Origin of the sequence: Caulobacter sp. 602-1 (assembly GCF_003931565.1) — a bacterium.
Classification (GTDB): domain Bacteria; phylum Pseudomonadota; class Alphaproteobacteria; order Caulobacterales; family Caulobacteraceae; genus Caulobacter.
This window is the reverse complement of record NZ_RRYI01000011.1, coordinates 56,001-109,404: the sequence shown is the minus strand read 5'-3', so window position 1 is coordinate 109,404 and position 53,404 is coordinate 56,001. Positions and strand designations below refer to the sequence as shown.

Here is a 53,404-nt window from a genome sequence, read left to right as displayed (position 1 = left end):
CTGGCGCCGATCTTCCTGACCCTGCAGACCGTGATCCTGGTCGCCGCGCCGGCCCGGGCCTTCGCCCAGCTGAATCAGGACGAGATCGACGCGGGCCTGCACGACTAGGACCTTTCGCGGGGCTGAAACCTCGTCGAAGGACGCGGATCAAGCGCCCGCGCTGGGCCTCGCCGCCATCCGCTCGCGCCAGGCCAGGACGTGCTTGGCCTCGGCCGGCGTCGACAGGCCCGTGAAGTTGGCGAAATCCAAGGTCGTCTGCGCCGCGATGTCGGCGATGGTGTAGGTGTCGCCGGTCAGGAAGGGACGGCCATCGGCGATCTCGCGGTCCAGCCACAGCTGGATGTTCTCGACGACCTCGCGGTTCGACTCGCCGAACTCCCTGTTCTGTTTCAGCAGATGCGCCGTGAACGGATGGGCGTGGCGCCAGAACATGCCGACCGGCACGGTCAGGCGCAGCTCGATGCGCCGGGTCCACATCTCGACCATCGCCTGCTCCAGCGCCGAGACGCCGAACAGCGGCGGGTCCGGGTGCAGCACCTCGAAATAGCGGCAGATGGCGACGGTCTCGCTGATCGTCGTTCCGTCGTCGAGCTCCAGAACCGGCACCTGGCCCAGGCTGTTGCGCGCCAGGTGCTCGGGGCTGCGGTGGCCGCCCTGGCGCAGGCCGATCTGGATTTCCGGGACCTCGACGCCCTTCTCGGCCAGGAAGATCCGCACGCGCCGCGGATTGGGCGCGGGCATGGCCTCGCCGTAGAGCTTCATGGTGTCCTCCCATATTTAAACGGATGCTAGAGCCGCCTGTCGACGAGCCGCAAGCCCGCGCGAATAAAGCCGGCCTCGGCCCTGTCGAAGCGGCGCGAACCTGTTTAGCCTTGGGGCGTCCATCCTTCGAAGAGCACGACATGTCCAAGTTCTCCGCCTCCGACGCGGCCTTCTCCGGTTTCCGGCTCGTGCGGGAGAACCTGAAGACCGTGGCCATCTGGGCCGTGGGCATGACGGTGCTGTCGTTGATCTCCAACGTGCTCGCGATCCGGTTCTTCGGCGTGCAGATGCAGGCCTTCGCGGACTACCTGGCCGACACGAGCACGCCGGACCCGGAAACCTTCGCACGCCACCTGTCGAGCCTGGCGCCGCTGACGCTATGGTCGCTGCCTTACAGCCTGATCCTGAACGGAGTGATCTTCGCGGCCCTGAACCGGCTGGTGCTGCGCCACAACGACAGCGCAGCGGCCTATATTCGCCTGGGCGCACAGGAACTGCGCCAGAGCGCCGTGTGGCTGCTGCTGAGCCTGGTCCTTATGGGCGTGATGTTCTTCGGCTCGCTGCTGGCCGGCTTCCTCGGCGCGATGGGCGGGCCCACGGGCGCGTTCCTGGGCGTGCTGAGCTTCGTCGGCGCGTTCTGCGCCATGGTCTATCTGGCGGTGCGCCTGTCGTTCGCCTCGTCGGTCACCTTCGACACCGGCAAGATCACCCTGTTCCGGTCGCTGCCCGAGACCAAGGGTCTCTTCTGGCCGCTGCTGGGCGCCTATCTGCTGGCGGCGGTTATGAGCGTGATCGTGGTGCTGTTGATCTGGACCATAGTCTCGGCCGTTGGCCTGATCGCCTCTGGCGACCTGGCCGCCACCGGCAAGATGCTGCGCGCCGACACCACCTCGCTGAAGGCCTATTTCACCCCGGCCGGGATCGTCCAGACGCTGTTCGCTGGCCTGATCACCGTCTTGACCACCCTGATCGTCTTCGGCCCAGCGCCGAGCATCTATCGCGAACTCAAGGATCGCCGGACCGGCGCCGACACCAACGGCGGCTGGTAAAAAAGAAAGGCCCCGGAGAGCGATCTCCGGGGCCTTCTGTCTTCTTACGCCCGCTTGGCCTTCTTCAATTCGGCCACCCGAGCCTTGCGGCGCTCCTCGTGGCGGTCCAGCAGCTCTTTGAGGTAGCGGCCGGTCCAGCTGGCCTCGACCTTGGCCACGTCCTGGGGCGAGCCGGTGGCGACGATCTGGCCGCCGCCGTCGCCGCCCTCGGGACCGAAGTCGATCAGCCAGTCGGCGGTCTTCACCACGTCCAGATTATGCTCGATGACCACCACGGTGTTGCCCTGGTCGGCCAGCTCATGAAGCACCTCGAGCAGCTTCTTGGTGTCCTCGAAGTGCAGGCCGGTGGTCGGCTCGTCGAGAATATACAGCGTCCGACCGGTGGCGCGGCGCGACAGTTCCTTGCTAAGCTTCACCCGCTGGGCCTCGCCGCCCGACAGGGTCGTGGCCTGCTGGCCGACCTTAATGTAGCTGAGACCGACGCGCTTCAGGGTCTCCATCTTGTCGCGGATCGGCGGCACGGCCTTAAAGAAGTCGGCGGCCTCCTCGACGGTCATGTCCAGCACGTCGGCGATGGTCTTGCCCTTGAACAGCACGTCCAGGGTCTCGCGGTTGTAGCGCTTGCCCTTGCAGATATCGCAGGTGACGTAGACGTCCGGCAGGAAGTGCATCTCGATCTTGATGACGCCGTCGCCTTGGCAGGCCTCGCAGCGGCCGCCCTTGACGTTGAAGCTGAAGCGACCGGGGCCATACCCACGGGCCTTGCTCTCGGGCAGGCCGGCGAACCAATCGCGGATCGGACCGAAGGCGCCGGTATAGGTCGCCGGGTTCGAACGCGGGGTGCGGCCGATCGGGCTCTGGTCGATGTCGATGACCTTGTCGAACTGCTCCAGGCCCTCGATCCGTTCGTGCGGAGCGGGGGCGTCCGACGCATTGTTCAGGCGGCGCGCGGCGGCCTTGTAGAGCGTCTCGATCGTGAAGGTCGACTTGCCGCCGCCCGACACGCCGGTGATGCAGGTGAAGGTCCCGACCGGGATCTCCGCCGTGACGTTCTTCAGGTTGTTGCCGGTGGCGCCGACGACCTTCAGCACCTTCTTCTTGCTGATCGGCCGGCGCTGTTCGGGCACCTCGATCTCGCGCGCGCCGGTCAGGTACATGCCGGTGACGCTCTTGGGATTGTCCATGATCTGCTGGGGCGTGCCCTCGGCGACAATCTCGCCCCCATGGACGCCTGCCGCCGGACCCATGTCGATCACGTAGTCGGCGGTGAGGATGGCCTCCTCGTCGTGCTCGACGACCAGCACGGAGTTGCCCAGGTCCCGCAGACCCTGCAGCGAGGTCAGCAGACGGGTATTGTCGCGCTGGTGCAGGCCGATCGACGGCTCGTCCAGCACATACAGCACGCCGGTCAGGCCCGAGCCGATCTGGCTGGCCAGACGGATGCGCTGGCTCTCGCCGCCCGACAGGGTGCCCGAGCCGCGCGAGAGATTCAGATAGTCCAGGCCGACATCGACCAGGAACCGCAGGCGATCGTTGATCTCCTTCAGGATCCGCCGGGCGATCTCCATCTGCTTGTCGGTGAGCTTGCCGTCCAGGCTGGCGAACCAGTCGCGGGCCGGACGGATGGCCAGCATCGACACCTCGGCGATGTCCATGGCGTCGATCTTGACGGCCAGGGCCTCGGGCTTCAGGCGCTTGCCGTGGCAGGTCTCGCACGGGGTGTCGGACTGGTAGCGGCCCAGCTCCTCGCGCACCCAGCTGCTGTCGGTCTCACGCCAGCGGCGCTCCAGGTTCGGCAGGACGCCCTCGAAGGGCTTCTCGACCTCGTACTTGCGAGCGTTGTCGTCGTAGACGAACTTGATCTTGGTCCCCTTGGACCCGTTCAGCACCACGTCGCGCGCGTCGGGCGACAGCTTGTACCAGGGCTCATCCATCGAGAAGCCATAGTGGCGCGCCAGAGCCTGGAGGGTCTGGGTGTAGAGCGGGGAAGGGCCCTTGGCCCAAGGCGCGACCGCGCCCTTGTGCAGGCTCTTGTCCTTGTCGGGGATGACGAGGTCCGCGTCGAAGGCCAGCTTGGCGCCCAGGCCGTCGCAGACCGGGCAGGCGCCCGCCGGGTTGTTGAACGAGAACAGGCGCGGCTCGATCTCGGCGATCGTGAAGCCGCTGACCGGACAGGCGAAGCGTTCCGAGAACAGGATACGCCGCGGCTCCTTCTCACCTTCCTCGATATTGGCGAACTCGGCGACGGCCAGGCCGTCGGCCAGGCGCAGGGCCTGCTCGATGGAGTCGGCCAGGCGCTGCTCCATGTCGGGCTTGGTGACCACGCGGTCCACGACCACGTCGATGTCGTGCTTGAACTTCTTGTCGAGGACCGGGGCGTCCTCGATCGGGTAGTATTCGCCGTCGATCTTCAGCCGCTGGAAGCCGGCCTTCTGCCACTCGGCGATCTCTTTCTTGTACTCGCCCTTGCGGTCGCGGACGACCGGGGCCAGCAGGTAGAGACGCGTGCCTTCGGGCAGGGCGGTGATCTTGTCGACCATCTGGCTGATGGTCTGGCTCTCGATCGGCAGGCCGGTGGCGGGCGAGTAGGGCACCCCAACCCGCGCCCACAGCAGGCGCATGTAGTCGTGGATCTCGGTCACCGTGCCGACGGTCGAGCGCGGGTTGCGGCTGGTGGTCTTCTGCTCGATCGAGATCGCGGGCGACAGGCCCTCGATCAGGTCGACGTCGGGCTTGCTCATCAGCTCCAGGAACTGACGCGCATAGGCCGACAGGCTTTCCACATAGCGGCGCTGGCCCTCGGCATAGATCGTGTCGAAGGCCAGGGACGACTTGCCCGAGCCCGACAGGCCGGTCAGTACGACCAGCTCGCCGCGCGGGATGTCGACGCTGACGTCCTTCAGATTGTGCTCACGGGCGCCGCGAACGCGGATGAAGTTCAGTTGCTCAGCCATGTTTTCCGGAACGTTGGACCGCGACATTGGTCGCGGCGCAGCGGCTATATGTAGGGCTCAAGGCGCGAATTAACACAAGAACAACATGCGAACAAATGTCGCGCACGTGAGGCGGCGCTTCTGCTGACAATGAATGTCAGCAGGCTGACACGGGAAGCGCGCTGAAGCGGCAACCTCTCCTCAACCCTGTTTGGAAGCGGGTTCTTCAGCCCACGCATGATCTAAGGCCCAGGTTCGGGCAAAAGCTCGACCATGCGAAGGAAAGAGCGATGGCCAAGAAAGAGGCCGGGAACGCCAAGCTGGACGCCAAGCAGGACGCGTTCGACGCCCTTAAGGCGCCCAAGCCGCGCTCGATCATCATCGACATGATGGTGTTCTGCGCCGGGATCGGCTCGCTGGTCTGGGTCCTGCGCGAGATGGCGCCAACCTAGAACCTGGCCTCAGGCCCGGTCTATCCGCGCCGCGTAGCAACCCCACTTGGCGTAGTGGGCGTGCAGATAGGCGATCCGCGGGTCCTCGAACAGCCTTTCGATCGGCGATCGAGCCTGACTGCCTTCGACGATATCGGCGGCGAGCATCATGCCATCCGTGTCGAACGCCCGCAGGGACAGCATCCGGCGGCGCAGGGCGGGCGGCATTTCGTCGACCATGACGACGGGCTCGACCCCCTCGCGCACGAAGATCGCGTGGCTGGCGCGGAAGGGCGTCGGCGCGCTCTGGTGCTCGTAGTTGACCAGGATCAGGGTTTCGCCCGGCTCCGCGTCATCCAGGCTGACCCGGCAGGGAAAGCCCAGGGGCGCGTCGGCGATGAGGCGACGGCCGCCCCGCGCGGCCAAGGCCTCGTCGTCCAGGAGGAACAGCGCGGCGAACGGTTCGGGGGACAGGCTGGTGACGGCGTAGGCCATGGTGATCTCCTCGTGATGGCGGCGTTGTCGCGCCAATCGCGAAGGGGGCGACACCCGATCCTTGCGGCGCCCGTCACGCTTGCCCACCGGCGTTCCGGGGCGTAGAAACCGGTCCTTCCCAGTCGATGGAGGCTCTCATGATCAGCAAGACGGAAGACCGCTTCGTCCTTCCCGTTTCCCTGACCGTGGGTTCGCATGTCCTTCGTCACTCTGGACGCCGTTTCCGCCGCCACGCCTGACGGCCGGCTTCTCTTCGAAAATCTGAGCCTTTCCATCGGGGCCGAGCGGATCGGTCTCGTCGGGCGCAACGGCGTCGGCAAGAGCACCTTGCTGGCGTTGGTCGCGGGGACGCGCGCGCCGCTGAGCGGGACGATCACGCGGGCCGGCGCCGTCGCGATCCTCGAACAGACGCCGGACGTCTCACCCCGGGCGCGACTGGCCGACCTGCTGGGCGTCGGCGCGGACTGGGATCGCCTGTCGCGCATCGGGCGCGGGGAGGGCGACGAGACCGATCTGGCCGAAGCGGACTGGGAACTGCCAGCGCGGCTGGATCAGGCCCTGGCCGATGTCGGCCTGACGGGCTTCGACCCCGAGCGACCGGCGGCGGCGTTGTCGGGCGGTCAGGCGACGCGGGCGGGGCTGGCGCGGCTGCTGGTGGCCCAGCCCGACGTGCTGCTGCTGGACGAGCCGACCAACAATCTCGACGCTGAGGCCCGAGCCCTTGTCACCAAGGTGCTGGCCCGTTGGCGCGGCGGGGCCGTTGTGGTCAGCCACGACCGGGCCCTGCTGCGCGGCATGGATCGGATCGTCGAGCTGTCCTCGCTGGGCGCGCGGTCCTATGGCGGCGGCTGGGACCTCTATGCCGAGCGCAGGGCGGCCGAGGCGGACGCCGCCCAGCGCGACCTTGATCACGCCGAGAAGGAGGTGCGCCGCGTCGCCCGCGAGGCGCATGTGGCCCGCGAGCGCAAGGAGCGCCGGGACGCCGCCGGCCGCAAGTTCGCGGACCGGGGCGGGACGCCGAAAATCGTGCTGGGCATGATGGCCGAGCGGGCCGAGATGAGCGGAGCGCGAGAAGGCAAGCTGGCTGAGAAGCTGGCGGCGGAGGCGGCCCAGGCCAAGGTCTCGGCCGAGGCCCGCGTCGAGCGCGCCCGGACCCTGGGCTTCGACCTGCCGTCGTCGGGGCTTTCGGAAGGACGCGGCGTGCTGGCCTTCGACGCGGTGACCTTCGCCTGGCCCGACGGAACGCCGGTGATCGACGGATTGTCGTTCCGCATCGCCGGGCCCGAGCGGGTGGCGATCTCCGGGCCGAACGGAACGGGCAAGACGACCCTGATCCGCCTGGCCGCCGGCGTGCTGGCCCCGACGGCGGGCGAGGTGAAGCTGTCGGTCCCGGTCGCCCTGCTGGACCAGCGGGCGGCGCTGCTGAACGATGACGAGACCATTCTGGAGAATTTCCGCCGCTTGAACCCGACCGCGAGTCAGAACGACGCCCACGCAGTCCTGGCGCGGTTCCTGTTCCGCAACGCCGCGGCGCATCAGGTCGCCGGAACCCTCAGCGGCGGCGAGCGGCTCCGCGCGGCCCTGGCCTGCGTGCTCTGCGCCGTCACGCCGCCGCAACTGCTGATCCTGGACGAGCCGACCAACCATCTGGACCTCGCCTCGATCGAGGCCGTCGAGACGGCGCTGTCCGGCTATGACGGAGCCTTGCTGGTGGTCAGCCACGACGCCGATTTTCTCGAGACGATCGGCGTCGAGAGGACGATTAAGGTGGACCGCGAGCCATGACGAGCGACCTCGAGGCCTTCATCCATGACCGCCTGCCGCTGGAAGCCGTCCCGGGCGTGCCGGAGGTCCGTCTGCACCGGGCGGGGCCCAGAAGCGGCCTGGCGCGCCTGGCCGAGGCCGATCCGGACTTCGGTTCGCCCTACTGGGCGCGGCCATGGGGCGGTGGCCTGGCTTTGGCGCGACACGTCCTCGACCATCCAGAGATCGTCGCTGGCCAGAGCGTGCTGGACCTGGGCGCGGGCTCGGGCCTCGTCGCCATCGCCGCCGCCCTGGCTGGCGCGGCCGAGGTGAGGGCGGTCGATATCGACCCCTACGCCGTGACCGCCACGCGCCTGAACGCCGCCGCCAACGGCGTGGCGGTCGAGGTCGCGCGGTCCGATATCACCGGCGGCGATCCGCCGGAGGTCGACCTGATGCTGGTGGGAGACCTGTTCTACGATCCGGACCTGGCCGAACGGGTCGAGCGCTTCCTTCAGCGGTGCCTGACTGCGGGGATCGTGGTCCTGATCGGCGATCCGTTCCGGGCCTTCCTGCCGACCGAACGCCTGCGCGTCGTGGCGGAATATCCGGTGGCCGACTACGGCGACCCGCATGGCGCCGCGCGGGCCGCTGGGGTGTTCGCGTTCTTCTAGGCCTTGCGGTTCAGGGTGATGGCCGCGCCGTGCTGCGGGCGGTCATTGACCATGCCGCCGGCGCCGTAGGTGGTGGCCGGGGCGGCGCGTTGGCTGGCGATCTCCTGGGCCACGGCGTGGACCAGGCCCTCGGTCACCGTCTTGGCCGCATTCACGGCGCGCGCCTGGCGGGCGAGCACCGCGTCGAAGGCCTCGGTGGCGCGGATCAGGCGCTGACGCAGCTCGGCGCGAGCGCTTTCGAGCAGGGCCGGGTTGTGGCGCACCCGCATAGATTCATGCCGATAGACATTGGCCAGCTTGGCCGTCTCTTCGACATATCGCGCCGCCTCGTGCGGGCGGTGGCTTTCGAAGGCCGAGGCCTCGAGGGCGATCAGGTCCGTGAGGCGTTCGGTCAGCAGGGTCAGTTGGTGGACGCGATCGTCGGCGTCTACGGCGGCGATGGCCATGGCTACTCCTTCAGACCTTGCATCTTCAGCATTTCGCGCTGGATCGTGGCGGCCAGGCCGATGCCGCCGGCCTTGGTCACTTCCTTCGACATCGCGTCGGTCAGGACCGACTTGAACATCTCCTCGCCGTTGCCGCCGCCGAACGGTTCCGAGGTTTTCACGCCCTCGAACATCTGCTGCATCATCACGGACATGAAGGACGCCTCGAAGGTCTTGGCCGTATCGGCGATCTTGGCGCGCTGGGCCGCTTCCTTGGTCGCGCTGGCGGCGTCCTGAACCGCGCCCTGGGCCGTGGTCGCGGCGGCCTTCACCGCCTTGGCGGCCGTCTTGAGGGTGGCGGCGGTCGCGCCGAACTGCGGAACGTAGGTGGAGATCGTCGACAGCGTGCTCATCACATCACCTCGATGTCGGCTTGCAAGGCGCCCGCGGCCTTCACGGCCTGCAGGATCGAGATCATGTCGCGGGGCGTCACGCCCAGCGCGTTGAGGCCGCCGACCAGGCTCTTGAGCGACGGCGAGCCGCCCAGGGTGAGCAGTTTCTTGCCCTTTTCCTCCTCGACGTTAACCGTCGATTGCGGAACCACGGCCGTCTGGCCTTGGCTGAAGGGCGCCGGCTGGCTGACGGCGGGGTTTTCCTGGACCGAGATGGTCAGGTTGCCCTGGGCGATCGCCACCTTGCTGATGCGGACGTCGTCGCCCATGACGATGACGCCGGCCACTTCGTCGATCACCACCTTGGCGGGACCGTCGGGCTCGACCTCCATGTTCTCGATGGCGGTCATGAAGCTGATCATGTCCATGCCGGCCGGCGCGCGGGTGGCGATGATCGTGGGGTTCTGGGCCTGGGCGCAGCCGGGGAACCTGGCGTTGATGGCGTCGGCGACGCGGCGCGCGGTGGTGAAGTCCGGATTGCGCAGGGTCAGGCGCATGATGTCCATGCTGACCATCTGGAAATTGATCTCGCGTTCGATGACGCCGCCGCCGGCGATGCGGCCGGCGGTCGGCACGCCCTTGGTGACCGAACTGCCCGAAGCGCCGCCGGCCGAGACCGAACCGGTCTGGACCGTGCCTTGCGCCACGGCGTAGGTCTGGCCGTCCGCGCCTTGCAGGCTGGTGACCAGCAGGGTGCCGCCCAGCAGGCTCTTGGCGTCGCCCAGGGTCGACACGGTCACGTCCAGCTTCGAGCCGGCGGCCGAGAACGGCGGCAGGTTGCCCGTGACCATGACGGCGGCGGTGTTCTTGGTGTTGAGATTGCCGTCGCGGACGTTGACGCCCTGGCGCTCCAGCATCGCTTCCAGGCTCTGCTTGGTCATCGGCGCGTTGCGCAGGCTGTCGCCCGTGCCGTTCAGGCCGACGACGATGCCATAGCCGACCAGCGGGTTGTCGCGGACGCCTTCGAAAGCGACGATATCCTTGATCCGCGACTTGGCGAACGCCGGCGCGGCTACGAGGGCCGAGACGGCGACCAGGGCGGTCAGCAGGGTGCGAAAGAATGAACGCGGCATGGCAATCTCGTCGTGGGGAACCGTCCCCGCGCCGCCCCATGCCAGAAGCGGGCCAATTCCTCGCCGCCGCCTAGATCGTTGTGACTCAAGGGATTCCGGATTCGACGATGGTCCGCCCGGCGCCTCGCGGCAGAATCTGCCCGGCATTAACCATACTTCAAGCGCGCCGTTGGATATTGGGGTCACCGCGGGATAAGTGACTCGCGCGCATGAGCTTTTTGGAGCTGTCGGATGAAGGTTTCCAGCACGGGGGGCGTAGGTGCGAGCGGCGCGTCGCGGGCCAAGCCGGCCGGCGGGTCGACGGGCTTTTCGCTTCCGTCTGTGAACGCCGCCAGCGGGGCGGCAAGCACCGCCTCGGTCGGCGGTCTGTCCGGCGTCGGGTCGGTCGACGCCCTCCTGGCCCTGCAGGCGATGAGCGCGGTCGGCAATCCTCTGGAGCGCAAGCGCCGCGCGGTGCGCCGCGCCGAGCATATCCTCGACCTGCTGGGCGATGTGCGGGTCGGACTGATCGACGGCGACATCTCGTCGGACACCCTCGACCGTCTGACGCGGGCCATCCGCGAACAGCGGGACAATACCGACGATCCCAACCTGGAGGGGATCCTCAATGAAATCGAAACTCGGGCCGCCGTCGAGCTGGCCAAGCTTCAGGCGCGTAGCTGACATGGCCAGGGCGGGAACCTTGAATTTGGCTCCTGCCTGCCACGCTTGGCTTTCTCGCGCGTTTTACACTCGTCGTCGCCGTGTTCACGGCCCTCTGACGGGAGGCGCGCGACCTGAACGCGCCGCTCACGCGAGGTTCATTGAACCCGGCTCACCTTTTGCTATAAGCACGCAGCCCTTAAGGGCTGAGTTCATTGGGGCGTGAGGCGTTGATGCAAACGGCCACTGTTCTTGTCGAGAAGTCTGACTATCGTCCTTCCGAGGACGAGCCTTTTATGAATGAACGGCAGCTTGAGTATTTCAAGAACAAGCTGCTGGCCTGGAAAGAGGAGATCCTTCGCGAATCTCGCGAAACGGTCGCCCATCTCCAGAAAGAAACCGAGAATCACGCCGATCTCGCTGATCGCGCGTCCTCGGAAACCGACCGGGCTCTTGAGCTCCGTACCCGCGATCGTCAACGGAAGCTGATTTCCAAGATCGACCAGGCCCTGCGCCGCGTCGAGGATGGCTCCTACGGCTATTGCGAGGAGACGGGCGAGCCGATCGGCCTGGCTCGACTGGATGCTCGCCCTACGGCGACCATGAGCGTCGAAGCCCAGGAACGCCACGAGCGCCGCGAACGCGTCCACCGCGACGACTAAGCATCGCTCTCCAAGGCGACTTGGGGCGACTCAATGTGTTTCAAGCGGCCTTGGGTGGGGAGCCCAGGGCCGCTTTTGTTTTGAGATCAGCCGCGTAAGCTCGCGCGTCGATCCCGGAGACGCCGCGCTTGAGGTTTTTCGAGAGCCTGCTGGTCCTGCTGGCCGCCGCGGTCCTGCTGCTGCAGGTCTCGCGTCGGCTGAAGGTGCCCTATCCGACCATGCTGGCCGCCGCCGGCGTGTGCTTCGCCCTGGTTCCCGGGGCGCCGAAGATCTCGATCGAGCCGCATACGGCGCTCGCCTTGTTTCTGGCCCCGGTGCTGGTCGATGCAGGCTTCGACTTTCCGATCGGCGATGCGCGCAAGCTCTGGCGGCCCCTGTTCGCCCTGGCCATCGTGGCGGTGATCCTCAGCGCTGGCGCGGTGGCGTGGCTGGGCGTGACCATGGCGGGCCTGCCGATCGCCGCGGCCCTGGTCCTGGGCGCGATCGTCGCCCCGCCAGACGCCGCCGCCGCCACCGCCATCCTCACCAGCGTAAACCTGCCACGCGGCTCCGTCGCGGTGCTGAAGGGCGAGAGCCTGCTGAACGACGCCTCGGCCCTGCTGCTGTTCTCGGCGGCGCTGGCGTTCCAGGCCCAGGGCGGCATCGACGCCGCCCTAGCCGTGAAGCTGACCCTGGCCGCGCCCGGCGGGGTGATCCTGGGGATCGTCCTGGCGCGCCTGCTGCGGCTGGTGAATCCCTTCGTCACCGGCACGCTGGGCGGCACCATGGCCGAGTTCGTCACCTGCTTCGGGGCCTGGATCATCGCCGAGCGCCTGGGCCTGTCGGCGGTGCTGTGCCTGGTGGCCTTCGCCATGACCGTGGCCCGCACCGCGGGGCTGCGGACCCCGCCGCGCATGCGGATCCACACCTTCGCGGTCTGGACGTCGTCGGTGTTCCTCCTGAACGTCCTGGCCTTCCTGCTGATGGGGCTGCAGGCGCGGACCATCGTCGCCGGCATGCCGCGCGAGCGCCTGATGGAAGCGGCGGCTTTCGCCGCGGCCGTGGTGGTTTGCCTGATCGTGGTGCGGATGGTCTGGGTGCTGACCTATATCCGGCTGTCCCAGCTCTTTCCAGGTCTGCGCGGCGACGCCTATCCGACGCCCAGCCTGCGCCACGGCGTCCTGGTTGGCTGGTGCGGCATGCGGGGCCTCGTCACCCTGGCGACCGCCTTCGCCCTGCCGGGCGACTTCCCGCAGCGCGACCTGATCGTGCTGACCGCATTCGCCGTCGTGCTGGCCACCCTGGTAGTTCAGGGCCTGACCCTGTCGCCGCTGGTCCATCTGCTGGGCCTGGATGGCGAGAACGGCCTCGACGAGGAGTTGGCTCGCATCCGCGCCGACATGGCCAGCGTCGCCCTCGAGGCGCTGGAGGGCAAGACGGGCGCGGCCGCCGATCACTGGCGCTACCGTTTCGCCGCCGTCCCGACCCAGACTCCGCCGCGGGCCGGCGAGATGGAGATCCGACGAACCTTGGGCCTCAAGGCCATCCGTCGCCAGCGCGAGCGGCTGGAAGCGCTGCGCGACACCCAGTCCGTCGGCGCCGACGCCTTCCTGATCCTGCAGGAGGAGCTGGACTTCGAGGAGGTCTCGATCAGCCGCGAGGACGAGCGCCAGATCGAGGAGAGCTGAAGCTCACCACATCGTCCTGGCCGCGCGGTCCGGCCATTCGCGGTCGTAGGTCTCGCCGCCGACCTCCCCGGCCGTGACGCCGGCGAGCATGGCGCCGGGCGTGGGGAGGGACTTCGGGTCGACCTGGCTTTCCGGCTTCCAGAGCCCCGAGCGGACGATGGCGCGGGCGCATTGGAAGTAGGCTTCCACGACCGTGACCACCATGGCCGTGCGCAGCGGCTTTCCGTCGACGGCGAAGCTGGCCAGCAGGTCGGGATCGACGCTCAGCACCGCTCGGCCGTTGACGCGGAAGGTCGTGCCCGAGCCGGGGATCAGGAACAGCAGCGCCACGCGCGGGTCGCGGACGACATTGCGTAGTGAGTCGATGCGGTTGTTGCCGCGCCGGTCGGGCAGGATCAGCGTCCTGGGATCAGCGATGCGGACAAAGCCTGGCAGGTCGCCGCGCGGGCTGCAGTCCAGGCCCTCGGGCCCGACGGTGGCCAGGGCCACGAACGGCGAGGCCTGGATCAAGGCCGCGTAGTGCGGGGTGATGTGGTCCGTGACCTTTACGGTCGAGGCGGGCGCGGGCTGGGGCTGATACAGCGCCTCGAGAGCTTCGAGGGTGGTGATCTGGTGCATCGCGTCCTCCCGGAGCCGTGAGCCTAGGGCCTCGACCGGCGGGGGACAATCTCAGGACGCGGCGGCGCGGACGCAGGCTTCGCGCAGGCGGCGCGCCGAGATCGGCTTGTCGACGATGGGCGTGAGGCGACCTTGAAGCTGGTCGGCGTTGCCGGTGACATAGACGACCGGGATGCGGCCAAGCTGACGCTGGATGGCCTCGACCGCCTCCACGCCGGTGCCGCCGACGATTCGATAGTCGGCGGTGATCAGATCTGGCGGATTGGCCATGGCCATGGCCAAGGCGTCCGACAGGCTGTCGGCGATATCGAAACTCGTGAAGCCCTGCTCCGCCAGGAGGGCTTCGACCTCGAACGCGACGAGGATTTCATCCTCGATAATCAACACGTGTCGGGCCTTCCCGTGCTCGGTCATTCACCGCAGCCTTCGTGATCGTCCCTTAGCCTAGTCAATGTCGACGCGCGCCAGCGCGCCAGTCGCGTTTTCGTGATCGGTGTGAACGCACTGGTTGTACGATCCAGTTCGGCTGCACGGCGAAGGAAAGCAGGCTATGGAAAGGAAAAATCAGAATTCGCAGGAGCGTCCACCTTGTCCCTGATCCTCACCGAGAAGCGCGGCCACGTCGCCATCCTCACCCTGAACCGCCCCGAGGCGATGAACGCCCTGGGCGCCCCGGGCGACGGCGACCAGGTGGCGGCCGCCTGCGAGGCGATCAATGACGACCAGGACATCCGCTGCGTGATCCTGACCGGCGCGGGCAAGGCCTTCTCGGCCGGCGGCGACGTCAAGGCGATGAAGGCCCGCGAGGGCGCATTCGGCGGCAATGGCGTGGCCGTGCGTGACGGCTATCGCAAGAACATCCATCGCGTGGTGCGGGCCATCTACGGCCTGGAGGTTCCGTCGATCGCGGCGGTGAACGGGGCGGCGATCGGCCTGGGCTGCGACGTGGCCTGCATGACCGATATCCGCATCGCCGCCGACACCGCCAAGTTCGGCGTGACCTTCCTGAAGCTGGGTCTGATCCCCGGCGACGGCGGCGCTTGGCTGATGCCGCGCACGATCGGCATGAGCCGCGCCGCCGAACTGCTGTTCACCGGCGACGTGATCGACGCGGCCAAGGCCGCCGAATGGGGGCTGATCAGCAGGGCCGTGCCCGCCGAAACCCTGATGGACGAGGCGATGGCCCTAGCCAACCGAATCGCCCAGCAGCCGCCGCACGCCCTGCGCATGGCCAAGAGCCTGCTCAAGCACGGCCAGACCGCCAGCTACGACACCTTGATGGAGATGAGCGCGGCCGCCCAGGCCATCGCCCACCACACCGAGGACCACATGGAAGGCGTCGACGCGATCCTCGAAAAGCGCGCGCCCGTGTTCAAGGGCGCTTGAGGTCATGGGCAAGGAAGCGAGTGGCGTCTGGGGGCAGCTGTCGGACGGAGAGAGCGAGGGCAAGCTGCTGTGGGAGCCGCCGAAGCTGATCTTCCGCGGGGCCTATCGCGGCATCTACCAGGGCCACGCCCTGAAGAACCTGCGGACCGAGGGCGATGACCTGGTGCTGAGCGACGGCACGCGCTTCACGCTGGAGCCGGGTCAGGCCGATAAGTGGCTGCACGCCATCCAGAACCCGCCCTCGCGCCTGGACAAGCTGGGCGTCAAGCCGGGCATGACCGTGGTTGTCGACGGCGTCGAGGACGAGGCGTTCCTGGCCGAGCTGGCGACCCGCGTCGAGCCCGTCGACGCCGATGAGGCCGAGGGTGTCGAAATCCTGTTCCTGGCCGCCGACGACCTGGCCGATCTCGACCGGCTGGAGGACCTGATGTGGACCCTGGCCGACAAGGGCGCGATCTGGATCGTCTCCCAGAAGGGCAAGGGCGCGCCTTTGAAGGACACCGACGTGCTGACCGCCGCGCGCGGCTTTGGCCTGTCCGACACCAAGGTCTGCGCCTTCTCCAAGACGCACACCGCCCTGCGGTTCGTGAAGCGCAAGACGCCGAAGGCCTCACCGGTGACGGCTCCGACGGCGGACGACGATGGGTTCGACGACGAGGCATAGCTTTATCCCCGATACCGCCCATTCCGCGAAGGCGGGGAGGGGATGGCGATAGGGAGGCCCCGTCAGGCCGCTTCCGTCGCCTTCGCGGGCTGGGCCTTGACGCCGGTCTTGCGCCCGAATTGCATCACCCCGTCCTCGACCTTGCCTAGGCGCAGGGCGGCCAGGTCCAGGGCGTAGTTCTGGTGCACCTTCCACGGCTTGCGCAGGCCCTGCTTGGGGAACTGGCCGATCGCGCGGGTGACGTAGCCGGACGAGAAGTCGAGCCATGGCGCGACCTCCATCTCGCCGTCGACGCGCGGCACGCAGAAGTCGGTGCGCGTGCGGGTCATGTGGTTGATCAGGCGGCAGACATATTCGCTGGTCAGGTCGGCCTTCAGGGTCCAGCTGGCGTTGGTGTAGCCGAACGCCGAGGCCAGGTTCGGCACGTCGCTGAACATCATGCCCTTGTAGCTCATCGACTGGGACAGGTCGGCGACCTTACCGTCGACCACGACCTCCATGCCGCTGAGCAGCTGCATCTGCAGGCCCGTGGCGGTGACGATGACGTCGGCGTCCAGGGTCTTGCCGGACTTCAGCTGGAGGCCGGTCTCGGTGAAGGTCTCGATGTGGTCGGTGACCACCGAGCTGGCCCCGGACTTGATCGAGTCGAAGAGATCCGCGTCCGGCACCAGGCACAGGCGCTGGTCCCACGGATTGTAGCGTGGCGTGAAGTGGGTCTCGATATCGTAGTCCGGGCCCAGGTGCTCGCGGACCATGCCCAGCAGGCGTTCCTTGACCTTCTCCGGCTTCTTGCGGGCCATGTTGAAGAACAGCATCTGGAAGAGGACGTTCTTCCAGCGGGTAAGGCCGTAGGCGGTCATGGCGGGCAGCTTGGAGCGCAGCCAGTTGGCGATCCCGTCCTCGGCCGGGCGCGAGACCACATAGGTTGGCGAGCGCTGCAGCATGACCACGTGCTCGGCGGTCTTGGCCATCTCGGGCACCAGGGTCACGGCGGTGGCGCCGCTGCCGATCACCACGACCTTCTTGCCCGTGTAGTCGAGGCCTTTGGGCCAGTGCTGCGGGTGGACGATCGTTCCCCTGAAGCGCTCGGTCCCCGCGAACTCGGGCGTATAGCCGGCCGAATAGCGGTAATAGCCCGCGCACATGTAGAGGAAGCCGCAGCTGAAGGTGACCGTCTGGCCGTCGTGCTCGGCCTCGACCGTCCAGGTCGCGGTTTCGGTCGACCAGCTGGCGCGCTTGACCATGTGCTTGAAGCGGATGTGGCGGTCGATGTCGTGCTCACGCGCCGTTTCGCGGACATAGCTCAGGATCGAGGGGCCGTCGGCGATGGCCTTGGCGGCCTTCCACGGCTTAAAGCTGTAGCCCAGGGTGTACATGTCGCTGTCGGAGCGGATGCCCGGATAGCGGAACAGGTCCCAGGTGCCGCCGATCGCCTCGCGCCCTTCCAGGATCGCGTAGGTCTTGCCGGGACAATGCTTCTTCAGGTGATAGGCCGCGCCGATCCCCGAAAGCCCCGCGCCCACGATCAGGACGTCGACATGTTCGATGGTCATTCCGTTTCCCGCCCGGTCTTCACGCCCGCCGGTTGACCCGGCGTGGTCGTATATGAACAATGTTCACTAACAAACGACCGTTTTGACCGAACGTCAACCGCGGCCTATCGGATACTTCATGTCCCTTCGCGACTTCGGCCTTCTCGTCCTGATCTGTCTGGTTTGGGCGGGCAACAACATCATTTCCAAGATCGTGGTCGCCCACTGGGGCGTGCCGCCGCTGTTCTACGCGGCGGTGCGTTTCTCCCTGGTGGCCTTGGTGACCTTGCCCTGGCTGCTGCCCGCGCCCCGGCCGACCTGGCGGATCGTGGTGGTGGCGCTGCTGATGGGGGCGGGGAACTTCGCCCTGCTGTTCATGGGCTTCAAGACCGCCTCGCCGTCGGCCGCTTCGGTGGTCATCCAGCTTGGGGTGCCGTTCACCACCCTGCTGTCGATGGTGATGCTGGGCGAGACAATCCGCTGGCGGCGGGGGCTTGGCATCGCCCTGACCTTGGCCGGGGCGGTGACGGTGATGTGGAGCCCGCACGGCTTCGTGCTGTCGCCCGGGCTCTGGCTGATCGTCGCCGCCGCCTTCGCCGGCTCGCTGGGCGCGGTGATGATGAAGCAGGTCGAGGGCGTGAAGCCCTTGCAGTTCCAGGCCTGGGTCGGCTTCTCGTCGATCTGGCCGCTGGCGGCGATGAGCGCGGCGATCGAGCCTGGACAGGTTACGGCGGGGATCGCCGCCGGCTGGCCGTTCGTTGCGGCGGTGGTGTTCTCGGCCCTGGTGGTTTCGGTCGTGGCCCATACGGCCTATTACGGGCTGATCCAGCGCTACGAGGCCAATCTGATCGCTCCGCTCACCCTGTTGACGCCGCTTTTCACCATCCTGCTGGGCGTGCTGGTCACCCACGATCATTTCGACCTGCGGATGGGCGTGGGGGCCGGCCTGGCCCTGACCGGCGTCTTGATCATCGCGCTTCGGCGGAATCAGGTCATGCCGTTGCTGATGTCGATCCGGAACCGCGCCCAATGAGTCTCAACCTTATCGAGGCCCCATCGCCCAATTTCGACGCCCGCAAGGCCGTGCCCGACACGATCGTGCTGCACTACACGGGCATGGAGACCGGCGAGGCGGCGATCGAGCGCCTGCGCGATCCCGAGGCCAAGGTCTCGGCGCACTACTGCGTCGAGGAAGACGGCCGCATCTTTCGTCTCGTGCCCGAGGAGCGCCGCGCGTGGCACGCGGGCGCCGCTTTCTGGAAGGGCGTCAAGGACATCAACTCGGCCTCGGTCGGCATCGAGATCGTCAATCCCGGCCACGAGTTCGGCTATCGCCCGTTCCCCGAGGCGCAGATCGCCTCGGTGATCAACCTGCTGGCCGACGTGCGCTCGCGCTGGATGATCCCCGATAGCCGCATCCTGGGTCATTCCGACGTCGCTCCCGCGCGCAAGGTCGATCCGGGCGAGCTCTTCCCCTGGAAGCGTCTCGCCGAAAGCGGCCACAGTCTCTGGATCGAACCGCCCCCGTCGCCCGGCGCGCCGCTGGGCCCGGGCGAGGAGGGGACCGGCGTCTTCGCGCTGCAGGCCGGCCTGACCCGCCTGGGCTTCGACTGCGCCCCGACCGGCAAGTACGACGAGTGGACCACGACGGTGATCTCGGCCTTCCAGCGTCACTGGCTGCAGAGTCGCTTCGACGGCGTCGCCGACGGCGAAACCCGGGCGCGTCTGGTGGGCCTGCTGCGCGCGGCGGCCGACTGATGCATCCGGACGGCCGTTTTCGCGTCGATGATCGCGCGGTCCTGCTGGACTTTCTGCGGGCGCATCCGTTCGTGACGATCGCCGCCAGCGTCGGCGGGCGACCGTTCGTGGCTCAGTCGCCCGTCGTGATCCGCGACCTGGACGGCGAGATCGCCCTCGACTTCCACCTGTCGCGCGGCAACGTCCTTACCCCACACCTGACCCAGGGCTTCCGGGCGGTGGTGCTGGCCGCGGGGCTCGACGCCTATATCAGCCCCGACTGGTACGAGAGCGCCGACCAGGTACCGACCTGGAACTACCAGTCCGTCGAGGCCGAAGGTTCGGTCGCGTCGCTGAACGACGCCGAACTGATCGCTCTGCTCGACGACCTCTCGGCCCAGCAGGAGGCGCGGCTGCTGCCCAAGCCGCCCTGGACCCGCGACAAGATGAAGCCCGGCAAGTTCGACGCCCTGCTGCGCGGCATCCAGGGTGGCCGGCTGTTCGTCGAGCGGCTGGAGGGCGCGTTCAAGCTCTCGCAGAACAAGAACGACGCCGATCGTCTGGGCGCGGCCAAGGGCCTCGGCGGGCATCCGATCGCCGAGCTGATGAGATCCGTCTAAAGCGACAGAACGGGCGCGCCATAGCGTCTGAGTTGGCTGTCCACCGTCAGAAGGCGCGCGCCTTCCACAATCGCTTGAGCCAAAAGCATGCGATCGAAGGGATCCTTGTGGATGGTGGGTAGGCCTCCCGCCAGGATCGCGTGATCGGACGAAATCGGTAGTTCGCGCCAGTCATTCCCAAGCAGTTGGCGGCGAAAGCGATGAGGGTCTATCTGGAAGTCCGCTCTGCCCTGCGCGCGTTTTATCGAGATTTCCCAAAGGCTCACGACGCTGAAGGTGGGCTTGGTTGTCTCCGCCGTCAGAAGATCTTGCGCTGCCTCTGAAAGCCTCTCAGGCGCTTCAGCCACCCAAAGCAGGACGTGCGTGTCGGCGAGAACGATCAATCCTTGCCCTCGAACATCGCCTGGATTTCCTCGGCGTACATGGTGTCGAAGTCATCAGGGACTTTGATTTCGCCCTTCATGAAGCCCAGTCGTCGCTTGGCTGGCTGCTCCTGCGCCTCTAGCGGCACTACCTTCACCATCGGCCTTCCGGCCTTGGCGATGATGAAGCCTTCGCCGTCGGCGGCTTGTTCGACCAGTCGGGAAAGGTGCGTCTTGGCCTCGTGAATATTGACGGTCCGCATCGCGGCCTCCGTGAACTAAGTCCACTTAGTTTAGTCCATCTTCGCCCAATCGCCAATTGACCGTTCGTCATCGCGGCGTCAAAGAGACCCCGGACCAGATGATCGGGCGGTCGCGTCGTCTTCGGACGCCGAGGAAAGTCCGGGCTCCACGGTGACAAGGCGGTGGGTAACGCCCACCGGGAGTGATCCCAGGGATAGCGCCACAGAAAGCAAACCTCCTCCCTACGGGGCGGGAAGGGTGAAAGGGTGGGGTAAGAGCCCACCGCGGACCTGGCGACAGGGACGGCATGGCAAGCCCCGCCTGGAGCAAGACCGAATAGGGACCCCGCGCCGGCCTCGCGTCGGATAGGCCGTCACTGGCCGAGAGGGTCCGGGTAGGTCGCGAGAGCCGTCCAGCAATGGCCGGCCTAGAGGAATGATCGTCGCCGCTTCTTCGGGAGCGGAACAGAACCCGGCTTACAGATCATCTGGTCCCCATCCTCGCCTGTTTAGCGGGGAGGCGACAGAGCGCGTCTAGGTGCGGCCTGTTCGAGTCTTCCCACCAGCATGGGAGGGCTGCGGCGCCTGAAATTCACATCCAATGGGAAGAACTGGGACGGGTTAAGGCGTTTGCGTCATCAGTTCTGTGTATGTTCTGTGGATTAACTTCCACACCTGGTGAAGAAGGGGTGCGACATCTTTGAATTGTCGATGAAACGCGTTCCGGTGTCATTGTCTCCCAGTTCATCCCATGTTAACCCAATTTGCGTCGGGGCGAGGCATGGCAGCTCGCCGACCGGCTTGGGCTTGGGCGGGGTTGGCTTCAGTGTTTCTCTCGACGTTCGAGAAACAGCTCGACAGCAAGCGGCGCATCGTTGTGCCGCAGGAATTCCGCGCGGCTGTCTCCGGGATGTTCGACGGCATTTTCTGCTTCCCCTCGATCGAGGCCGATTGCCTCGAGGCTGGCGGAAAAGCTTTGTTCGACCGTTACCTGACCGTGATCGACGAGATGCCGTTCGGCGATCCGACCCGCACGGCCCTGGAAACCAGCGTCCTGGGTGGCATGGCCAAGCTGTCGTTTGATACAGCTGGTCGCATTACGCTTCCCGACCAGCTGTGCGAAATGTGCGGCCTCACGGATTGGGTAGCCGTCGTCGGTATGGGTGAGCGTTTTCAGATCTGGTCGCGCGAGGCCTTCCAGGCCCATCGCGCGGCGCAGCGTGACCTGGCCCGGGAAGGCCTGGCGGCTCTGCGCGCGCAGCAGCGCATGGCCAAGCTGGGGAGCGCCTCGTGAGCGAAGCCCCTCACATCTCGGTTCTGCTGGATGAGGTCGTGGAAGCGTTGGGTGCGGGGCCGGGCGAGACCATCATCGACGGCACTTTCGGGGCGGGCGGCTATACGCGCGCCATCCTGGCCACCGGCGCGACCGTCGTGGGCTTCGATCGCGATCCGACCGTCCAGAAGTTCACCGAAGGTCTGCCGGCGGATCGTTTCCGCCTGATCCAGGACCGCTTCTCCCAGATGGCCGAGCACTTCGAGCCGCAGTCGGTCGATGGCGTGGTGCTGGATATCGGCGTGTCGTCCATGCAACTGGACGAGGCCGAGCGTGGCTTTTCGTTCATGCGCGACGGCCCGCTGGACATGCGGATGAGCGACACCGGTCCGACCGCCGCCGACCTCGTCAACGAGCTCGACCACACCGAGCTGGCCCGCATCCTCTACGTCTATGGCGAGGAGCACGCTTCGCGCCGCATCGCCAGCTTCATCGTCAAGCGCCGCGAGGAGCGCCCGTTCGAGCGCACCCTGGATCTGGCCCACGTTATCGAGCGCGCCCTGGGCGGCCGCAAGGGCGCCAAGGTCCATCCCGCCACGCGCTCGTTCCAGGGGCTGCGGATCGCGGTCAACGAGGAACTGGCCGAGCTGGAGGCGGGTCTCGCCGCCGCCGAGCGCATCCTGAAGCCGGGCGGCCGGCTGGCGGTCGTGACCTTCCACTCGCTGGAAGACCGCATCGTCAAGACTTACCTGGCCGAGCGGGCCGGGCGCACGCCGGGAGGCTCGCGCCACCTGCCCCAGGCGCCGACCGGCGCGCCGGCCAGCTTCCAACTGATCGCCAACAAGGCCATCGCGCCGGGCGAGGCCGAGCTGGCCGTCAATCCCCGCGCGCGCTCGTCGAAGCTCCGCGCCGCCGTGCGCACGGCGGCGCCTGTGTGGGGGGCCGGCGCATGACCAGCGTCGGCCTGTTCGATCGCCGCATCCGGGGTTTCCGCGTCGTCGAGGTCGCGGGCATGGGCGTCCTGCTGACCCTGGTGACCAGCGTCTATCTGGCCAAGACCTTCGCGGGGCGCGAGCGCCAGGAGATCGGCCGCATCGAACAGGAAATCGGCGACGAGGCCGTCCGCAAGCGTTTGCTGGAAGCCGAGGTCGCCCACCTGGAACAGCCGCGTCGCATCGAACAGCTGGCGCAGATGATGCAGCTGAAGCCGATCGCGCCGGACCACGAGATCACCGAGGACGCCCTGATCGACGTCGCGCGCCGCCGCGAGCTGCCGCGCGTCCCGATCTCGGCCGCGCCCGTCGCGCCCGAGGCCCTGGCCGCCGATGCGCCCGAGGCGGTGCCGGACGACGTCCCGCCGCCGGCTCCGCCGGAGGCCCAGCGATGAGCCTCTCGAACCTGGGTCCCGGCGGCTTCCAGTCGCCGCTTTGGCGGTGGTTGATCGAACGCGTCTGGCGGCTGGAGCACGCGTTCGAGCGCTCGCGCGCCGCCGCCAAGCCCGAGGATGACACGCGCATCCGCATCTTCCTGGTCATGGGCTTCTTCAGTCTGTGCTTCGTCGGCGTCGGCCTGGGCGCGGGGTGGGCGGCGCTCTTCTCGCACGCGGGACAGGGCAATGGTTACGCCCAGGGCGCCGACGGCGCGCGCGGCGACGTGGTCGACCGCAACGGCAAGCTGCTGGCCGTCGACCTGGCCCACTACGCGCTCTATGTCGATCCGCGCGAGGTCTGGGACGCCAAGGAAGTGCGGCGCGCCCTGGGCAAGGCCCTGCCGCAGGTTCCGGCCAAGCGCCTGGACAAGGCCGTGTTCGGCGACCACCGCGCCTTTGTCCTGGGAGGGCTGACGCCCGACGAGAAGGACGCCATCTTCAATCTGGGCCTGCCCGGCATCTCGTTCGAGGAGCAGGAGCGGCGGATGTACCCGCTGGGTCCGACGGCCGCGCACCTGATCGGCTTTGTCGACAGCGGCGGCAAGGGCCTGGCCGGCGCCGAGCGCGCCCTGGACGATCCGATCCGCAAGGCCGCCGGCGGCGAGGGCGGTCCCACCCAGCTGTCGATCGACATCCGCGTCCAGGCTGCGCTTGAGGACGAGTTGCGCAAGGCCGCCGCCGAGTTCACGCCCAAGGGCGCGGTGGGCCTGGTGACCAATGTCCACACGGGCGAGATCCTGGGTCTGGCCAGCCTGCCCGACTTCGACCCCAACAAGCCGGGCGAGGCGACCGACGAGCAACGCCTGAATCGGGCCGCTGCCTCGGTCTACGAGATGGGCTCGACCTTCAAGGCGTTCACCGTCGCCATCGGTCTGGATACGGGCGTGGCGACGCCCGCCTCGACCTTCGACGCGCGCGAGCCCTACAAGCTGGGCTATCGCACCATCCACGACTACCACGCCGCCAAGGCGATCCTGACCCTGGTCGAAGTGTTCAAGCACTCGTCGAACATCGGCACCGCCATGCTGGCCGAGCGGATCGGCGGGGAGCGGCTCAGCCAGTATTTCACCAACCTGGGCCTCACCAAACCGGCCAAGGTCGAGCTGATGGAGTCGGCCAGGCCGCTGACGCCGCGCAAGTGGGACATGGACGCGGTGGCGTCCACATCGTTCGGCCACGGCATGAACGTTAGCCCGCTGGCCCTGGCCCAGGCGATGAACGCCCTGCTGAACGGCGGCGAGATGAGGCCCCTGACCATCCGCAAGCTGCCGCTGGGCGTGCGCCCGGAAGGCAAGCGGGTGATCTCGGAAAACACGTCCGCCGAGATGCTGAAGATCATGCGGGCGAACGTCCTGCCCGGCGGCAGCGGCGGCAAGGCCGACGTGCCGGGCCTGTCCGTCGGCGGCAAGACCGGCACCGGCGAGAAATACGACCCTTCGATCCGCGGCTACAACCACCAGCGCCAGGTCTCGTCGTTCGCGGCGGTGTTCCCGACCGACGGCCCCCTGGAGGCCGACCGTTACTTCGTGCTGATCCTGATGGACGAGCCGCATGGCACAGCCAAGTCGGCGGGCTTCTCGACCGGCGGCTGGGTCGGCGCGCCGCCCGCGGGCAAGGTGATCGAACGCATCGCGCCGTTCCTGGGCGTGCAACGCAAGACCGAGCTGGTGACCATCGCCAGCCCGCAGAAGAACGCCACACCGGAGGCGGGGCTATGACCAGACATCTGTCGGAACTCTTCAACCGTCCGTTCGCCAGCGATCCGGTGATCGCCGGCGTCACCGCCGACAGCCGCAAGGTCACGGCCGGCTGGCTGTTCGCCGCCCTGCCGGGGACCAAGGTCGACGGCCGCGACTTCGCGCCGGGCGCGGTGTCCAAGGGCGCCGCGGCGATCCTGGCCCCTGAGGGCGGGCTGGAGGGGCTGGGCGTCCCGGTGGTCCGCTCGGAGGACGCCCGGCGGGCCTACGCCCTGGCTTCGTCCGCCTTCTGGGGCAAGCAGCCGGCCATGTGCGTGGCCGTCACCGGCACCAACGGCAAGACGTCGGTCGCGGGCTTCTGTCGCCAGATCTTCGCCAGGCTGGGCCACAAGGCCGCCAGCATGGGCACTCTCGGCGTCGTCGTCAGCGAAGCGGGCAAGCCCGATCAGCAGTTGACCCCGCCCGGCCTGACCACGCCGGACGCCGGCGACGTGGCCGAGATGGTCGCGCGTCTGGCCGAGATGGGCGTGACCCACCTGGCCCTGGAGGCCAGCTCGCACGGCGTCGATCAGCGCCGCGTCGACGGGGTCAAGCTGCGCGCCGCCGGCTTCACCAACTTCACCCAGGACCACCTCGACTATCACGGCTCGATGGAGTCCTATCGCGCCGCCAAGCTGCGCCTGTTCGACACCCTGACGCCGGGCGGCGCGACGGCGGTGCTGAACGCCGACAGCGAGGCCTTTCCGAACTTCGCCGCCGCCGCCATCACCTCGGGTCAAAGTGTTTTCTCGGTGGGCGAAGACGGCCAGGGCCTGCGCCTGATCTCGCGCACGCCCACCCCGGCCGGCCAGGACCTGGTCATCGAGGCCGACGACGTCGTCCATCATATCAAGCTGCCGCTGGCGGGGGCCTTCCAGGCCTCGAACGTGCTGGTCGCCGCCGGTCTGTGCGTCGCCGCCGGGGAAGGCGTCGCCAAGGTGCTGAAGGCGCTCGAAACCCTCGAAGGCGCGGCCGGTCGCCTGCAACGCGTCGGTCGCGGCCCCAAGGGCGGCGAGGCCTATGTCGACTACGCCCACACGCCGGACGGCTTGCAGACGGTGCTGGAAGCGTTGCGCCCCCATACCCGCGGCAAGCTGATCGCCGTGTTCGGCGCTGGCGGCGACCGCGATCGCGGCAAGCGTCCCCTGATGGGCGCCATCGCCGCGCGGCTGGCCGACATCGCCATCGTCACCGACGACAATCCGCGCTCGGAAGACCCGGCCTCGATCCGCGCCGCCATCCTAGAGGCCGCGCCGGGCGCGCGCGAGATCGGTGACCGTCGCGCCGCCATCCGCGCCGCCGTGGACCTGATGGGCGAGGGTGACGTGTTGGTCATCGCCGGCAAGGGTCACGAGCAGGGCCAGATCGTCGCCGGCGTCGTCCACCCGTTCGACGACGTGGCCGAGGCGCTTGAAGCTCTGGAGGGCGTGGATGCTTGACGCGCCCGAAAACGCTCTTTGGACGGCTGACGAGATCGCGAAGGCTACCGGCGGCGCGGTCGTCGGCGACTTCGCCGTGACCGGCGTCTCGATCGACACGCGGACGGTGGAGAAGGGTGACCTCTTCGTGCCGCTGGTCGGCGTCCGGGATGGTCACGACTTCGTCCCGCAGGCCGTCGCCAACGGCGCGACCGGCGTCCTGGCCGCCAAGGCGGTCGACGCCCCGGCCGTGATGGTCGAAGACACCTTCAAGGCCCTGGAGCGGTTGGGCGTCGCCGCCCGTGAGCGCGCCCCCCAGTGCAAGCGCGGGGCCGTGACCGGCTCGGTCGGCAAGACCAGCGTCACCCGCGCCGTCGAGGCCGGCCTGCGCCTGGCGGGCAAGGCCCACGCCTCGGTGAAGTCGTACAACAACCATATCGGCGTGCCGCTGACCCTGGCCCGGATGCCGCGCGACACCGAGCGCGCCGTGTTCGAGATCGGCATGAACCACGCCGACGAGATCATTCCGCTGTCGGGCTTCGTCCAGCCGCACGCGGTGGCGATCACCACGGTCGGCCCCGTCCACCTGGAGAACTTCCCCGACGGCGAACAGGGCGTCGCGCGGGCGAAAGCCGAGATCTTCGCCGGCCTGCAGCCGGGCGGGATTGCGGTTCTGAACGCCGACAACCGCTGGTTCGACTTCCTGAAGGACGAGGCCGAGAAGGCCGGCGCGACGGTCTGGAGCTTCGGCGAAGCCGAAGGCGCGACCGCCCGCCTGACCGGCTTCGCCGTCGACGGCGAGGGCGCGATCGTTTCGCTCAACCTTCGTGGCGAGCCCCTGAGTTTCCCGATCCGCCAGACCGGCGTCCATTGGGGCCCCAACAGCCTGTGCGTCCTGCTGATGCTGGAAGCGCTGGACGTGCCGCGCGAAACGGCGCTGGCGGCGCTGGCGGCTTTCGCGCCGATCGAGGGCCGGGGGGCGGAGAAGACCATCCGCATCGACGGCGGGACCTTCACCCTGGTCGACGAGAGCTACAACGCCAATCCGGTTTCGATGCAGGCCGCGCTGAAGACCCTGGGCGCGCGCAGGGTCGCCGGTCGCCGGGTCGTGGCCCTGACCGACATGCTCGAACTGGGCGAGGGCAGCGACCGGTTTCACGCCGAGCTTGCAGAGCCGATCGACCGTGCAAACGTTGACGTCGTTTTTGTCGCAGGCGTCCACATGAAATCACTGTGGGAGGCGCTTCCGCCGACTCGGCGAGGCGGCTACGCGGAAGTTACTGAAAAGTTAACGGCGCAGCTGACGGGGGCGATCCGTCCGGGCGACGTGGTGATGGTGAAGGGGTCGAACGGCTCCAAGGCCGGGGTTCTCGCCCGGGCCCTGGCCGAGCTCGACCTTGGGGAACAGGGCTGATGCTGTACTTCCTGTACGAATGGCTGGCGCGCTCGCAAGAGCATGTCCCGGCGCTGAACCTCTTGAAGTACCTGACCTTCCGGTCCGGCATGGCGATGCTGACCGCCTATATCGTCGCCGTGGCCATGGGCTCGCGCTTCATCCGCTGGATGAAGGCCAAGCAGGGCAAGGGCCAGCCGATCCGCACCGACGGCATCGCCCGTCACGTCACAGAGAAGGCCGGCACGCCCACCATGGGCGGCTTCATGATCCTGGCCGGCCTGTTCGTGGGCGCCCTGCTGTGGGCCGACCTGCGCAACATCCACGTCTGGGTCGTGCTGCTGATCACCGGCAGCTACGGCCTGCTGGGCTTCATGGACGACTATGCCAAGGTCACCAAGCAGACCACGGCCGGCCTCTCCAGCGTCCAGAAGCTGGTCGCCCAGTTCGCCGTCGCCATCGTCGCCGCCGTGATCCTGATCCTGTGGGCGCCCAAGTCGCCGATGACGCCGGGGATGGAGACCAGCGTGGTCTTCCCGATCTTCAAGGCGCTGGTGATCAATCTGGGCTGGTTCTACGTGGTGTTCGCCGCGGTCACGATCGCCGGCTTCTCCAACGCCGTGAACCTGACCGATGGTCTGGACGGTCTGGCCATCGTGCCGGTGATGTTCGCCGCCTCGACCTTCGGCCTGATCGCCTACCTCGTGGGCAACTACAAGTTCGCCGACTATCTGAACCTGCACTTCGCGCCGGGCGTCGGCGAGCTGGCGGTGCTGTGCGGCGCGATCATCGGCGGGGGCATGGGCTTCCTCTGGTACAACGCCCCGCCGGCCAAGATCTTCATGGGCGACACCGGTTCGCTGGCCCTGGGCGGGGCGCTGGGCGCGATCGCCGTCTGCGCCAAGCACGAGCTCGTTCTAGGCATCGTCGGCGGCCTGTTCGTGGCCGAGGCGCTGAGCGTCATGATCCAGGTCGCCTACTTCAAGAAGACGGGCAAGCGCGTCTTCCTGATGGCGCCGATCCACCACCATTTCGAGAAGCTGGGCTGGGCAGAATCCACCGTCGTGATCCGGTTCTGGATCGTGGCGATGATGCTGTCCTTCGTCGGCCTCGCCACGCTGAAACTGCGTTAGGGAGCCCGAGTATGATCCCCGTCCGCGGATTCGAGGACAAGACCGTCGCGGTGTTCGGCCTGGGCCGAACCGGACTGACGGCCGCGCGCGCCTTGATCGCGGGTGGGGCGAAGGTGGCCCTCTGGGACGAGAAGCCGGAGAGCCGCGAAGCCGCGGCCGCCGAAGGCTTCCCCGTCGTAGACCTGCAAGCCGCCGACTGGAGCCAGTTCGCCGCCCTGATGTTGTCGCCGGGGGTGCCGCTGACCCATCCCAAGCCGCATTGGACGGTCGACAAGGCCAAGGCCGCCGGCGTCGAGATCCTGGGCGACGTCGAGCTCTTCGCGCGCACGGTCAACGCCGCGCCGGTCCACAAGCGGCCCAAGATCATCGCCATCACCGGCACCAACGGCAAGTCGACCACGACCGCCCTGATCGGCCACCTCTGCGCCTCGGCCGGCCGCGACACGCGGGTCGGCGGCAATATCGGTTTGGGGGTCCTGGGTCTCGAGGACATGCACGGCGGCGCGGTCTATGTGCTGGAGCTGTCGTCGTATCAGCTGGATCTGACCTCCAGCCTGAAGGCCGACGCCACGGTGCTGCTGAACATCTCGCCCGATCACCTGGACCGCCACGGCGGCATGGACGGCTATATCGCCGCCAAGCGCCGGATCTTCCTCAACCAGGGCAAGGGCGACACGGCCATCATCGGCGTCGACGATCCCTGGTGCCAGCAGATCTGCACCGAGATCACCGCCGCCAACCGCCGGACCATCTGGCCGATCAGCGCCGGCAAGGCCATGGGCCGGGGTGTCTACGCCCTGCAGGGCGTGCTCTATGACGCCACGGGCGAGCGCGTCGTCGAGATGGCCGACCTGCTTCGCGCCCGCAGCCTGCCGGGCCGCCACAACTGGCAGAACGCCGCCGCCGCCTACGCCGCCGCCCGCGCCATCGGCATCCCGGCCCACGACGCGGTCGAGGGCCTGATGACCTTCCCGGGCCTGGCGCACCGGATGGAGACGGTCGGCAAGATCGGCAAGGTCCGCTTCGTCAACGACAGCAAGGCCACCAACGCCGACGCCGCCCGCCAGGCGATGTCCAGCTATCCGAAGTTCTACTGGATCGCCGGCGGCGTCGCGAAGGCCGGCGGCATCGACGACCTGAAGGACCTCTTCCCGCGCATCGCCAAGGCCTATCTGATCGGCGAGGCGGCCAACGTCTTCGCCATGACCCTGGCCGGCAAGGCCGATGTGAAGATGAGCGGCACGCTGGAGAAGGCGGTTCAGCAAGCCTATGCCGACGCCGCGGCGAGCGGGGAGGACGCCGTCGTCCTGCTCTCGCCGGCCTGCGCCTCGTTCGACCAGTTCAGCGACTTCGAGGCTCGGGGCGAAGCGTTCCGCGCCGCGGTCAATGGCCTGACGGCGAGCGGCGGCAAGTCGGCGGTGGCGTGAAGACCATCTGGCCCCAAGGCCGCGACTGACGCTCCACGATCTTCACGCGCCGCTCCCAATTCCATCGAGCTTGCTCGCCAACGACCTTCGCCGCCGTCCGCGTATCGGGCACGCGCGCTGAACTTAGCCGTGCCTTCGGCGTTTGAACCGTTAGTACGCCGCTAAAGGGGGCGACGCGTCGTCCACGGAGCGAGCATGTCTGAAGCCAAGGTCGAGACAGAAGGCGCCCGTGTCAGCACAGGGGTGTCCGGGCTCGACGATATCCTGGGCGGCGGTCTGACGCGCGATCGGATCTACCTGGTCGAGGGCACGCCCGGTTCCGGCAAGACCACCCTGGCGCTGCAGTTCCTGTTGAAGGGGCGCGCGCTGGGGGAGAGCGGCCTCTACATCACCCTTTCGGAAACCGAGCAGGAACTCAGGGCGGCCGCCGCTAGCCATGGCTGGTCGCTGGACGGAATAGACCTGTTCGAGCTGGTCAGCGAAGAGGGACTGGACCCCGACAGCGAGCAGTCAGTGCTGCATCCCTCCGACGTCGAGCTTGGCGAGACCACGCGCGGGGTGATGAAGCAGGTCGAGCAGACCAAGCCGCTCCGCGTGGTCTTCGACAGCCTGTCGGAGATGCGGCTGCTGGCCCAAAACCCGCTGCGCCATCGCCGGCAGATCCTGGCGCTGAAGCACTTCTTCGCCACCCGTCGGTGCACGGTCCTGCTGCTGGACGACCAGACCGCCGAGGATGGCGACCTGCAACTGCACAGTATCGCCCATGGAGTGATCAGCCTGCGGCGGATGACCCAGGAATACGGGGCGCAGCGTCGACAGCTCGAGGTCGTCAAGATGCGAGGCATCAAGTTCCGCGGCGGCTTTCACGACTTCTCGCTCGACACCGGCGGCATTCAGGTCTTCGAGCGCCTGGTCGCTGCCGACCATCCCGCCACCTTCGTCCAGGAGATGGTGTCCACGGGCTCGCCGGGCCTCGACGCGCTGATGGGCGGCGGGCTGACGCGCGGCGCCAACACCCTGATCAGCGGTCCATCGGGCGTGGGCAAGACCACCACCTCGGTGCGCTGCGCCCTGACCGCGCTCGAGCGGGGCGAGACGGTCGCCTACTACCTGTTCGACGAGGGGCTGCCGACCCTGCTGACGCGCTCGAAGGCGCTCGGCATGGATCTGAAGCCCTATATCGACAACAAGCAACTGCTCGTCCGCGCCATCGACCCGGCCGAACTCTCGCCCGGAGAGTTCGCGTTCCTCGTCCGTGACGCGGTGGAGCGGCTGGGCGCGCGGACCGTCGTCATCGACAGTCTGAACGCCTACCTGCAGGCCATGCCGGGGCAGAAGTTCCTGCTGCTGCAGATGCACGAACTGCTGACCTATCTGAATCAGCAGGGCGTGGTGACACTGTTGATCCTGGGCCAGCACGGCTTCATTGGCGAGGTCCGCAGCGACATCGATCTCAGCTACCTCAGCGACGGCATCCTGCTGTTTCGCTTCTTCGAAGCCGCCGGTTCGGTGCTGACGGCGGTTTCGGCGGTCAAGAGCCGCACGGCCGAGCACGAAAAGACCATCCGCGAAATCCGTCTGACGGCGCGTGGCATCGAGGTGGGCGAGGCGCTGACCGACTTCCAGGGCGTGATGTCAGGCCTGCCTTCGTACCAGGGCAAGATCCATCTGCTCGGCGAGGAGAAAAGTCGGCCGGCGGATGCCTAAGCCGATCCTCATCCTGGCGCCGCGAGGGCGGGACGCGGCGGTTATCGCCGAAACCCTGGGTCATGTCGGTCACGCCTCGCAGATCTGCGGCGACCTCGGCGAACTGACCCGGGCGCTGGGCGACGAGGCCGGCGCGGCGATCCTGACCGAGGAGGCGCTGGCCCAAGGGGCCTCCGACGCCCTCACGGACTGGCTGGCCCATCAGCCCACCTGGTCGGATTTTCCGTTCATCGTGCTGGTCACCAAGCAACCCGGCAAACGGACACAGGTGGACGCCGAGCGCCTCAAGGGCATCGGCAACATCGTGATGCTGGAACGGCCCATCAACGCCGAGACGCTGATCAGCGCGGCCCATTCGGCGATCCGCGCCCGCCATCGCCAGTATCTCGCCCGCGATCATCTGCACGCCCAGACCAAGGCCGAGGAGCAGCTTCGCTTCGCGCTGGAGGCCGGCAAGCTGGGCGCCTGGGACCTGGATCTCGACAGCGGCGCTCTGACCACGTCGGCCGCGACGCGCGCGCACTTCGGTCATGCGGCCGACCAGCCCCTGACGCTGGCCGGCATCGAGGCGGCCGTCCATCCGAAGGACATGGCCCGCCGCGCCGCCGCGCTGAACGCCTCGATCGCGCGCGCCGAGGACTACGACGTCGAGTACCGGATCTCCTGGCCGGACGGCTCATCGCACTGGGTGCAGGTGCGGGGGCGGCTCAATCGGATCCGGCCTGGCGAACCGCGACGGATGTCGGGCATCAGCCTCGACATCACCGCCCGCAAGACCGCCGAGGCGGAACTGCGCCTGCTCAATGAGACGCTTGAACAGCGCATCGCCGAAAGCGTCGGCGAGTTGCAGCGCGCCAACGAACGCCTGCTGGCCGAGATCAGCGAGCGCGAGCAGGCTCAGGCCGCCCTGGTCCAGGCCCAGAAGATGGACGCCATCGGCCAGCTTACCGGGGGCATCGCCCACGACTTCAACAACCTGCTGACCGCCATTGTCGGCAATATCGACATGATCGAGCGGCGCAGCGACGACGAGCGCGTCAAACGTATGGCCGCCAACGCCCGCGAGGGCGTAGAGCGGGCCACCAAGCTCACCGCGCAGCTCCTGGCCTTCTCGCGCAGCCAGCAACTGGATCTGCAGCCTGTGGAGGTCGACGCGCTGATCACCGGCATGGACGATCTGCTGACCCGGACCCTGGGCCATACCGTCGAGGTCCGGATGGCGCTGGCCGCCGGGGGCGCGCGGGCGAAGGCCGACGCCAACCAGCTGGAACTGGCGGTGCTGAACCTGGCCATCAACGCCCGCGACGCCATGGGCGACGGCGGCGCGGTGACCATCTCAAGCCGGACTTCCGACGAGTGGCACGAAGGCTTGCAGCCGGGCGACCACGTCGTGATCGCGGTCAGCGATACCGGTCACGGGATTCCCAAGGACTTGCTGCAAAAGGTGTTCGATCCCTTTTTCACGACCAAGAGCGTGGGCAAGGGGACGGGCCTCGGTCTCAGCCAGGTCTATGGCATCGCCACCCAGTCGGGCGGTACGGTGCGGATCCACAGCACCGTCGGCGTCGGGACGACGATCGAGATCTGGCTGCCGATCACCGAGGCCGGTGATCGCATCCGGCCCAGCGACATTCCGCCGAACGAGACACCGCTCAGCGAAGGCGAACGCGTCCTGGTGATCGACGACGATCCGAGCGTCCGTCGGTTTCTGGTCCAATGCCTGCGCTCGCTGGGCTACCGCGTCACCGAGGCGTCGGGAGGGCAGGAAGGGCTGTCGCGCCTGGCCGAGGACCGTCCCGATCTGATGGTCGTCGACTTCGCCATGCCGGGCATGGATGGCGCCCAGGTCGCCAGGCGAGCGCGGCAGGTCATCCCGACCCTGGGCATGTTGCTGATCACCGGCTACGCCGACGCCAGCGCGATCCGGGAACTGGTCAATTCCGAAGCCGTCCTGCGTAAGCCGTTCAAGGTCAGCGACCTGGCCGTCGCCGTGCGCAAAGCGTTGGGCGAGCGCGCCCCTGTCGTGGAATAGTGATGCGCCGCCGCTCATCCCAGCGGCATGAAGGCGTCCACCTTGTCCAGGGCCAACAGCGGCGAGCGGATCGAGCACCGTAGGCCGTCGGCGCGGTAGTCCAGCGCCACCGCGCCGCCTAATTCGTTGGGCAAGGCCGTTTCGACGATACGCGAGCCGAAGCCCCGCCGCTCGGGCGGGCGCACGGCGGGGCCGCCGCGCTCGGCCCATTCGATGACCAACTGGTCGTCCGGATCGATCGACCAGCGAACGTCCACATGGCCGTCGGGGGAGGAGAGGGCGCCGTACTTCAGGGCGTTGATCGCCAGTTCGTGGAAGGCCAGGGCCATGACGACGGCGGGCTTGGGCGAAACCTTCAGATCCTGGCCGGTGATGGTCAGCTGGCCGGGCTTGGTGCTGTAGGGGGCCACCGAGCCGTCGACGATCTGGCGCAGGCTGGCCGCCGACCAGTTCTGATCGGTCAGCACGTTGTGGGTGGCGGCGATGGCCATCAGCCTGCCCTCCAGGGCGTCGCGCACCGAAGGCTCGACCCCGGCGTTGCGCAGAGACTGCTTGGCGATCGATTGAATCGTGGCGAGGGTGTTTTTCACCCGATGGTTCAGCTCGTTGACCAGCAACTGGCGGTGCGCCTCGGCGGTCCGCTCGCTGGTGACGTCGCGCGAGGTGGCCAGCACCCGGATCACCCGGCCGTGCTCCATGATCGGCGAGACAGTGGTGTCCCACCAGCGCGGCGCGCCCCGCGCCGTGGGACAGAAGGCGCGGAAGGCCACGGCGTGACCGCCCAGGGCGGCGCGCAGAGACTGTTCGACGGTTTCACGGCTTTCCGGCGGCCACAGGTCGGGCCAATAGCGCTGGCGGTTGCGGCCGTCGAAATCGTCGATCTCGAACAGCGATTGGCCCTGGGCGTTCATGTACTCGACATGGCCGTTGGCGCTGATCACGCGGATACAGTCCTGGCTGGCCTCGACCACGCTGAGGAAATAGGCTCCAACCCCCTCCAGAACGGCCTTGTCGGATCCTTCGTCGGCCACGCGTCGCCCCTACCGCACGGCCCATGATCACCGCCTGGTGGGCGAATTCAAGCAAAGCCTGCGCGACCCACCGGACCTTCGCGCGTCTTGCGCATAGCGGAGCGCCCAACCATCTGGATTGACTTGAGTGCGCCCGGGTGGAACGGCCCGCTTTTCGTGGCTGTTCCGAGGTCTGGGCTTGAAGGAGTTTCGATGTCTCAGGTTGTCTGCGTCGCCTGCGGAGCCGGCAATCGCCTTCCGGAGGATCGCGATCCGCTCTCGGCCAAGTGCGGCCGCTGCAAGTCGTTGTTGTTCACCGGCGGCCCGACGGCCGTGACCGGCGCGGAACTGGATCGTCATCGGCGCATGACGAAAGGGACGGCCCTGCTGCTGGACGTCTGGGCGCCTTGGTGCGGACCGTGCCGGAGCATGGCGCCGGCCTTCGCGGCAGCCGCGCGCCAACTGGAGCCGGCCGTAAGGCTGCTGAAGCTCGATTCCGAAGCCGAACCCGCCGCCGCGGGCGCGCTGAGCGTCAGCAGCATCCCGACCCTGGTGCTTTACAGGGACGGTCAGGTCGTCGCCCGCCAGGCCGGAGCCATGACCGCGCCGCAGATCGTCGACTGGACGCGGCGCGCGTTGGCCTAGGCTTCGCCCGACGGTGACTGGTCGTCGGAAGCAGGGCGCTTGGCGGCGGCCTTTTCGGCGGCCTTGGCCGCTTTCTGACGCTCGCGTTCCTTGCGCTCGAAGTCGTAGTTGGGTTTGCGGGCCACCGGTCTAGTTCCGGGCCTTGCGGGCCGCGTAGCGCTGGTCGCGCTTGGCCTTGGCGTCCGCGGCGGATAGCGCCTTGCGTTCCTTGCGCTCGCCACGCTTGGCGGTCAGCGCCTCGGCCTCCAGAGCGGCCTGCGCCTCGATCCGTGCGGTTTCGGCGTCGGCGGCGGCTTGCTTGATGGCGGCCTTGGCGTCGGCGCGCAGCTTGCGAACCTGAGCCAGTTCTTCGGCGCGGAGCGTCGCGCGCTCGGCGAACAGCGGGTCGACGCTAGCGGCGCGCGGCTTGAACTTGGCCAGCAGCGCGGCCTTGGCGTCGGCGGCCGTCTTGAGGCGGTCCGAGTGGCGGATGTCTAATGGATTCATGGTCGCTTTCGTATCCGGACGCGAAATCGCGAGCCGGCGGGGAGATGAACGGACGACAGGCCCGGATGATGCATCCGGGCCTGTCTGATCCTTAGGCGGCGGTCAGTTGACCGGCGGACATCTTGCCGCTGCGCTGGTCGCGCTCGAGTTCGAAGTTGACCTTCTGGCCTTCGTCGAGCGAGCCGAGACCCGAGCGTTCGACGGCCGAGATGTGCACGAACACGTCAGCGCCGCCGTCGTTGGGTTGAATGAAGCCAAAGCCCTTGGTGGAGTTGAACCACTTCACGGTGCCGGTAGTCATGGATGTATTCCTTGCATGACAGGGAGACGCGCGACTCGAGACGAGCCATGCGATCAAATTTTCGGAGAGGATTTGGAGAGGCTCGGGGCTCGATCCGAAGAGCAAGCATGGAGAGCGGCCGAACCAGTTCGATATTCGATGAAATACACCATGCGCCGATGCGAGAAATTCCGCAAGCGGTTTCTGAATATTATTCTACATCAGCCGATTTCGTTCTGTAATAATGAGGCATGTTTTTCAGTCTCATGCTTCGTATTCGATGCCGGTAACCAAGCTCCAGAAGGTTCCTCGCACCGGAAACGGCGCGCTGACGGTCTCCCGCCAGGACAGCGCCGTGGTCTTCTCCCTGCTGGTCGCCAGCGCCCCCGGAGGGCGTAAGAGCGGCAAGGGCAGCCTCACGGGCGACCCCGACAGCCTGCGGCGGGCGTTCCGAGCGGGCGAGTGCCGCCTCACCCTCGATGACGGCGAGTCGCTGAACATCGCCGTGGTCGCCCATACCGAGGGCGGGCAGGTGGCCTATTTCGAACTGCGCTGATCGAGAGGGCTTGCGCGCGCTTTTCGACGCATGTCCACCGGCGTAGAACCGCGCGGCAAGATTTGATTAACCCTGCGGTCCGACTCTCCGGCCATGGCTTCCAACGCGACACATGCCTTCGCCCGCACCGACCGCACCGCGCTCGGCATCTGGTGGTGGACGACCGACCGCTGGCTGCTCGGCGCGACGGCCCTGCTGGCCACGCTGGGCATGCTGCTGTCGTTCGCGTCCAGCCCGGCCGCCGCCCAGCGGATCGGCATAGACGACCAGTTCCATTTCGCCATCCGCATGTGCTTTTTCGCCAGCGCCTCGTCGGTATTGATGCTGGCCGTGTCGATGCTATCGCCCAAGGGCATCCGGCGGACGGCCTTCTTCATCTATATCGGCGCGATCGCGATCATGATCGCCCTGCCGTTCATCGGCCACAACGCCAAGGGCGCCACGCGCTGGCTGCAGTTCGGCGGCTTCACGCTCCAACCCTCCGAGTTCATGAAGCCGGCCCTGATCGTGCTGGTCTCGTGGATGTTCGCCGAGGGCCAGAAGGGCGAGGGTGTGCCGGGCGTCTCGATCGCCTTCCTGCTGTATTTCATCGCCGTGGCCCTTTTGCTGGTGCAGCCCGACGTCGGCCAGACGGTGCTGATCACCATCGCCTTCGGGGCCGCCTTCTGGATGGCCGGGGTGCCGATCTCGTGGATCATGGGCCTAGGCGCGGTCGCCTTGGCGGGCCTGTGCTCGACCTACTTCCTGTTCGACCACGTGCACGCCCGGGTGCAGAAGTTCCTCAGCCCAGACCAAGCCGACACCCATCAGATCACCCGCGCCGCCGAGGCGATCCGCGCCGGCGGCTTCTTCGGACGCGGCCCGGGCGAGGGCGTGATGAAGCGCCACGTGCCCGACCTGCACACCGACTTCATCTATTCGGTGGCCGCCGAGGAGTACGGGCTGATCTTCTCCTGGGCGTTGATCGCGATCTTCGCCTTCCTGGTGGTGCGCGGTCTCTACAAGGCGATGAAGCTGAACGACCCGTTCGAGCAGGTCGCGGCCGCCGGTTTGTTCGTGCTGGTGGGGCAACAGGCCATCATCAATATCGCCGTGAACTTGAACATGATCCCGACCAAGGGCATGACGCTTCCGTTCATCAGTTACGGGGGCTCCTCGATGCTCGCGATGGGTTTGACGCTGGGCATGGCCCTGGCCTTGGTGCGCAAGCGCCCCGGCGCCTATGGCGCTTCCGGCGAGTTCAGTCTCGACGGCGCTTTCGCCTGAGATGAGCAAGCTGGCTGTCGTCGCCGCCGGGGGAACCGGCGGCCACATGTTCCCCGCCCAGGCCCTCGCCGAGGCCCTGACCGCGCGCGGCTGGCGTGTCGTGCTCGCCACGGACGATCGCGGCGCGCTCTACGCCGACAAGTTCCCGGCCGAAGAGCGGCTCGCCCTGTCGGCCGCCACGGCCAAGTCCAACGACCCGCTGGGCATGATCAGGGCCGGCTTCACGGTCCTGCAGGGCGTGCTGGAGGCCCGCGCGGCCTTTAAGCGCCTGGACCCCGCCGTGGTCGTCGGCTTTGGCGGCTATCCCGCCCTGCCGGCGCTGCTGGGCGCGCTCAGCCAGAAGCGCCCCACCGTGATCCATGAGCAGAACGCGGTTCTGGGCCGCGTGAACCGCTTCCTGGCGCCGCGCGTCGACGAGGTCGCCTGCGCCTTCCCGACGCTGCAGATGGCCAAGCCCGCCGTGAAGGCTCGCGCCCACGTCGTCGGCAATCCCGTGCGCCCGCCGGTGCGCGCGCTCTATGACGTGCCGTATATCGCGCCGGAAGTGCAGTTGCGGATCCTGGTGACCGGCGGCAGCCAGGGCGCGCGCCTGCTGTCCGAACTGATCCCCGAGGCGGTGGCCAAGCTGCCCGAGGACATGCGCTCGCGCCTCAAGGTCTTCCAGCAGGCCCGCGCCGAGAGCATGGATAACGCCCGCAAGATCTATCGCAACGCCATGGTGGACTGCGAGGTCGCGCCGTTCTTCCGCGACATGGCCGGCTATCTGCGCCAGGCGCACCTGGTGATCGGCCGCTCGGGGGCCTCGACCTGCACCGAGTTGGCGGTCGCTGGACGACCGTCGATCCTGATCCCGCTGAAGATCGCCGCCGACGACCATCAGCGCTTCAACGCCAAGCTCCTGGAAGAGGCGGGCGGCGCGGCCGTGTGCCTCGAGGATGAGCTGACCGTCGACGCCATGGCCGGGGCCCTCAACGCCCTGCTCAAGAACCCCGAGCGCCTGGCGCGGATGGCCGAGGGCGCGCGCTCGGTGGCCAAGCCGAACGCGGCGGAAGAGCTGGCGGATCTTGTGGAGCGCACGGCGCGGCGCTGACTTGAGCTTGCGCAAAGCTGTCCCGCGCGGACCGGCCTAAGGCGAACGCGCAGCGGCTGTGACCGCTCGCGCAGAGAAGGTTCGCCCATGTTCAGGACGTTGATTTTCGCCGGCGCCGTCGCGGTCGTCGCGCATGCTGGCTTCGCCTCGGCCGCCGAGCTCACGGTCAAGATGCGCAACCAGGGCGCCGAGGGGCCGATGGTGTTCGAACCCTCGACCGCCAGGCTGAAGGTGGGCGACACCATCCGCTTCATTCCCACCGATCCGGGCCACAACGCCGAGTCGATCCCGGAGCTGCTGCCGGTCGGCGTCGCGCCGGTGAAGGGCGTGATGGGCAAGGAAGTGGTGCTGAAGCTCACCAAGCCGGGCGTTTACGGCGTCAAATGCCTGCCGCACTGGAGCATGGGCATGGTGTTTATCGCCAAGGTGGGCGACGCCAAGCTCGATCCGGCGACATCGAACAAGGTTTTGGCCTCCGCGCCGCCGCTGACCAAGCGCCGTCTCACCGCGGCGTTCAACGCGATCCGGTAGAGGCCGCCGGCCCTATGGCTCGGCCCCCGTCTCGATCAAGGGGCGGCCTATCGCGACGGCCGCCTCGACGCTGCTCGCTACCGGAACCTTGGCGAAGGGTTTCCAGCCGTCGCAGACAACCTTGGCCACCGCCTCGTCCGTGCTACCCGCGGGCAAGGGGGAGGCCGAGCGTAGATCGCCGGTCACCGGACCCTCGCGGCCCCCCGCCCGGATGCTGCCGAACCCGGCGTGGGCGATGGTCCGCGCCGTGCAGTCGATGACCTCGTGACGCCAGCCGCCCCAGAACTCTTCCGCGCCGGCCTTGAAGCCGCCCTCGGTGACCTGCAGCACGCGCAGCTTCGCCGTGCGGCCGCTCCACTGGACGCCGCCCATGTCGACGAAGCTCGCGAACCGACCGACATCGGCCAGGCGCAGTTCAAGCAGAGCGGGCGAGGGCGGCCGAGCGAGCGCGGGCGCTGTCCACACCAAGAGGATCAGGAGGGCGTTTCGCGGCGCGCGGAATTGGTCTAATCGGCTTTTCATGATCCAGCGTCGACGCCCCGTCCCCTTCGAACTCGGCCCCGTGCACTTCATCGGCATCGGCGGCATTGGCATGTCCGGCATCGCCGAGATCATGCTGCGTATCGGCTACACCGTTCAGGGCAGCGACGCCAAGGCCAGCGCCAATACCGAGCGGCTCGAGAAGCTGGGCGCGCGCATCTTCATCGGCCATGAGGCCAGCCACGTCGAGGGCGCCTCGGCCATCGTCTATTCCACGGCCGTGAAGGCCGACAACCCCGAGATGGTCGCCGGTCGCGACAAGCGCCTGCCGCTGGTTCGCCGCGCCGAGATGCTGGCCGAGCTGATGCGCCTGCAGTTCTCGGTCGCCGTCGGCGGCACGCACGGCAAGACCACGACGACCTCCATGGTCGCGGCCCTGCTGGACGCCGGCGGTCTGGACCCGACCGTGGTCAACGGCGGCATCATCAACGCCTACGGCACCAACGCCAAGGTCGGCGAGGGCGACTGGATCGTCGTCGAGGCCGACGAGAGCGACGGCTCGTTCCTGCGCCTGAAGTCCACCGTGGCCATCGTCACCAATATCGACGCCGAGCACCTGGATCACTGGGGCGACTTCGAGGCGGTGAAGAAGGGCTTCCAGGACTTCATTCAGAACATCCCGTTCTACGGCTTCGCCGCCGTCTGCACCGACCATCCGGAAGTCCAGGCCCTGACCTCGCGGATCGAGAACCGCCGCCTGGTCACCTATGGGACCAATCCCCAGGCCGAGGTGCGGGTCTCCAACATCGAGATGGGCCCCGAGGGCGCGACCTTCGACATCGTGGTGTCGCCGCGCGACGGCGAGGTCGTCCGCTATGACGGCCTGAAAATGCCGATGGCCGGCCACCACAACGTGCTGAACGCCGCCGCCGCCGTGGCCGTGGCCCGCGAGCTTTCGGTCGACGCCGAGGCCATTCGCAAGGGCCTGGCCGCCTTCGGCGGGGTCAAGCGCCGCTTCACGACCACGGGCGTCGCCAACGGCATCCGCGTGGTCGACGATTACGGCCACCACCCGGTCGAGATCGCCGCCGTGCTCAAGGCCGCCCGGGCGGTCTCGACGGGCAAGGTCATCGCCGTGGTCCAGCCGCACCGCTACACCCGTCTGCGCGATCTGATGACCGAGTTCAGCAGCTGCTTCAACGACGCCGACACGGTGATCGTCGCCGATGTCTATTCGGCCGGCGAGCAGCCTATCGAGGGCGTCGACCGCGACCACCTGGTCGAGGGGCTCAAGAAGTTCGGCCACCGCCGCGCCCTGCCGCTGGAGAGCCCGGCGGCCCTGCCGGCCCTGATCGCGGCCGAGGCCACCAGCGGCGATCTCGTCGTCCTGCTGGGCGCGGGCGACATCACCAGCTGGTCCTACGCCTTGCCGGGTCAGCTGGAAGCCCTCGCCAAATGAAACTGAACCGCTGGCTCGCGACCAAGGCCGCGATCGTCGTCGCGGTGATCGCGTACCTGGCGGGAAGCTGGTGGTTCACCAGGCTGCTGACGACCCAGCGCCCCAAGGCGCCCGACGGACCGTTCGTCGTGGCGCTGAAGCAGCCCGGCGGCGTCACCTATGTCACGCCGTTCGAGCACGGGGCGCATATCGCCCTGATCGTCGCCGGCATCCTGCTGGTTCTCGCCTGGTGGACGGTCGAGCACTTTGAGAAACGGTCCAGGACGCGCTAGAGCCCCCGCATGAGCTGGAAAACCAATCTCCCGACCGTCCGCGGCACGCTGTTGATCGACGAGCCTCTGGCGCCATTTACCTGGTTCCGGGTCGGCGGTCCGGCCGACGTGGTGTTCCTGCCGGCCGACGAGCAGGACCTGTCCGATTTCCTGAAGGCGCTGGACCCGGTCGTACCGGTCCTGGCCATAGGCGTCGGCTCGAACCTGCTGGTCCGCGACGGCGGCGTCGAGGGCGTGATCATCCGGCTGGGCAAGGGTTTCAACGGCGTCGAGCCGCTGGGCGGCAACCGCATCAAGGCCGGCTCGGCCGTGCCGGACGCCATCCTGGCCCGCAAGGCGGCCGAGGCCGGCATCGCGGGGCTGGAGTTCTATGCCGGCATCCCGGGCACGATCGGTGGCGCGGTGGTCATGAACGCCGGCTGTTACGGTTCCGAGACCGTCAATGTCGTCAAGTCCGTCCGGGCCATGGACCGCGCCGGCGTCGTGCGCGAACTGACGGTGGAAGACCTTCACTACACCTACCGCCACAGCGCCCTGCAGGACGGCGAGACCGTGATCGTGCTGGACGCCGTGTTCGAAGGGACCGCCGACGAACCGGAGGCGATCAAGACGCGCATGGCCGAGATCACCAGCCGCCGCGAGACCACCCAGCCGATCCGCGAAAAGACCGGCGGCTCGACCTTCAAGAACCCGCCGGGCCACTCGTCCTGGAAGCTGGTCGACGAGGCCGGCTGGCGCGGGAAACTCTTCGGCGGCGCGATGTTCTCGCCGCTGCACAGCAACTTCCTGATCAACACCGGCGAGGCGACCGCCGCCGACCTGGAAGGCCTGGGCGAGGCCGTCCGCGCGGACGTCAAGGCAAAGACCGACGTGCAGCTGGACTGGGAGATCAAGCGCATCGGGCGCCCGGCCTAGCGGCGCCCGTCGGCGGTGTGACAGTTCAGCGTAATGCTGACTCCCCCTCGCGTGGAGCGGTGCTATGACTCCCGCGCCATTGGGGAGAATCCTTGCTCATGTACCGTCGCTTACTGGCCGCCACCGCAGCGCTCGCCCTGCTCTCGGGCGCCGCCCATGCTGAATCTTCCAAGTCGGCCAAGGCCGCGGCTGTCGCGCCGAAGCCCGCCGACCCCGTCGCCACGGCTGAAGCCCTGCGCGACAAGGCGTTGCTGGACCGCACCGCCTGGGACATCACCGAGGACCTGACCACCACCATCGGCCCGCGCCTTGTCGGCTCGCCGGCCATGGAGCGCGCCAAGGACTGGGGCGTGGCCAAACTCAAGGCGCTGGGCTTCACCGACGTGAAGGTCGAGCCATTCGCCAAGTCGTCATGGACGCGCGGCGAAGAGAGCGCCGAGCTGGTCGGCCCGTATCCGATGAAGCTGTCGATCGTCGGCCTGGGCCGCACGGTCCCGACCCCGCCCGAGGGCATCGAGGCCGACGTCGCCCTGTTCCGCACCTATGCCGAGATGATCGCTGCCCCCGAAGGCGCGCTGAAGGGCAAGATCGCCGTCATCACCCAGCCGATGGTCAAGGCCCAGGATGGCTCGGGCTATGGCGTGGCCGGCATCTCGCGCCGCTCGGGTCCGGTGGAAGCCGCCAAGCGCGGCGCCGTGGCCCTGTTGATCCGCTCGATCTCGACCTCGGACTCGACCGTGCCGCACACCGGCGTGACGGCTTTCGGAGACGGGGTCGCCTCGATCCCTTCGGCCGCCATGGGCGTGCCGGAAGCCGAGCAGCTGGAGCGCCTGGCCAAAGAGGGCAAGCCGCTGCGCATCAAGCTGAAGCTGGCCTCGACCACCGACGCCAATGACGTGGCCTGGAATATCTCGGGCGAGATCAAGGGGGCGGAAAAGCCGGACGAGGTGATCGTCATTGGCGGTCACCTGGACAGCTGGGACGTCGGCACGGGCGCCCTGGACGACGCCACGGGCATCGCCATCACCACGGCCGCGGCCAAGCTGATCGGCGACCTGCCCAAGCATCCCAAGCGCACCATCCGTGTCGTGATGTGGGGCTCGGAGGAGAGCGGCGGCTCGTCGGAAGCCTATATCGCCGCTCACAAGGACGAGGTCGCCAAGATTGTCCTGGCCGGTGAAAGCGACAGCGGCGCCGACCGCATCTATGCGCTGAAGCTGCCGGCCGGCGCGGCGACCCATCCGTTCGCCACCACGGCCGCTAACGTCTTGGCGCCGTTGAAGATCTATGTGAACCGCGCGCCCGCCAGCCACGGCGGCGCCGACATCGAGGGTCTGGAACAGGCCGGCGTGCCGTCGATCGAGCTCGAGCAGGATGCTTCGCGCTACTTCGACTATCACCACACCGCCGACGACACCCTGAACAAGGTGCGTCCGGACGAACTGGCGCAGAACGTCGCCGCCTGGGCCAGCCTCATCTATCTGGTGGCCGAGACGGGCGTGGACTTCCGCGCGATCAAGGCGGCGGCGCCGGCGACGGCGGCGCATTAACGACGACAAACACTGTGTCATCCCGGGCGGCCGTAAGCCGAGCCGGGACCCAGGGGCCGGCGCTTCGCGGTTGCCCTGGGTCACGGCTCTCCGCTTCGCTGCGGCCGGGATGACACGCTTTGTTTGATGATTGGACAGTTGGCAGCGTCATCGGCGCTGACTAGGAGTGGCTCAACGTCGCAGCTCCTAAGAGTGTCCGCCCCAATGACCAACCAGCCTCTGCTTGGCCGCCATATCGCCGTCCTGCTCGGCGGCCCATCGTCGGAACGCGAGGTCAGCCTGGTGTCGGGCCGCGCGTGCGCCGATGCGCTGGAACGGCTGGGGGCCAAGGTCTCGCGCATTGATCCGGGCGTCGATGTCGCCCAGGTGCTGACAGCCACAAAGCCCGACATGGTCTTCAACGCCCTGCACGGCGAATGGGGCGAGGACGGCTGCGTCCAGGGGGTGCTGGAAACCCTGAAGCTGCCCTACACCCATTCGGGCGTGCTGGCGTCCGCGCTGGCCATGGACAAGGCCAAGGCCAAGGCCGTTCTGGCGGCCGCCGGCGTGATCGTTCCGGGCGGCGGGCTCTACAACCGACACGATGTCGCGCGCGACCATGTGTTGCAGCCCCCCTATGTCGTTAAGCCCAATGCCGAGGGCTCGTCGGTCGGCGTGTTCCTGGTGTTCGAGGGCGCCAACCGTCCGCCGGAAGAACTTGCCTCTCCTACGTGGAGTTTCGGCGAGGAAGTCATGGTCGAACCCTACATCCAGGGGTTGGAATTGGCTGTCGCGGTGCTCGGTGAGTCAAAAGGTCCCAGGGCGCTGGCGGTGACGGATATCCGTGCATCCACAGGTTTCTACGACTACGAGGCCAAGTACTCCGAAGGCGGTTCAATTCACGTTCTACCGGCCCCAATCCCTGATGGCGTAAGGGATCGCGCGATGCGGATGGCCGAGCTGGCCCATACTGCTCTTGGTTGCCAAGGGGTGACCCGGTCCGACTTCCGTTATGACGACATTAACGACATTCTGGTCCTTCTAGAGGTCAACACGCAGCCCGGCATGACGCCGACCTCGCTCGCTCCCGAGCAGGCCGCTCACGTCGGGATCCCGTTTGATCAGTTAGTTCTATGGATCGTGGAGGACGCTTATGCCCGCTGTAGTGCGGGGGGGACCGCCTAAGCCTAGGCGACCCCGGGCCGAAGCGCCCGCAAGTCCGAGCAAAGGCAAGCCGGCGCCCCGGGGGGCGCAGCCGGCCGCGAAGTTGCACGCCGCCAAGGGCGTGGGTTTGTCGCCCACGGTGGCCCTGAGCGTGGCGGGCGCGGCCTTGGGCCTCGGCCTTGTGATCATGTTGGCGACCGGTCATCGGGCCGAGCGCATCGGCGCGTCCATGGTTCATGGCGTCGACAACAGCTTCGCTTCGGCCGGCTTCCGGCTGAAGACGGTTCACATCCGCGGCGCCTCGGCGACCGCGCAAGGCGATATTCTGGCGGCCTCGGGCCTGTATCTGAACCAGCCGACGCTGGGCATGGACCTGAACGATGTCCGCGCGCGCGTGCAGGGCGTGGGCTGGGTCAAGGACGCCAAGGTCGTGCGCATGCTGCCCGACACCGTGCTGATCGCGGTGGAAGAACGGCCGGCGCTCGCCGTCTGGCAGAACCAGGGCCGCATGAAGGTGATCGACGGCGAGGGCCGGGTGATCAGCGAGGCCGATCCGGCCCGCTTCCCCGCCCTGCCGCTGGTGGTGGGGCAGGGCGCCGACCAGGCCGCCGGCCTGATCCTGCCGGCCGTGGCCTCGCGCCCGCGCCTGCGGGATCGTCTCGAAGCGCTGGTGCGCGTCGACGATCGTCGCTGGGACTTGAGACTGAAGGACGGTTCGCTGATCCAGCTGCCGGCCATTGACGAAGAATCCGCGCTGATTCAATTGGATCAGCTCGACCAACGACAGCGAATCCTCGACATGGGTTTCGCGCGGATCGATCTGCGCGACCCCGAAATGGTGGCTGTGAGACCTCGCGACGCGACGCTGCCCGGGCAGCCCGTGGCCGGCGGGGCGTAACGAGTGATGACCGAGGTGACGATAGCGATGTCGCGATTGGAGGAACGGAAACAGGCCCGCGAGGGCCTGAAGGCCACGCTCGTGCGCCAGCCCGCCATCGCGGCCGTCGACCTGGGCGCGTCCAAGGTCACGTGCTTCATCATGAAGGCCGACGGCGTCCATCGCGACAACCGCACCCTGACGACCGCCGGCGTAGGCTACGTCCAGTCGCGCGGCGTGCGCGGCGGCGCGATCGTCAATCTGGACGAGGCCGCCCAGGCCATCGCCCAGGCCGTCGAGCGCGCCGAGACCGTGGCCGGCGTCAACGTCCAGGGCGTGTCGGTCTGCACGGCCGGCGGCCAGCTGGCCTCCAACCGCGTCCACACCCAGGTCTCGCTGGGCGCCCGGCCGATCGGCGACGGCGACCTGTCGCGCGCCATCGCCGCGGCCCTGGCCCAGGTCCGCATTCCGGGCCGCAAGCCGATCCACCTGCTGCCGATCGCCTGGTCGGTCGACGGTCAGCGCGGCATCCGCGATCCGCGCGCCATGTTCGGCCGCTCGCTGGGGCTGGAGCTGCTGGTGGTCTCGGTCAACGAGAACATCTTCCACACCCTGGCCCACTGCGTCGAACGCGCTCACCTGTCCTTCGAAGGCGTGGTCGCCGCGCCATTCGCCTCGGCCCTGGCGGCCCTGGAAGAGGACGAGATGGACCTGGGCGCGGTCTGCATCGACATGGGCGGCGGCTCGACGTCGGTGGCCGTGTTCAACAATGGCGCGCTTTGCCACGTCGACAGCCTGGCCGTCGGCGGCGGCCACGTGACCCAGGATATCGCCCGCGGCCTGCAGACCTCGGTGGTCGGCGCCGAGCGCATCAAGACCCTGCACGGTTCGGCCATCGCCTCGGCCAACGAAGACCGCGAGATGATCGAGGCGCCGCCGCGCGGCGACGATCCGGGCGCCGGTCCCGTGATCGCCCCGCGCTCGCTGCTGAAAGGCATCATCCAGCCGCGCGTCGAAGAGACCCTGGAGCTGCTGCGCGAGCGCCTGAAGGCCTCGGGCGCGCCGGTCGAGCCGGGCGCGGGCATCGTCCTGACGGGCGGCGCCAGCCAGCTGGCCGGCGTTCGCGAAGTCGCCGTGCGCGTGTTCGATCGTCCTGTCCGCCTGGGGCGTCCGCGCCGGGTGCCGCACCTGGCCGACGCCGCCTCGGGCCCCGCCTTCTGCGCCGCGGCCGGCACCCTGCACCGCACCGCTTTCGGCCCACGCGAAGCGGTGTCGAGCAAGGCCCTGGCCGGCAACGTGTCGCGAAAACGGCCCCTGGATCCCAACGCCAGCCCGATGGCCAAGGCGGCCGCCTGGCTGAGGGACAACCTCTAAAAGCGCCCCTGAACGGCGCTATAAGTTTAAAGCGTGAGTAACTCTACAGTTTAACACCTTGGGCCCGGTCGATTGTCTCGACCGGGCCTTTTGCTGCCCGAGTCAGCCTATAGTCTCTAGAATTGGCGTTCAGCGTCGTTCGGTCGCACGCGTCTGTGGATCCCCAGCGGAACCCTTGGTTCGCTTGGAGATTCTGTTGATAGACCACAATTTATCCCACGGTCGCGCTCGACCGGATCACGACTCAGATTATGCAGTTAACTGCCGATTAACGATGGTGGTTGTTCTGTTAACACGATCGTCGAGGCAATCCTGGGCGATCGGGTGTCGCCGAGGTCTAGTTCGACGATTTCGGCGTTAAGGACGCGAGGGTCCCATGGCTATTTCTCTTTCCGCGCCGCGTACGACTGAGCTGAAGCCGCGTATCGTGGTGTTTGGCGTCGGTGGCGCTGGCGGCAACGCTGTGAACAACATGATCGAGGCGGGCCTCGAAGGTGTCGAGTTCGTGGTGGCCAACACCGACGCGCAGCAGCTGCAGTTCGCCAAGACGGACCGTCGCATCCAGCTGGGCGTGCAGATCACCCAGGGCCTGGGCGCCGGCGCGCATCCCGAAGTCGGCATGAGCGCCGCCGAGGAGAGCTTCCCGGAGATCGGCGAGCACCTCGACGGCGCGCACATGGTCTTCATCACCGCCGGCATGGGCGGCGGCACCGGCACCGGCGCGGCGCCGATCATCGCCAAGTGCGCCCGTGAGCGCGGCATCCTGACCGTCGGCGTCGTGACCAAGCCCTTCCACTTCGAAGGTCGTCACCGCATGCGTCTGGCCGACAGCGGCATCCAGGAGCTGCAGCGCTACGTCGACACCCTGATCGTCATTCCGAACCAGAACCTGTTCCGCGTCGCCAATGAGCGGACGACCTTCGCCGAGGCGTTCGGCATGGCCGACCAGGTGCTGCACTCGGGCGTTCGCTCGATCACCGACCTGATGGTGCTCCCGGGCCTGATCAACCTCGACTTCGCCGACGTCCGTACGGTCATGACCGAGATGGGCAAGGCGATGATGGGCACCGGCGAGGGCGCCGGCGAAGACCGCGCGCTGATGGCGGCCCAGAACGCCATCGCCAACCCGCTGCTGGACGAAGTCTCGCTGAAGGGCGCCAAGGCCGTGCTGGTCAACGTGACCGGCGGCATGGACATGACCCTGCTAGAAGTCGACGAGGCGGCCAACGCCATCTCGGACCAGGTCGATCCGGAAGCCAACATCATCTTCGGCGCGGCCTTCGACCCGTCGCTGGAAGGCGTGATCCGCGTGTCTGTGGTCGCCACTGGCATGGACGGCGCCTCGATCGCCCAGATCGAGCCCAAGCCGGTCTCGCGCAACACCACCACCCAGCCGCTGATCGCCGACACTGCTCGCGCCCCCGCGCCGCAGCCGGAACCGGCTCGTCCGACCGCCCGCTACGAAGCTGCTCGTCCGGTCGAGCGTCCGTCGTCGGCCTTTGCGCCCGAGCCCATGCCGGCTCCGGAACCCGAGATCGTCATGTCCGCTCCCCAGGAGCAGGAAGCCGAACTCTACTACGACGAACCCAGTGTCGCTGAAGAACCGCGTATGGCCGCCCCTGCGTCCCGGACGGTGACCCGCATCGTCGACCCGATGGTCGATGACGGCGCCGCTGAAGAGCCGCTGTTCCCGGAAAACAACTATTACGAAGAGCGTCGCCCCCAGAAGCAGGGTGGCGGTTTCTTTTCGATGTTCGGCGGTGGGCGTCAGCGCTACGAGCAACAGGCTTCGTCTGCGCCCCAGCCGCAGGCCCGCTCCGCCCAGAGCGCCCGCCCGCAGCTGCAGCCGATCGAGGCGCCGCAGGCCGACGACGGCGAAGACCTGGAAATCCCCTCGTTCCTGCGTCGTCTGGCGAATTGAAAGGAAGACCCCAAGCGGGATCCTTCCAAACGGCCCAAGTGACCTGAAACGGACTCGAAGCGCCCCGAGAGAAATCTCGGGGCGTTTTGCGTCGCGGGCTTGGTTGCGACTCCAGGTCCGCTTGGCCAAAGTGCCGCCTTCGATCGCGAGGTTCGCGACGGGGGAGAGCGCATGCGGAAGTTCCTGTACGGCCTGTCTGGCCTAGCGTTGTTGGCGGCCTCGGCTTCGGCCGAACCGGCTGTGGGCAGGGATCCAGGCGCCAACGCGCCAGTGCAGTACGAAGTCTCGTTCGAGAACGCCCGCCACCACGAGGCCCAGGTCATCGCCACCTTCCGCAACGTGCCCAAAGGCCCGCTGAAGGTGCGCATGTCACGCTCATCGCCGGGCCGCTATGCGATCCACGAGTTCGCCAAGAACGTCTACCAGGTCAGCGCCGTCGACGGCGCGGGCAAGCCGCTGAAGCTCGAGCGCGGCGAGCCCTACGGCTGGACCGTGGTTGGCCACGACGGCACGGTGAAGGTGACCTACACGCTCTACGCCGATCGCGGCGACGGCACCTATTCGCAAGTCGATCCGACCCACGCGCACCTGAACATGCCGGCCACCTTCCTGTGGGCCCAGGGCTATGACGACAAGGCGATCCGCGTGCGCTTCAAGCGCGCCGACCCTAGCTGGAAGATCGCCACCCAGTTGCCGGCCGTCGCCGGCGAGGCGGATACGTTCTGGGCTCCGAACCTGCAGTACTTCATGGACAGCCCGACGGAGATCAGCGCCCTGACGGTGCGCGATTGGCGGGTGACCGACCACGGCCGCGCCTACACCTTCCGCCTGGCGCTGCATAACCCCGGCACGGACGAGGACGCCGACAAGTTCGTCGAGAAGCTGAAGGCCATTGTGCCCGAGCACATCAAGGTGTTCGGCGAGCTGCCGAAGTTCGACCATGGCGAATACACCTTCATCGCCGACTACATGCCGCAGATCACCGGCGACGGCATGGAGCACCGCAACTCGACCTTCATCAGCCAGCCGCGCTCGCTGTTCCGGGGCAATTTCAGCCAGCTGGGCACGGCCAGCCACGAGTTTTTCCACGCCTGGAACGTCGAACGCATCCGCCCGGCCGAACTGGAGCCGTTCGACTTCACCAGGGCCAACCCGACCCCGTCGCTTTGGCTGGCCGAGGGCTTCACCCAATACTACGGCCCGCTGCTGATCCGCCGCGCGGGCCAGTCTACGGTGGACGAGTTCCTCACCGGCCTGTCGGGCACGCTGAACGGCGTGGTCAACGGCCCCGGACGCCTCTACGGCTCGCCGCAGGAGATGAGTCTGCGCGCGCCTTTCGTCGACGCCGCCGCCGCGCTGGATCCGACCAACCCGAACATCTTCACCTCGTACTATCCCTACGGCGCCGTGATCGGCTTGGCCCTGGACCTTCAGCTGCGTGGGCGCGAGAAACCGCTGAGCCTGGACGACTTCATGAAGCAGATGTGGCGGACGCACGGCGTCACCGAGAAGGCCTACAAGCCCGCCGACGCCCGCGCGGCTCTCGCCAGGACGACCGGCGACCAGGACTTCGCCGACGGCTTCTTCAAGGCCAGCATCGAGGGCTCGGCCCTGCCGGACTTCGGCCCGCTGCTGGACCGGGCCGGCCTGAAGCTCCGCACGAAATCGCCGAAGAAGGCCTGGCTGGGCGCGTCGCGCGTGAAGGTCAGTGGAACCGACCTGATCCTCGACGCCGCGCCGGTCCCGAACAGTCCGCTCTACGCCGCTGGCGTCGAGGTCGGCGACCGTATCGTCAGCATCGGCCGCTTCGAGTTCGCCAACGAAGGCGACTGGACCGACGCCCTGGAGCGTCTAAAGCCTGATGACGCCACCACGGTGAAGTTCGTCCAGCGCGGCCAAGCCCGCGAAGCGCCGCTGAAGGTCGCCGCCGACCCGACCCTGGAAGTCGTCCGCTACGAGAAGGCGGACCTGAAGCCCTCCGAGGCTCAGCTGGCCTTCCGCAAGGCGTGGCTGGGCGAGGACACGCCGGCGGCGAAATAGCGGCCCCCGTCGCGCCTAGTCGATCTTCACGAAGGGCGTCGAGCCGCCGGTGACCTTCGGCAGCTCGCCGTTCCACTTCTCGATGGCCAGTTGCTGGAGCACCTGCGGGTTGGCGCGCAGGGCCTCGCCCTTGATGCGGATCGACTCGGCCTCGCCCCGCGCCTTGGCGATGGCGGCGTTGGCCAGGGCCGTCTCCTTGGCTTCCAGCGCCTTGGCGGCCAGGGCCTCCTGCTCCAGCTGGGTCTTGGCCTGCATCTGCTGAATGATGGCCGCCGGGTAGCGGATCGATCCGATCCAGTCGAGCTGCGAGACCGTCACGCCATGGCGCGCCCACTTGGTCGCCACGCGGGCATAGGCGCGCTGGATCACCTGCTGGCGACCGCCGCTGTACAGCGTCTCGACCCCGACCTTCTCGGCCTCGGCGGCGACGGCCGAGCGGACGTCGTTGCGGATGGGGCCGTCCAGCAACTGGTCGAAAGACAGGCGATAGGTCTGATAGAGATTTGGGGCCGAGGCCGGATTGACCTGCAAGGTCACCGAAATGTCGGCCGTCATCGGCAGGCCGGTGTTGTCCGAGAAGGTGATCTCCTCGTTCTCGTTGCCGCGCTCGTCCTTCTCGCGGGTGTAGCTGTAGGTGCGCTGGATCACCGGATACTGGATGATCCGCTCGCCGATCCCGCGGAAGTACCAGCGGGCGGGCAGGGGCTCGGGCGCGACGCCGGCCGACGAGCCCAGGGTGCGGATCTTCACCCCGACATTGCCCGGCTCGACCGTCGTGCTGTGCGACAGCACGCTGCACGAGCCCAGGAGCAGGATCAGCACCGCGACGACGCCGATCAGGATCATCTGACCCTGCTTCTGGAACGGCGACTTGAGCTTGCGCGAGGGTGAGGCGAACGGGCTGTCGGTCATTCGGAGTCCTTCGGCGAGGTCGTCATAGTCTTGGAGAGGTCGCGGAGCAGAAGACGGGCCAGCCAGCCCAGCGCCAGGACGCCGACGGCGAACGCGGCCGGAGCGGCGATCAGGCCAAGATCCGTGCCAGAGCCCCACAGCGGTCCGACGACCACCCGCATCAGCACGATGGCCAGGAACATCCAGCCGACCAGATAGGCGGCGGCCTTGGCGTAGATCACGGCGGCCCTCCCTCGGCGATCTTCGTCTCGCTCCATGGTAGAGCCTCAACCGGCGCCGCTTGCAAGGCTCGTCTCCTCTTGGACCGGAAAGCGCGTTATGATGTCACGATCTGCCAACGGATAAACAAAGCCGGTCACGATGAAGCTCACCCGCGCCGATCGGAAGATTCTCCAGATTCTGCAGGAGGACGGCAAGATCTCGAATGTCGACCTGGCCGAGCGGGTCGGCTTGTCGCCCAGCCCATGCCTGCGCCGGGTCAAGCAGCTTGAGGCGTCGGGCCTGATCAGCGGCTATGTCGCGCTGCTGGACCGGCGCAAGGCTCAACTGGGCGTTCTGGCCTATGTCGAGGTGCAGGTCGACCACACCGAAGGCGCGGCCGAAGCGTTCAAGCAGGCGGTGCTGCGCGAGCCTGAGGTGGTGGGCTGCTACGTGATGACCGGCAGCTACGACTATCTGCTGCGGGTGGTGGCGCCGGACCTCGACGCCTATGGCGATCTGATGATGCAACGCCTGCTGAAGATGCCGGCCGTGAAGGACGTGCGCTCGGCCTTCGTGCTGGACACGGTCAAGGATTCCACGGCCCTGCCGCTCGACTATCTGGCCTGATGATGTCTGGCCCAATTGAGCGATTGGTTGGCATGATGTGACCGAATTGATG

General features: G+C 67.6%; 57 protein-coding genes, 1 other RNA gene and 2 pseudogenes (1 of these 60 running past the window's edge). 41 read left to right on the top strand and 19 right to left on the bottom strand.

Going from position 1 to position 53,404, the window contains the following annotated elements; all coding sequences use genetic code 11:
- Positions 1–108: the 3' end of a hypothetical protein gene (locus EIK80_RS23740; protein WP_125159485.1), read on the top strand. 777 nt of this gene lie to the left of the window's left edge; 108 of the gene's 885 nt are visible here — the last part of the coding sequence; the start codon falls outside the window, past its left edge; its stop codon occupies positions 106–108.
- A 39-nt stretch (positions 109–147) separates the two neighbouring features.
- Here the strand turns inward: EIK80_RS23740 and EIK80_RS23735 are convergent, their stop codons facing one another.
- Positions 148–762 (bottom strand): glutathione S-transferase family protein, encoded by a 615-nt coding sequence (locus EIK80_RS23735; RefSeq protein ID WP_125159484.1) that lies wholly within the window; start codon positions 760–762, stop codon positions 148–150.
- A gap of 140 nt (positions 763–902) precedes the next feature.
- Here EIK80_RS23735 and EIK80_RS23730 point away from each other — a divergent pair, with 140 nt between their 5' ends.
- Positions 903–1,811 carry a hypothetical protein gene (locus EIK80_RS23730; protein WP_125159483.1) on the top strand — a complete coding sequence of 303 codons (909 nt, stop codon included), beginning with the start codon at positions 903–905 and terminating at the stop codon, positions 1,809–1,811.
- Between the two features lie 44 nt (positions 1,812–1,855).
- Here the strand turns inward: EIK80_RS23730 and uvrA are convergent, their stop codons facing one another.
- Positions 1,856–4,765 (bottom strand): excinuclease ABC subunit UvrA, encoded by a 2,910-nt coding sequence (gene uvrA, locus EIK80_RS23725; protein ID WP_125159482.1) that lies wholly within the window; start codon positions 4,763–4,765, stop codon positions 1,856–1,858.
- A gap of 269 nt (positions 4,766–5,034) precedes the next feature.
- Between uvrA and EIK80_RS26485 the strand changes: the two genes are divergently transcribed.
- Complete coding sequence (locus tag EIK80_RS26485) at positions 5,035–5,196, top strand: hypothetical protein (RefSeq protein ID WP_199743604.1); 162 nt, start codon at positions 5,035–5,037, stop codon at positions 5,194–5,196.
- A gap of 9 nt (positions 5,197–5,205) precedes the next feature.
- On the opposite strand, the gene EIK80_RS23720 is transcribed toward EIK80_RS26485, so the two are convergent.
- Positions 5,206–5,670 (bottom strand): DUF1203 domain-containing protein, encoded by a 465-nt coding sequence (locus tag EIK80_RS23720; protein WP_125159481.1) that lies wholly within the window; start codon positions 5,668–5,670, stop codon positions 5,206–5,208.
- 125 nt (positions 5,671–5,795) lie between these two features.
- On the opposite strand from EIK80_RS23720, the gene EIK80_RS23715 reads away from it, so the two are divergent.
- The 3 genes from EIK80_RS23715 to EIK80_RS23705 are packed head-to-tail and all read left to right on the top strand — an operon-like array spanning position 5,796 to position 8,087.
- Positions 5,796–5,909, top strand: coding sequence for a hypothetical protein (locus tag EIK80_RS23715; protein ID WP_125159480.1), 114 nt, complete (start codon positions 5,796–5,798; stop codon positions 5,907–5,909).
- Positions 5,866–7,455: an ABC-F family ATP-binding cassette domain-containing protein gene (locus tag EIK80_RS23710; RefSeq protein WP_125159479.1), complete on the top strand. Its 1,590-nt coding sequence runs from the start codon at positions 5,866–5,868 to the stop codon at positions 7,453–7,455. Before EIK80_RS23715 ends, EIK80_RS23710 begins: the two co-directional genes overlap by 44 nt.
- Positions 7,452–8,087: a methyltransferase gene (locus EIK80_RS23705; RefSeq protein WP_125159478.1), complete on the top strand. Its 636-nt coding sequence runs from the start codon at positions 7,452–7,454 to the stop codon at positions 8,085–8,087. Before EIK80_RS23710 ends, EIK80_RS23705 begins: the two co-directional genes overlap by 4 nt.
- Here EIK80_RS23705 and EIK80_RS23700 read toward each other — a convergent pair.
- The 3 genes from EIK80_RS23700 to EIK80_RS23690 are packed head-to-tail and all read right to left on the bottom strand — an operon-like array spanning position 8,084 to position 10,037.
- A complete protein-coding gene (locus EIK80_RS23700; protein ID WP_125159477.1) occupies positions 8,084–8,533 on the bottom strand; it encodes a flagellar basal body protein in 450 nt (149 codons plus the stop codon). The two genes, EIK80_RS23705 and EIK80_RS23700, sit on opposite strands and share 4 nt — an antisense overlap.
- A 2-nt stretch (positions 8,534–8,535) precedes the next feature.
- Entirely contained in the window at positions 8,536–8,925 is a 390-nt protein-coding gene (locus EIK80_RS23695; protein WP_125159476.1) for a rod-binding protein, read from the bottom strand.
- On the bottom strand, positions 8,925–10,037 hold the full coding sequence (locus EIK80_RS23690; protein ID WP_125159475.1) for a flagellar basal body P-ring protein FlgI: 1,113 nt from the start codon (positions 10,035–10,037) through the stop codon (positions 8,925–8,927). Before EIK80_RS23690 ends, EIK80_RS23695 begins: the two co-directional genes overlap by 1 nt.
- A gap of 231 nt (positions 10,038–10,268) precedes the next feature.
- Here EIK80_RS23690 and EIK80_RS23685 point away from each other — a divergent pair, with 231 nt between their 5' ends.
- From EIK80_RS23685 to EIK80_RS23675, 3 genes are all read left to right on the top strand, one after another.
- A complete protein-coding gene (locus EIK80_RS23685) occupies positions 10,269–10,700 on the top strand; it encodes a flagellar assembly protein FliX (protein WP_125159474.1) in 432 nt (143 codons plus the stop codon).
- Between the two features lie 212 nt (positions 10,701–10,912).
- Complete coding sequence (gene dksA, locus EIK80_RS23680) at positions 10,913–11,341, top strand: RNA polymerase-binding protein DksA (RefSeq protein WP_125159473.1); 429 nt, start codon at positions 10,913–10,915, stop codon at positions 11,339–11,341.
- A gap of 128 nt (positions 11,342–11,469) precedes the next feature.
- The gene (locus EIK80_RS23675) at positions 11,470–13,008 is read left to right on the top strand and encodes a sodium:proton antiporter (protein WP_125159472.1); all 1,539 of its coding nucleotides are present in this window, start codon (positions 11,470–11,472) and stop codon (positions 13,006–13,008) included.
- A 3-nt stretch (positions 13,009–13,011) separates the two neighbouring features.
- Here EIK80_RS23675 and EIK80_RS23670 read toward each other — a convergent pair whose 3' ends face one another.
- Together EIK80_RS23670 and EIK80_RS23665 are read right to left on the bottom strand one after the other, a co-directional pair.
- Positions 13,012–13,626, bottom strand: coding sequence for a pyridoxamine 5'-phosphate oxidase family protein (locus EIK80_RS23670; RefSeq protein WP_125159471.1), 615 nt, complete (start codon positions 13,624–13,626; stop codon positions 13,012–13,014).
- 51 nt (positions 13,627–13,677) lie between these two features.
- The gene (locus tag EIK80_RS23665) at positions 13,678–14,040 is read right to left on the bottom strand and encodes a response regulator (protein ID WP_125159470.1); all 363 of its coding nucleotides are present in this window, start codon (positions 14,038–14,040) and stop codon (positions 13,678–13,680) included.
- Between the two features lie 174 nt (positions 14,041–14,214).
- Here EIK80_RS23665 and EIK80_RS23660 point away from each other — a divergent pair, with 174 nt between their 5' ends.
- Complete coding sequence (locus EIK80_RS23660; RefSeq protein ID WP_125159469.1) at positions 14,215–15,012, top strand: crotonase/enoyl-CoA hydratase family protein; 798 nt, start codon at positions 14,215–14,217, stop codon at positions 15,010–15,012.
- Positions 15,013–15,016: 4 nt separating this feature from the next.
- Positions 15,017–15,676, top strand: coding sequence for a DUF3052 family protein (locus EIK80_RS23655; RefSeq protein WP_125159468.1), 660 nt, complete (start codon positions 15,017–15,019; stop codon positions 15,674–15,676).
- A 62-nt stretch (positions 15,677–15,738) separates the two neighbouring features.
- Here the strand turns inward: EIK80_RS23655 and EIK80_RS23650 are convergent, their stop codons facing one another.
- Complete coding sequence (locus EIK80_RS23650) at positions 15,739–17,229, bottom strand: NAD(P)/FAD-dependent oxidoreductase (RefSeq protein WP_125159467.1); 1,491 nt, start codon at positions 17,227–17,229, stop codon at positions 15,739–15,741.
- A gap of 118 nt (positions 17,230–17,347) precedes the next feature.
- Here EIK80_RS23650 and EIK80_RS23645 point away from each other — a divergent pair, with 118 nt between their 5' ends.
- Genes EIK80_RS23645 through EIK80_RS23635 form a run of 3 tightly spaced genes read left to right on the top strand, consistent with a single transcriptional unit; the run spans position 17,348 to position 19,565 of the window.
- Positions 17,348–18,241 (top strand): DMT family transporter, encoded by an 894-nt coding sequence (locus EIK80_RS23645; RefSeq protein WP_125159466.1) that lies wholly within the window; start codon positions 17,348–17,350, stop codon positions 18,239–18,241.
- Positions 18,238–18,966: an N-acetylmuramoyl-L-alanine amidase gene (locus tag EIK80_RS23640; RefSeq protein WP_125159465.1), complete on the top strand. Its 729-nt coding sequence runs from the start codon at positions 18,238–18,240 to the stop codon at positions 18,964–18,966. The genes EIK80_RS23645 and EIK80_RS23640 overlap by 4 nt, the downstream gene beginning before the upstream one ends.
- The gene (locus EIK80_RS23635; protein ID WP_125159464.1) at positions 18,966–19,565 is read left to right on the top strand and encodes an FMN-binding negative transcriptional regulator; all 600 of its coding nucleotides are present in this window, start codon (positions 18,966–18,968) and stop codon (positions 19,563–19,565) included. Before EIK80_RS23640 ends, EIK80_RS23635 begins: the two co-directional genes overlap by 1 nt.
- Here EIK80_RS23635 and EIK80_RS23630 read toward each other — a convergent pair.
- Positions 19,562–19,948: a type II toxin-antitoxin system VapC family toxin gene (locus tag EIK80_RS23630; RefSeq protein WP_125159463.1), complete on the bottom strand. Its 387-nt coding sequence runs from the start codon at positions 19,946–19,948 to the stop codon at positions 19,562–19,564. The two genes, EIK80_RS23635 and EIK80_RS23630, sit on opposite strands and share 4 nt — an antisense overlap.
- A complete protein-coding gene (locus EIK80_RS23625) occupies positions 19,945–20,190 on the bottom strand; it encodes a type II toxin-antitoxin system Phd/YefM family antitoxin (RefSeq protein WP_125159462.1) in 246 nt (81 codons plus the stop codon). The genes EIK80_RS23630 and EIK80_RS23625 overlap by 4 nt, the downstream gene beginning before the upstream one ends.
- Positions 20,191–20,284: 94 nt before the next feature.
- Here EIK80_RS23625 and rnpB point away from each other — a divergent pair.
- From rnpB to EIK80_RS23570, 11 genes are all read left to right on the top strand, one after another.
- Positions 20,285–20,665: RNase P RNA component class A (gene rnpB, locus EIK80_RS23620), an RNA gene on the top strand.
- Between the two features lie 330 nt (positions 20,666–20,995).
- Entirely contained in the window at positions 20,996–21,463 is a 468-nt protein-coding gene (locus EIK80_RS23615; RefSeq protein ID WP_125159461.1) for a division/cell wall cluster transcriptional repressor MraZ, read from the top strand.
- Positions 21,460–22,395 carry a 16S rRNA (cytosine(1402)-N(4))-methyltransferase RsmH gene (gene rsmH, locus EIK80_RS23610; RefSeq protein ID WP_125159460.1) on the top strand — a complete coding sequence of 312 codons (936 nt, stop codon included), beginning with the start codon at positions 21,460–21,462 and terminating at the stop codon, positions 22,393–22,395. Before EIK80_RS23615 ends, rsmH begins: the two co-directional genes overlap by 4 nt.
- Complete coding sequence (locus EIK80_RS23605) at positions 22,392–22,829, top strand: cell division protein (RefSeq protein WP_125159459.1); 438 nt, start codon at positions 22,392–22,394, stop codon at positions 22,827–22,829. Before rsmH ends, EIK80_RS23605 begins: the two co-directional genes overlap by 4 nt.
- Positions 22,826–24,589: a penicillin-binding protein 2 gene (locus EIK80_RS23600; protein ID WP_125159458.1), complete on the top strand. Its 1,764-nt coding sequence runs from the start codon at positions 22,826–22,828 to the stop codon at positions 24,587–24,589. Before EIK80_RS23605 ends, EIK80_RS23600 begins: the two co-directional genes overlap by 4 nt.
- Positions 24,586–26,046: a UDP-N-acetylmuramoyl-L-alanyl-D-glutamate--2,6-diaminopimelate ligase gene (locus EIK80_RS23595; RefSeq protein WP_125159457.1), complete on the top strand. Its 1,461-nt coding sequence runs from the start codon at positions 24,586–24,588 to the stop codon at positions 26,044–26,046. Before EIK80_RS23600 ends, EIK80_RS23595 begins: the two co-directional genes overlap by 4 nt.
- Positions 26,039–27,439 (top strand): UDP-N-acetylmuramoyl-tripeptide--D-alanyl-D-alanine ligase, encoded by a 1,401-nt coding sequence (gene murF / locus EIK80_RS23590; RefSeq protein ID WP_125159456.1) that lies wholly within the window; start codon positions 26,039–26,041, stop codon positions 27,437–27,439. Before EIK80_RS23595 ends, murF begins: the two co-directional genes overlap by 8 nt.
- Positions 27,439–28,551 (top strand): phospho-N-acetylmuramoyl-pentapeptide-transferase, encoded by a 1,113-nt coding sequence (mraY, locus tag EIK80_RS23585; protein WP_125159455.1) that lies wholly within the window; start codon positions 27,439–27,441, stop codon positions 28,549–28,551. The genes murF and mraY overlap by 1 nt, the downstream gene beginning before the upstream one ends.
- Before the next feature lie 11 nt (positions 28,552–28,562).
- Positions 28,563–29,978, top strand: coding sequence for a UDP-N-acetylmuramoyl-L-alanine--D-glutamate ligase (murD, locus tag EIK80_RS23580; protein WP_125159454.1), 1,416 nt, complete (start codon positions 28,563–28,565; stop codon positions 29,976–29,978).
- A 195-nt stretch (positions 29,979–30,173) separates the two neighbouring features.
- Complete coding sequence (locus EIK80_RS23575) at positions 30,174–31,685, top strand: ATPase domain-containing protein (RefSeq protein WP_125159453.1); 1,512 nt, start codon at positions 30,174–30,176, stop codon at positions 31,683–31,685.
- Positions 31,678–33,717, top strand: coding sequence for an ATP-binding protein (locus EIK80_RS23570; RefSeq protein WP_125159452.1), 2,040 nt, complete (start codon positions 31,678–31,680; stop codon positions 33,715–33,717). Before EIK80_RS23575 ends, EIK80_RS23570 begins: the two co-directional genes overlap by 8 nt.
- 14 nt (positions 33,718–33,731) lie before the next feature.
- Here EIK80_RS23570 and EIK80_RS23565 read toward each other — a convergent pair whose 3' ends face one another.
- Entirely contained in the window at positions 33,732–34,748 is a 1,017-nt protein-coding gene (locus tag EIK80_RS23565; RefSeq protein WP_125159451.1) for a sensor histidine kinase, read from the bottom strand.
- A 192-nt stretch (positions 34,749–34,940) separates the two neighbouring features.
- Here EIK80_RS23565 and EIK80_RS23560 point away from each other — a divergent pair, with 192 nt between their 5' ends.
- The gene (locus tag EIK80_RS23560) at positions 34,941–35,372 is read left to right on the top strand and encodes a thioredoxin domain-containing protein (RefSeq protein ID WP_125159450.1); all 432 of its coding nucleotides are present in this window, start codon (positions 34,941–34,943) and stop codon (positions 35,370–35,372) included.
- Here the strand turns inward: EIK80_RS23560 and EIK80_RS26930 are convergent.
- The 3 genes from EIK80_RS26930 to EIK80_RS23550 form a co-directional block, all read right to left on the bottom strand.
- Positions 35,369–35,497 carry a hypothetical protein gene (locus EIK80_RS26930; protein WP_255414611.1) on the bottom strand — a complete coding sequence of 43 codons (129 nt, stop codon included), beginning with the start codon at positions 35,495–35,497 and terminating at the stop codon, positions 35,369–35,371. The genes EIK80_RS23560 and EIK80_RS26930 overlap by 4 nt on opposite strands.
- A 4-nt stretch (positions 35,498–35,501) precedes the next feature.
- Positions 35,502–35,858 (bottom strand): DUF6481 family protein, encoded by a 357-nt coding sequence (locus EIK80_RS23555; protein WP_125159449.1) that lies wholly within the window; start codon positions 35,856–35,858, stop codon positions 35,502–35,504.
- Positions 35,859–35,949: 91 nt separating this feature from the next.
- On the bottom strand, positions 35,950–36,159 hold the full coding sequence (locus tag EIK80_RS23550; RefSeq protein WP_125159448.1) for a cold-shock protein: 210 nt from the start codon (positions 36,157–36,159) through the stop codon (positions 35,950–35,952).
- Between the two features lie 259 nt (positions 36,160–36,418).
- Between EIK80_RS23550 and EIK80_RS23545 the strand changes: the two genes are divergently transcribed.
- The 4 genes from EIK80_RS23545 (at position 36,419) to EIK80_RS23530 (ending at position 39,581) form a co-directional block, all read left to right on the top strand.
- The gene (locus EIK80_RS23545) at positions 36,419–36,694 is read left to right on the top strand and encodes a hypothetical protein (protein WP_125159447.1); all 276 of its coding nucleotides are present in this window, start codon (positions 36,419–36,421) and stop codon (positions 36,692–36,694) included.
- A 93-nt stretch (positions 36,695–36,787) separates the two neighbouring features.
- Entirely contained in the window at positions 36,788–37,960 is a 1,173-nt protein-coding gene (gene ftsW, locus EIK80_RS23540; RefSeq protein ID WP_125159446.1) for a putative lipid II flippase FtsW, read from the top strand.
- 1 nt (position 37,961) lies between these two features.
- Positions 37,962–39,050, top strand: coding sequence for an undecaprenyldiphospho-muramoylpentapeptide beta-N-acetylglucosaminyltransferase (gene murG / locus EIK80_RS23535; RefSeq protein WP_125159445.1), 1,089 nt, complete (start codon positions 37,962–37,964; stop codon positions 39,048–39,050).
- An 87-nt stretch (positions 39,051–39,137) separates the two neighbouring features.
- Complete coding sequence (locus EIK80_RS23530; protein ID WP_125159444.1) at positions 39,138–39,581, top strand: pseudoazurin; 444 nt, start codon at positions 39,138–39,140, stop codon at positions 39,579–39,581.
- A 12-nt stretch (positions 39,582–39,593) separates the two neighbouring features.
- Here EIK80_RS23530 and EIK80_RS23525 read toward each other — a convergent pair whose 3' ends face one another.
- Positions 39,594–40,103 (bottom strand): hypothetical protein, encoded by a 510-nt coding sequence (locus tag EIK80_RS23525; protein WP_125159443.1) that lies wholly within the window; start codon positions 40,101–40,103, stop codon positions 39,594–39,596.
- Here EIK80_RS23525 and murC point away from each other — a divergent pair.
- The 4 genes from murC to EIK80_RS23505 all read left to right on the top strand — a co-directional run bounded on the left by murC (position 40,102) and on the right by EIK80_RS23505 (position 44,257).
- Positions 40,102–41,520 (top strand): UDP-N-acetylmuramate--L-alanine ligase, encoded by a 1,419-nt coding sequence (gene murC / locus EIK80_RS23520; RefSeq protein WP_125159442.1) that lies wholly within the window; start codon positions 40,102–40,104, stop codon positions 41,518–41,520. The two genes, EIK80_RS23525 and murC, sit on opposite strands and share 2 nt — an antisense overlap.
- Entirely contained in the window at positions 41,517–41,792 is a 276-nt protein-coding gene (locus EIK80_RS23515; RefSeq protein ID WP_125159441.1) for a hypothetical protein, read from the top strand. The genes murC and EIK80_RS23515 overlap by 4 nt, the downstream gene beginning before the upstream one ends.
- 9 nt (positions 41,793–41,801) lie before the next feature.
- Positions 41,802–42,707: a UDP-N-acetylmuramate dehydrogenase gene (gene murB / locus EIK80_RS23510; protein ID WP_125159440.1), complete on the top strand. Its 906-nt coding sequence runs from the start codon at positions 41,802–41,804 to the stop codon at positions 42,705–42,707.
- 92 nt (positions 42,708–42,799) lie between these two features.
- Complete coding sequence (locus EIK80_RS23505; protein WP_125159439.1) at positions 42,800–44,257, top strand: M20/M25/M40 family metallo-hydrolase; 1,458 nt, start codon at positions 42,800–42,802, stop codon at positions 44,255–44,257.
- Here EIK80_RS23505 and EIK80_RS27085 read toward each other — a convergent pair.
- A pseudogene (locus EIK80_RS27085) lies at positions 44,223–44,408 on the bottom strand (hypothetical protein). The gene EIK80_RS23505 and the pseudogene EIK80_RS27085 overlap by 35 nt on opposite strands.
- A gap of 53 nt (positions 44,409–44,461) precedes the next feature.
- Here EIK80_RS27085 and EIK80_RS23495 point away from each other — a divergent pair.
- The 6 genes and pseudogenes from EIK80_RS23495 (at position 44,462) to EIK80_RS23475 (ending at position 51,612) form a co-directional block, all read left to right on the top strand.
- Positions 44,462–45,421, top strand: a complete 960-nt coding sequence (locus EIK80_RS23495) for a D-alanine--D-alanine ligase (protein WP_125159437.1) — start codon at positions 44,462–44,464, stop codon at positions 45,419–45,421.
- Positions 45,390–46,298 carry a cell division protein FtsQ gene (gene ftsQ / locus EIK80_RS23490; protein WP_125159436.1) on the top strand — a complete coding sequence of 303 codons (909 nt, stop codon included), beginning with the start codon at positions 45,390–45,392 and terminating at the stop codon, positions 46,296–46,298. Before EIK80_RS23495 ends, ftsQ begins: the two co-directional genes overlap by 32 nt.
- 27 nt (positions 46,299–46,325) lie before the next feature.
- The gene (gene ftsA, locus EIK80_RS23485) at positions 46,326–47,651 is read left to right on the top strand and encodes a cell division protein FtsA (protein WP_125159516.1); all 1,326 of its coding nucleotides are present in this window, start codon (positions 46,326–46,328) and stop codon (positions 47,649–47,651) included.
- 274 nt (positions 47,652–47,925) lie between these two features.
- Positions 47,926–47,992: pseudogene (locus EIK80_RS26480) on the top strand (hypothetical protein).
- A gap of 35 nt (positions 47,993–48,027) precedes the next feature.
- Positions 48,028–49,572 carry a cell division protein FtsZ gene (gene ftsZ, locus EIK80_RS23480; RefSeq protein ID WP_125159435.1) on the top strand — a complete coding sequence of 515 codons (1,545 nt, stop codon included), beginning with the start codon at positions 48,028–48,030 and terminating at the stop codon, positions 49,570–49,572.
- 171 nt (positions 49,573–49,743) lie between these two features.
- Positions 49,744–51,612, top strand: a complete 1,869-nt coding sequence (locus EIK80_RS23475; RefSeq protein WP_125159434.1) for a M61 family metallopeptidase — start codon at positions 49,744–49,746, stop codon at positions 51,610–51,612.
- Between the two features lie 15 nt (positions 51,613–51,627).
- Here the strand turns inward: EIK80_RS23475 and EIK80_RS23470 are convergent, their stop codons facing one another.
- Together EIK80_RS23470 and EIK80_RS23465 are read right to left on the bottom strand one after the other, a co-directional pair.
- Positions 51,628–52,524: an SPFH domain-containing protein gene (locus EIK80_RS23470; protein ID WP_125159433.1), complete on the bottom strand. Its 897-nt coding sequence runs from the start codon at positions 52,522–52,524 to the stop codon at positions 51,628–51,630.
- Complete coding sequence (locus EIK80_RS23465; protein WP_125159432.1) at positions 52,521–52,745, bottom strand: hypothetical protein; 225 nt, start codon at positions 52,743–52,745, stop codon at positions 52,521–52,523. Before EIK80_RS23465 ends, EIK80_RS23470 begins: the two co-directional genes overlap by 4 nt.
- 139 nt (positions 52,746–52,884) lie before the next feature.
- Here EIK80_RS23465 and EIK80_RS23460 point away from each other — a divergent pair, with 139 nt between their 5' ends.
- Positions 52,885–53,352: an Lrp/AsnC family transcriptional regulator gene (locus tag EIK80_RS23460; protein WP_125159431.1), complete on the top strand. Its 468-nt coding sequence runs from the start codon at positions 52,885–52,887 to the stop codon at positions 53,350–53,352.
- Positions 53,353–53,404 lie beyond the last annotated feature (52 nt).

What these genes read in the sequence shown, in the direction of transcription:
- EIK80_RS23735 (WP_125159484.1), bottom strand. Translation starts at nt 762, where the DNA reads ATGAAGCTCTACGGCGAGGCCATGCCCGCGCCCAATCCGCGGCGCGTG.
- EIK80_RS23730 (WP_125159483.1), top strand. Translation starts at nt 903, where the DNA reads ATGTCCAAGTTCTCCGCCTCCGACGCGGCCTTCTCCGGTTTCCGGCTC.
- uvrA (WP_125159482.1), bottom strand. Translation starts at nt 4,765, where the DNA reads ATGGCTGAGCAACTGAACTTCATCCGCGTTCGCGGCGCCCGTGAGCAC.
- EIK80_RS26485 (WP_199743604.1), top strand. Translation starts at nt 5,035, where the DNA reads ATGGCCAAGAAAGAGGCCGGGAACGCCAAGCTGGACGCCAAGCAGGAC.
- EIK80_RS23720 (WP_125159481.1), bottom strand. Translation starts at nt 5,670, where the DNA reads ATGGCCTACGCCGTCACCAGCCTGTCCCCCGAACCGTTCGCCGCGCTG.
- EIK80_RS23715 (WP_125159480.1), top strand. Translation starts at nt 5,796, where the DNA reads ATGGAGGCTCTCATGATCAGCAAGACGGAAGACCGCTTCGTCCTTCCC.
- EIK80_RS23710 (WP_125159479.1), top strand. Translation starts at nt 5,866, where the DNA reads ATGTCCTTCGTCACTCTGGACGCCGTTTCCGCCGCCACGCCTGACGGC.
- EIK80_RS23705 (WP_125159478.1), top strand. Translation starts at nt 7,452, where the DNA reads ATGACGAGCGACCTCGAGGCCTTCATCCATGACCGCCTGCCGCTGGAA.
- EIK80_RS23700 (WP_125159477.1), bottom strand. Translation starts at nt 8,533, where the DNA reads ATGGCCATCGCCGCCGTAGACGCCGACGATCGCGTCCACCAACTGACC.
- EIK80_RS23695 (WP_125159476.1), bottom strand. Translation starts at nt 8,925, where the DNA reads ATGAGCACGCTGTCGACGATCTCCACCTACGTTCCGCAGTTCGGCGCG.
- EIK80_RS23690 (WP_125159475.1), bottom strand. Translation starts at nt 10,037, where the DNA reads ATGCCGCGTTCATTCTTTCGCACCCTGCTGACCGCCCTGGTCGCCGTC.
- EIK80_RS23685 (WP_125159474.1), top strand. Translation starts at nt 10,269, where the DNA reads ATGAAGGTTTCCAGCACGGGGGGCGTAGGTGCGAGCGGCGCGTCGCGG.
- dksA (WP_125159473.1), top strand. Translation starts at nt 10,913, where the DNA reads ATGCAAACGGCCACTGTTCTTGTCGAGAAGTCTGACTATCGTCCTTCC.
- EIK80_RS23670 (WP_125159471.1), bottom strand. Translation starts at nt 13,626, where the DNA reads ATGCACCAGATCACCACCCTCGAAGCTCTCGAGGCGCTGTATCAGCCC.
- EIK80_RS23665 (WP_125159470.1), bottom strand. Translation starts at nt 14,040, where the DNA reads ATGACCGAGCACGGGAAGGCCCGACACGTGTTGATTATCGAGGATGAA.
- EIK80_RS23655 (WP_125159468.1), top strand. Translation starts at nt 15,017, where the DNA reads ATGGGCAAGGAAGCGAGTGGCGTCTGGGGGCAGCTGTCGGACGGAGAG.
- EIK80_RS23650 (WP_125159467.1), bottom strand. Translation starts at nt 17,229, where the DNA reads ATGACCATCGAACATGTCGACGTCCTGATCGTGGGCGCGGGGCTTTCG.
- EIK80_RS23645 (WP_125159466.1), top strand. Translation starts at nt 17,348, where the DNA reads ATGTCCCTTCGCGACTTCGGCCTTCTCGTCCTGATCTGTCTGGTTTGG.
- EIK80_RS23640 (WP_125159465.1), top strand. Translation starts at nt 18,238, where the DNA reads ATGAGTCTCAACCTTATCGAGGCCCCATCGCCCAATTTCGACGCCCGC.
- EIK80_RS23635 (WP_125159464.1), top strand. Translation starts at nt 18,966, where the DNA reads ATGCATCCGGACGGCCGTTTTCGCGTCGATGATCGCGCGGTCCTGCTG.
- EIK80_RS23625 (WP_125159462.1), bottom strand. Translation starts at nt 20,190, where the DNA reads ATGCGGACCGTCAATATTCACGAGGCCAAGACGCACCTTTCCCGACTG.
- EIK80_RS23605 (WP_125159459.1), top strand. Translation starts at nt 22,392, where the DNA reads ATGACCAGCGTCGGCCTGTTCGATCGCCGCATCCGGGGTTTCCGCGTC.
- EIK80_RS23600 (WP_125159458.1), top strand. Translation starts at nt 22,826, where the DNA reads ATGAGCCTCTCGAACCTGGGTCCCGGCGGCTTCCAGTCGCCGCTTTGG.
- EIK80_RS23595 (WP_125159457.1), top strand. Translation starts at nt 24,586, where the DNA reads ATGACCAGACATCTGTCGGAACTCTTCAACCGTCCGTTCGCCAGCGAT.
- murF (WP_125159456.1), top strand. Translation starts at nt 26,039, where the DNA reads ATGCTTGACGCGCCCGAAAACGCTCTTTGGACGGCTGACGAGATCGCG.
- mraY (WP_125159455.1), top strand. Translation starts at nt 27,439, where the DNA reads ATGCTGTACTTCCTGTACGAATGGCTGGCGCGCTCGCAAGAGCATGTC.
- murD (WP_125159454.1), top strand. Translation starts at nt 28,563, where the DNA reads ATGATCCCCGTCCGCGGATTCGAGGACAAGACCGTCGCGGTGTTCGGC.
- EIK80_RS23575 (WP_125159453.1), top strand. Translation starts at nt 30,174, where the DNA reads ATGTCTGAAGCCAAGGTCGAGACAGAAGGCGCCCGTGTCAGCACAGGG.
- EIK80_RS23570 (WP_125159452.1), top strand. Translation starts at nt 31,678, where the DNA reads ATGCCTAAGCCGATCCTCATCCTGGCGCCGCGAGGGCGGGACGCGGCG.
- EIK80_RS23560 (WP_125159450.1), top strand. Translation starts at nt 34,941, where the DNA reads ATGTCTCAGGTTGTCTGCGTCGCCTGCGGAGCCGGCAATCGCCTTCCG.
- EIK80_RS23555 (WP_125159449.1), bottom strand. Translation starts at nt 35,858, where the DNA reads ATGAATCCATTAGACATCCGCCACTCGGACCGCCTCAAGACGGCCGCC.
- EIK80_RS23550 (WP_125159448.1), bottom strand. Translation starts at nt 36,159, where the DNA reads ATGACTACCGGCACCGTGAAGTGGTTCAACTCCACCAAGGGCTTTGGC.
- EIK80_RS23545 (WP_125159447.1), top strand. Translation starts at nt 36,419, where the DNA reads ATGCCGGTAACCAAGCTCCAGAAGGTTCCTCGCACCGGAAACGGCGCG.
- ftsW (WP_125159446.1), top strand. Translation starts at nt 36,788, where the DNA reads ATGGCTTCCAACGCGACACATGCCTTCGCCCGCACCGACCGCACCGCG.
- murG (WP_125159445.1), top strand. Translation starts at nt 37,962, where the DNA reads ATGAGCAAGCTGGCTGTCGTCGCCGCCGGGGGAACCGGCGGCCACATG.
- EIK80_RS23530 (WP_125159444.1), top strand. Translation starts at nt 39,138, where the DNA reads ATGTTCAGGACGTTGATTTTCGCCGGCGCCGTCGCGGTCGTCGCGCAT.
- murC (WP_125159442.1), top strand. Translation starts at nt 40,102, where the DNA reads ATGATCCAGCGTCGACGCCCCGTCCCCTTCGAACTCGGCCCCGTGCAC.
- EIK80_RS23525 (WP_125159443.1), bottom strand. Translation starts at nt 40,103, where the DNA reads ATGAAAAGCCGATTAGACCAATTCCGCGCGCCGCGAAACGCCCTCCTG.
- EIK80_RS23515 (WP_125159441.1), top strand. Translation starts at nt 41,517, where the DNA reads ATGAAACTGAACCGCTGGCTCGCGACCAAGGCCGCGATCGTCGTCGCG.
- murB (WP_125159440.1), top strand. Translation starts at nt 41,802, where the DNA reads ATGAGCTGGAAAACCAATCTCCCGACCGTCCGCGGCACGCTGTTGATC.
- EIK80_RS23495 (WP_125159437.1), top strand. Translation starts at nt 44,462, where the DNA reads ATGACCAACCAGCCTCTGCTTGGCCGCCATATCGCCGTCCTGCTCGGC.
- ftsQ (WP_125159436.1), top strand. Translation starts at nt 45,390, where the DNA reads ATGCCCGCTGTAGTGCGGGGGGGACCGCCTAAGCCTAGGCGACCCCGG.
- ftsA (WP_125159516.1), top strand. Translation starts at nt 46,326, where the DNA reads ATGTCGCGATTGGAGGAACGGAAACAGGCCCGCGAGGGCCTGAAGGCC.
- ftsZ (WP_125159435.1), top strand. Translation starts at nt 48,028, where the DNA reads ATGGCTATTTCTCTTTCCGCGCCGCGTACGACTGAGCTGAAGCCGCGT.
- EIK80_RS23475 (WP_125159434.1), top strand. Translation starts at nt 49,744, where the DNA reads ATGCGGAAGTTCCTGTACGGCCTGTCTGGCCTAGCGTTGTTGGCGGCC.
- EIK80_RS23470 (WP_125159433.1), bottom strand. Translation starts at nt 52,524, where the DNA reads ATGACCGACAGCCCGTTCGCCTCACCCTCGCGCAAGCTCAAGTCGCCG.
- EIK80_RS23460 (WP_125159431.1), top strand. Translation starts at nt 52,885, where the DNA reads ATGAAGCTCACCCGCGCCGATCGGAAGATTCTCCAGATTCTGCAGGAG.